Source organism: Cytobacillus sp. C11.1 (assembly GCF_058145115.1).
Map to the genome: position 1 here is coordinate 3,280,010 of NZ_CM176935.1, position 57,671 is coordinate 3,337,680.

At 40.5% G+C, this 57,671-nt stretch carries 56 protein-coding genes, 1 other RNA gene, 2 pseudogenes and 1 other annotated feature; of the genes and pseudogenes, 40 read left to right on the top strand and 19 right to left on the bottom strand.

Going from position 1 to position 57,671, the window contains the following annotated elements; translation table 11 throughout:
* Window positions 1–71 precede the first annotated feature (71 nt).
* From AC3ZVC_RS16260 to AC3ZVC_RS16270, 3 genes and pseudogenes are all read right to left on the bottom strand, one after another.
* Window positions 72–1,015 (bottom strand): annotated as a pseudogene (locus tag AC3ZVC_RS16260) (metal ABC transporter solute-binding protein, Zn/Mn family).
* A 36-nt stretch (window positions 1,016–1,051) separates the two neighbouring features.
* The gene (locus AC3ZVC_RS16265; protein WP_490064253.1) at window positions 1,052–1,909 is read right to left on the bottom strand and encodes a metal ABC transporter permease; all 858 of its coding nucleotides are present in this window, start codon (window positions 1,907–1,909) and stop codon (window positions 1,052–1,054) included.
* Window positions 1,909–2,655, bottom strand: coding sequence for a metal ABC transporter ATP-binding protein (locus AC3ZVC_RS16270; protein ID WP_490064254.1), 747 nt, complete (start codon window positions 2,653–2,655; stop codon window positions 1,909–1,911). Before AC3ZVC_RS16270 ends, AC3ZVC_RS16265 begins: the two co-directional genes overlap by 1 nt.
* Before the next feature lie 519 nt (window positions 2,656–3,174).
* Between AC3ZVC_RS16270 and AC3ZVC_RS16275 the strand changes: the two genes are divergently transcribed.
* Both AC3ZVC_RS16275 and AC3ZVC_RS16280 read left to right on the top strand, forming a co-directional pair.
* The gene (locus AC3ZVC_RS16275; RefSeq protein ID WP_490064255.1) at window positions 3,175–3,327 is read left to right on the top strand and encodes a hypothetical protein; all 153 of its coding nucleotides are present in this window, start codon (window positions 3,175–3,177) and stop codon (window positions 3,325–3,327) included.
* 252 nt (window positions 3,328–3,579) lie between these two features.
* Complete coding sequence (locus AC3ZVC_RS16280) at window positions 3,580–3,801, top strand: hypothetical protein (protein WP_490064256.1); 222 nt, start codon at window positions 3,580–3,582, stop codon at window positions 3,799–3,801.
* Window positions 3,802–4,122: 321 nt separating this feature from the next.
* Here AC3ZVC_RS16280 and AC3ZVC_RS16285 read toward each other — a convergent pair whose 3' ends face one another.
* Window positions 4,123–5,007 carry an AraC family transcriptional regulator gene (locus AC3ZVC_RS16285; RefSeq protein WP_490064257.1) on the bottom strand — a complete coding sequence of 295 codons (885 nt, stop codon included), beginning with the start codon at window positions 5,005–5,007 and terminating at the stop codon, window positions 4,123–4,125.
* A 104-nt stretch (window positions 5,008–5,111) separates the two neighbouring features.
* Between AC3ZVC_RS16285 and AC3ZVC_RS16290 the strand changes: the two genes are divergently transcribed.
* A complete protein-coding gene (locus tag AC3ZVC_RS16290) occupies window positions 5,112–6,065 on the top strand; it encodes a DMT family transporter (protein ID WP_490064258.1) in 954 nt (317 codons plus the stop codon).
* A 49-nt stretch (window positions 6,066–6,114) separates the two neighbouring features.
* Here the strand turns inward: AC3ZVC_RS16290 and AC3ZVC_RS16295 are convergent, their stop codons facing one another.
* The gene (locus tag AC3ZVC_RS16295; protein ID WP_490064259.1) at window positions 6,115–6,582 is read right to left on the bottom strand and encodes a hypothetical protein; all 468 of its coding nucleotides are present in this window, start codon (window positions 6,580–6,582) and stop codon (window positions 6,115–6,117) included.
* A gap of 212 nt (window positions 6,583–6,794) precedes the next feature.
* Between AC3ZVC_RS16295 and AC3ZVC_RS16300 the strand changes: the two genes are divergently transcribed.
* Window positions 6,795–7,796 (top strand): LLM class flavin-dependent oxidoreductase, encoded by a 1,002-nt coding sequence (locus AC3ZVC_RS16300; protein WP_490064260.1) that lies wholly within the window; start codon window positions 6,795–6,797, stop codon window positions 7,794–7,796.
* A gap of 163 nt (window positions 7,797–7,959) precedes the next feature.
* Here AC3ZVC_RS16300 and AC3ZVC_RS16305 read toward each other — a convergent pair whose 3' ends face one another.
* Both AC3ZVC_RS16305 and AC3ZVC_RS16310 read right to left on the bottom strand, forming a co-directional pair.
* Window positions 7,960–8,343: a VOC family protein gene (locus tag AC3ZVC_RS16305; protein ID WP_490064261.1), complete on the bottom strand. Its 384-nt coding sequence runs from the start codon at window positions 8,341–8,343 to the stop codon at window positions 7,960–7,962.
* A gap of 294 nt (window positions 8,344–8,637) precedes the next feature.
* Window positions 8,638–9,366 (bottom strand): hypothetical protein, encoded by a 729-nt coding sequence (locus tag AC3ZVC_RS16310; RefSeq protein ID WP_490064262.1) that lies wholly within the window; start codon window positions 9,364–9,366, stop codon window positions 8,638–8,640.
* A gap of 486 nt (window positions 9,367–9,852) precedes the next feature.
* On the opposite strand from AC3ZVC_RS16310, the gene AC3ZVC_RS16315 reads away from it, so the two are divergent.
* On the top strand, window positions 9,853–10,857 hold the full coding sequence (locus AC3ZVC_RS16315; RefSeq protein ID WP_490064263.1) for a peptidoglycan recognition protein family protein: 1,005 nt from the start codon (window positions 9,853–9,855) through the stop codon (window positions 10,855–10,857).
* A 35-nt stretch (window positions 10,858–10,892) separates the two neighbouring features.
* On the opposite strand, the gene AC3ZVC_RS16320 is transcribed toward AC3ZVC_RS16315, so the two are convergent.
* The gene (locus tag AC3ZVC_RS16320) at window positions 10,893–11,111 is read right to left on the bottom strand and encodes a hypothetical protein (protein ID WP_490064264.1); all 219 of its coding nucleotides are present in this window, start codon (window positions 11,109–11,111) and stop codon (window positions 10,893–10,895) included.
* Between the two features lie 153 nt (window positions 11,112–11,264).
* Here AC3ZVC_RS16320 and AC3ZVC_RS16325 point away from each other — a divergent pair, with 153 nt between their 5' ends.
* The 6 genes from AC3ZVC_RS16325 (at window position 11,265) to AC3ZVC_RS16350 (ending at window position 16,562) form a co-directional block, all read left to right on the top strand.
* Window positions 11,265–12,353, top strand: coding sequence for a threonine aldolase family protein (locus AC3ZVC_RS16325; RefSeq protein ID WP_490064265.1), 1,089 nt, complete (start codon window positions 11,265–11,267; stop codon window positions 12,351–12,353).
* 35 nt (window positions 12,354–12,388) lie between these two features.
* Window positions 12,389–12,817, top strand: a complete 429-nt coding sequence (locus AC3ZVC_RS16330) for a hypothetical protein (protein WP_490064266.1) — start codon at window positions 12,389–12,391, stop codon at window positions 12,815–12,817.
* A 519-nt stretch (window positions 12,818–13,336) separates the two neighbouring features.
* On the top strand, window positions 13,337–13,882 hold the full coding sequence (locus AC3ZVC_RS16335) for a GNAT family N-acetyltransferase (RefSeq protein WP_490064267.1): 546 nt from the start codon (window positions 13,337–13,339) through the stop codon (window positions 13,880–13,882).
* 212 nt (window positions 13,883–14,094) lie between these two features.
* Complete coding sequence (locus AC3ZVC_RS16340) at window positions 14,095–14,685, top strand: DUF6944 family repetitive protein (RefSeq protein WP_490064268.1); 591 nt, start codon at window positions 14,095–14,097, stop codon at window positions 14,683–14,685.
* 20 nt (window positions 14,686–14,705) lie between these two features.
* The gene (locus AC3ZVC_RS16345) at window positions 14,706–15,290 is read left to right on the top strand and encodes a DUF6944 family repetitive protein (protein WP_490064269.1); all 585 of its coding nucleotides are present in this window, start codon (window positions 14,706–14,708) and stop codon (window positions 15,288–15,290) included.
* Between the two features lie 48 nt (window positions 15,291–15,338).
* On the top strand, window positions 15,339–16,562 hold the full coding sequence (locus tag AC3ZVC_RS16350; RefSeq protein WP_490064270.1) for an NAD(P)/FAD-dependent oxidoreductase: 1,224 nt from the start codon (window positions 15,339–15,341) through the stop codon (window positions 16,560–16,562).
* Between the two features lie 533 nt (window positions 16,563–17,095).
* On the opposite strand, the gene AC3ZVC_RS16355 is transcribed toward AC3ZVC_RS16350, so the two are convergent.
* Genes AC3ZVC_RS16355 through AC3ZVC_RS16365 form a run of 3 tightly spaced genes read right to left on the bottom strand, consistent with a single transcriptional unit; the run spans window position 17,096 to window position 20,238 of the window.
* Complete coding sequence (locus AC3ZVC_RS16355; protein ID WP_490068945.1) at window positions 17,096–18,190, bottom strand: acetyl-CoA C-acyltransferase; 1,095 nt, start codon at window positions 18,188–18,190, stop codon at window positions 17,096–17,098.
* Complete coding sequence (locus AC3ZVC_RS16360) at window positions 18,186–19,640, bottom strand: AMP-binding protein (protein WP_490064271.1); 1,455 nt, start codon at window positions 19,638–19,640, stop codon at window positions 18,186–18,188. The genes AC3ZVC_RS16355 and AC3ZVC_RS16360 overlap by 5 nt, the downstream gene beginning before the upstream one ends.
* 34 nt (window positions 19,641–19,674) lie before the next feature.
* On the bottom strand, window positions 19,675–20,238 hold the full coding sequence (locus AC3ZVC_RS16365) for a biotin transporter BioY (RefSeq protein WP_214722462.1): 564 nt from the start codon (window positions 20,236–20,238) through the stop codon (window positions 19,675–19,677).
* A gap of 171 nt (window positions 20,239–20,409) precedes the next feature.
* Here AC3ZVC_RS16365 and AC3ZVC_RS16370 point away from each other — a divergent pair, with 171 nt between their 5' ends.
* From AC3ZVC_RS16370 to AC3ZVC_RS16400, 7 genes are all read left to right on the top strand, one after another.
* Window positions 20,410–20,754 (top strand): avidin-fold protein, encoded by a 345-nt coding sequence (locus tag AC3ZVC_RS16370; RefSeq protein WP_490064272.1) that lies wholly within the window; start codon window positions 20,410–20,412, stop codon window positions 20,752–20,754.
* A gap of 35 nt (window positions 20,755–20,789) precedes the next feature.
* On the top strand, window positions 20,790–21,602 hold the full coding sequence (locus AC3ZVC_RS16375) for a hypothetical protein (protein WP_490064273.1): 813 nt from the start codon (window positions 20,790–20,792) through the stop codon (window positions 21,600–21,602).
* Between the two features lie 179 nt (window positions 21,603–21,781).
* The gene (locus tag AC3ZVC_RS16380; RefSeq protein ID WP_490064274.1) at window positions 21,782–21,922 is read left to right on the top strand and encodes a hypothetical protein; all 141 of its coding nucleotides are present in this window, start codon (window positions 21,782–21,784) and stop codon (window positions 21,920–21,922) included.
* A 158-nt stretch (window positions 21,923–22,080) separates the two neighbouring features.
* Window positions 22,081–22,839: an alpha/beta hydrolase gene (locus tag AC3ZVC_RS16385; protein WP_490064275.1), complete on the top strand. Its 759-nt coding sequence runs from the start codon at window positions 22,081–22,083 to the stop codon at window positions 22,837–22,839.
* Window positions 22,840–23,072: 233 nt separating this feature from the next.
* Window positions 23,073–24,686 carry an ABC1 kinase family protein gene (locus tag AC3ZVC_RS16390; RefSeq protein WP_490064276.1) on the top strand — a complete coding sequence of 538 codons (1,614 nt, stop codon included), beginning with the start codon at window positions 23,073–23,075 and terminating at the stop codon, window positions 24,684–24,686.
* Window positions 24,687–24,820: 134 nt separating this feature from the next.
* Window positions 24,821–25,786: a bile acid:sodium symporter family protein gene (locus tag AC3ZVC_RS16395; RefSeq protein ID WP_490064277.1), complete on the top strand. Its 966-nt coding sequence runs from the start codon at window positions 24,821–24,823 to the stop codon at window positions 25,784–25,786.
* 480 nt (window positions 25,787–26,266) lie between these two features.
* Window positions 26,267–26,725 (top strand): S1 domain-containing RNA-binding protein, encoded by a 459-nt coding sequence (locus AC3ZVC_RS16400; RefSeq protein WP_490064278.1) that lies wholly within the window; start codon window positions 26,267–26,269, stop codon window positions 26,723–26,725.
* 54 nt (window positions 26,726–26,779) lie between these two features.
* Here AC3ZVC_RS16400 and AC3ZVC_RS16405 read toward each other — a convergent pair whose 3' ends face one another.
* Window positions 26,780–28,453, bottom strand: coding sequence for a ribonuclease J (locus tag AC3ZVC_RS16405; protein WP_490064279.1), 1,674 nt, complete (start codon window positions 28,451–28,453; stop codon window positions 26,780–26,782).
* A 227-nt stretch (window positions 28,454–28,680) separates the two neighbouring features.
* Window positions 28,681–28,903: a binding site (T-box leader), on the top strand.
* A gap of 45 nt (window positions 28,904–28,948) precedes the next feature.
* On the opposite strand from AC3ZVC_RS16405, the gene proB reads away from it, so the two are divergent.
* The 11 genes from proB (at window position 28,949) to AC3ZVC_RS16460 (ending at window position 41,232) form a co-directional block, all read left to right on the top strand.
* Entirely contained in the window at window positions 28,949–30,070 is a 1,122-nt protein-coding gene (gene proB, locus AC3ZVC_RS16410; protein WP_490064280.1) for a glutamate 5-kinase, read from the top strand.
* Complete coding sequence (locus AC3ZVC_RS16415; protein WP_490064281.1) at window positions 30,070–31,299, top strand: glutamate-5-semialdehyde dehydrogenase; 1,230 nt, start codon at window positions 30,070–30,072, stop codon at window positions 31,297–31,299. Before proB ends, AC3ZVC_RS16415 begins: the two co-directional genes overlap by 1 nt.
* 329 nt (window positions 31,300–31,628) lie before the next feature.
* On the top strand, window positions 31,629–33,326 hold the full coding sequence (locus AC3ZVC_RS16420) for a PrpR N-terminal domain-containing protein (protein ID WP_490064283.1): 1,698 nt from the start codon (window positions 31,629–31,631) through the stop codon (window positions 33,324–33,326).
* A 216-nt stretch (window positions 33,327–33,542) separates the two neighbouring features.
* The gene (locus AC3ZVC_RS16425; RefSeq protein WP_490064284.1) at window positions 33,543–34,535 is read left to right on the top strand and encodes a 2-keto-3-deoxygluconate permease; all 993 of its coding nucleotides are present in this window, start codon (window positions 33,543–33,545) and stop codon (window positions 34,533–34,535) included.
* Between the two features lie 13 nt (window positions 34,536–34,548).
* A complete protein-coding gene (locus tag AC3ZVC_RS16430) occupies window positions 34,549–35,856 on the top strand; it encodes a four-carbon acid sugar kinase family protein (RefSeq protein ID WP_490064285.1) in 1,308 nt (435 codons plus the stop codon).
* Window positions 35,843–36,847 carry a 4-hydroxythreonine-4-phosphate dehydrogenase PdxA gene (gene pdxA, locus AC3ZVC_RS16435; RefSeq protein WP_490064286.1) on the top strand — a complete coding sequence of 335 codons (1,005 nt, stop codon included), beginning with the start codon at window positions 35,843–35,845 and terminating at the stop codon, window positions 36,845–36,847. Before AC3ZVC_RS16430 ends, pdxA begins: the two co-directional genes overlap by 14 nt.
* A gap of 119 nt (window positions 36,848–36,966) precedes the next feature.
* On the top strand, window positions 36,967–38,055 hold the full coding sequence (locus tag AC3ZVC_RS16440; RefSeq protein ID WP_490064287.1) for a TDT family transporter: 1,089 nt from the start codon (window positions 36,967–36,969) through the stop codon (window positions 38,053–38,055).
* A 152-nt stretch (window positions 38,056–38,207) separates the two neighbouring features.
* Entirely contained in the window at window positions 38,208–39,416 is a 1,209-nt protein-coding gene (locus AC3ZVC_RS16445) for an ATP-binding protein (protein WP_490064288.1), read from the top strand.
* 227 nt (window positions 39,417–39,643) lie between these two features.
* Window positions 39,644–40,426, top strand: coding sequence for a hypothetical protein (locus AC3ZVC_RS16450; RefSeq protein WP_490064289.1), 783 nt, complete (start codon window positions 39,644–39,646; stop codon window positions 40,424–40,426).
* An 11-nt stretch (window positions 40,427–40,437) separates the two neighbouring features.
* Window positions 40,438–40,899, top strand: a complete 462-nt coding sequence (locus AC3ZVC_RS16455; protein ID WP_490064290.1) for a hypothetical protein — start codon at window positions 40,438–40,440, stop codon at window positions 40,897–40,899.
* A 240-nt stretch (window positions 40,900–41,139) separates the two neighbouring features.
* A complete protein-coding gene (locus tag AC3ZVC_RS16460) occupies window positions 41,140–41,232 on the top strand; it encodes a putative holin-like toxin (RefSeq protein ID WP_222500599.1) in 93 nt (30 codons plus the stop codon).
* 41 nt (window positions 41,233–41,273) lie between these two features.
* On the opposite strand, the pseudogene AC3ZVC_RS16465 reads toward AC3ZVC_RS16460, so the two are convergent.
* From AC3ZVC_RS16465 to AC3ZVC_RS16480, 4 genes and pseudogenes are all read right to left on the bottom strand, one after another.
* A pseudogene (locus tag AC3ZVC_RS16465) lies at window positions 41,274–41,603 on the bottom strand (thioredoxin domain-containing protein); the annotation flags it as partial.
* A gap of 15 nt (window positions 41,604–41,618) precedes the next feature.
* The gene (locus AC3ZVC_RS16470) at window positions 41,619–41,786 is read right to left on the bottom strand and encodes a hypothetical protein (protein ID WP_490064291.1); all 168 of its coding nucleotides are present in this window, start codon (window positions 41,784–41,786) and stop codon (window positions 41,619–41,621) included.
* Between the two features lie 210 nt (window positions 41,787–41,996).
* Window positions 41,997–42,473: a CBO0543 family protein gene (locus AC3ZVC_RS16475; RefSeq protein ID WP_490064292.1), complete on the bottom strand. Its 477-nt coding sequence runs from the start codon at window positions 42,471–42,473 to the stop codon at window positions 41,997–41,999.
* Between the two features lie 79 nt (window positions 42,474–42,552).
* Window positions 42,553–42,663 (bottom strand): Spo0E family sporulation regulatory protein-aspartic acid phosphatase, encoded by a 111-nt coding sequence (locus AC3ZVC_RS16480; RefSeq protein ID WP_490064293.1) that lies wholly within the window; start codon window positions 42,661–42,663, stop codon window positions 42,553–42,555.
* 330 nt (window positions 42,664–42,993) lie between these two features.
* Here AC3ZVC_RS16480 and AC3ZVC_RS16485 point away from each other — a divergent pair, with 330 nt between their 5' ends.
* The 5 genes from AC3ZVC_RS16485 (at window position 42,994) to AC3ZVC_RS16505 (ending at window position 50,598) form a co-directional block, all read left to right on the top strand.
* On the top strand, window positions 42,994–43,848 hold the full coding sequence (locus tag AC3ZVC_RS16485) for a glycerophosphodiester phosphodiesterase (protein WP_490064294.1): 855 nt from the start codon (window positions 42,994–42,996) through the stop codon (window positions 43,846–43,848).
* 551 nt (window positions 43,849–44,399) lie between these two features.
* Window positions 44,400–45,662, top strand: a complete 1,263-nt coding sequence (locus AC3ZVC_RS16490) for an L-lactate MFS transporter (RefSeq protein ID WP_490064295.1) — start codon at window positions 44,400–44,402, stop codon at window positions 45,660–45,662.
* A gap of 246 nt (window positions 45,663–45,908) precedes the next feature.
* Window positions 45,909–48,269 carry an FdhF/YdeP family oxidoreductase gene (locus tag AC3ZVC_RS16495; protein WP_490064296.1) on the top strand — a complete coding sequence of 787 codons (2,361 nt, stop codon included), beginning with the start codon at window positions 45,909–45,911 and terminating at the stop codon, window positions 48,267–48,269.
* A gap of 821 nt (window positions 48,270–49,090) precedes the next feature.
* Window positions 49,091–49,972, top strand: coding sequence for a LysM peptidoglycan-binding domain-containing protein (locus AC3ZVC_RS16500; protein WP_490064297.1), 882 nt, complete (start codon window positions 49,091–49,093; stop codon window positions 49,970–49,972).
* A gap of 116 nt (window positions 49,973–50,088) precedes the next feature.
* On the top strand, window positions 50,089–50,598 hold the full coding sequence (locus tag AC3ZVC_RS16505; protein ID WP_490064298.1) for a hypothetical protein: 510 nt from the start codon (window positions 50,089–50,091) through the stop codon (window positions 50,596–50,598).
* Between the two features lie 226 nt (window positions 50,599–50,824).
* On the opposite strand, the gene AC3ZVC_RS16510 is transcribed toward AC3ZVC_RS16505, so the two are convergent.
* Window positions 50,825–51,322: a CBO0543 family protein gene (locus AC3ZVC_RS16510; protein ID WP_490064299.1), complete on the bottom strand. Its 498-nt coding sequence runs from the start codon at window positions 51,320–51,322 to the stop codon at window positions 50,825–50,827.
* Window positions 51,323–51,464: 142 nt separating this feature from the next.
* Here AC3ZVC_RS16510 and ssrS point away from each other — a divergent pair.
* Window positions 51,465–51,661, top strand: a non-coding RNA gene (gene ssrS, locus AC3ZVC_RS16515) — 6S RNA.
* A 135-nt stretch (window positions 51,662–51,796) separates the two neighbouring features.
* On the opposite strand, the gene AC3ZVC_RS16520 is transcribed toward ssrS, so the two are convergent.
* A complete protein-coding gene (locus AC3ZVC_RS16520) occupies window positions 51,797–52,072 on the bottom strand; it encodes a YqhV family protein (RefSeq protein WP_490064300.1) in 276 nt (91 codons plus the stop codon).
* Between the two features lie 360 nt (window positions 52,073–52,432).
* On the opposite strand from AC3ZVC_RS16520, the gene AC3ZVC_RS16525 reads away from it, so the two are divergent.
* Window positions 52,433–53,131, top strand: coding sequence for a class I SAM-dependent methyltransferase (locus tag AC3ZVC_RS16525; protein ID WP_490064301.1), 699 nt, complete (start codon window positions 52,433–52,435; stop codon window positions 53,129–53,131).
* Between the two features lie 51 nt (window positions 53,132–53,182).
* Here the strand turns inward: AC3ZVC_RS16525 and nagE are convergent, their stop codons facing one another.
* The gene (gene nagE, locus AC3ZVC_RS16530; RefSeq protein ID WP_490064302.1) at window positions 53,183–54,559 is read right to left on the bottom strand and encodes an N-acetylglucosamine-specific PTS transporter subunit IIBC; all 1,377 of its coding nucleotides are present in this window, start codon (window positions 54,557–54,559) and stop codon (window positions 53,183–53,185) included.
* A gap of 365 nt (window positions 54,560–54,924) precedes the next feature.
* Between nagE and nagB the strand changes: the two genes are divergently transcribed.
* The 4 genes from nagB to AC3ZVC_RS16550 all read left to right on the top strand — a co-directional run bounded on the left by nagB (window position 54,925) and on the right by AC3ZVC_RS16550 (window position 57,523).
* Entirely contained in the window at window positions 54,925–55,662 is a 738-nt protein-coding gene (nagB, locus tag AC3ZVC_RS16535; RefSeq protein WP_490068946.1) for a glucosamine-6-phosphate deaminase, read from the top strand.
* Window positions 55,663–55,679: 17 nt separating this feature from the next.
* Complete coding sequence (locus AC3ZVC_RS16540) at window positions 55,680–56,417, top strand: SIS domain-containing protein (RefSeq protein WP_490064303.1); 738 nt, start codon at window positions 55,680–55,682, stop codon at window positions 56,415–56,417.
* 30 nt (window positions 56,418–56,447) lie between these two features.
* Window positions 56,448–56,624 carry an aspartyl-phosphate phosphatase Spo0E family protein gene (locus tag AC3ZVC_RS16545; protein ID WP_490064304.1) on the top strand — a complete coding sequence of 59 codons (177 nt, stop codon included), beginning with the start codon at window positions 56,448–56,450 and terminating at the stop codon, window positions 56,622–56,624.
* A 413-nt stretch (window positions 56,625–57,037) separates the two neighbouring features.
* Complete coding sequence (locus tag AC3ZVC_RS16550; RefSeq protein ID WP_490064305.1) at window positions 57,038–57,523, top strand: hypothetical protein; 486 nt, start codon at window positions 57,038–57,040, stop codon at window positions 57,521–57,523.
* The last annotated feature ends 148 nt before the right edge of the window (window positions 57,524–57,671 follow it).

The window sequence follows — 57,671 nt, forward strand, 5'->3', positions numbered from 1 at the left end:
TTTATTATGAAAATAGACACCTCTTCTTATGGAAGAGGTGTCTATGTTTTTAAAGTTTGTTTAATTTCAGGTTACTTAGACAAGCCTTCTTTAATCGTCTTTATATTCCATTCCATCATAGAGATATACGTATCACCGTCTTCACCCGGCTTTGCTATTGAGTCTGTGAACACTTTGCCCATGATCGGAACATTGGTTTCATCGGATACGGCATCCATGCTTCGAGCGTCAATGCTTGTTTCCAGGAATAGTCCTGTAATTCCTTTTTCATTGATAATATCTACAATTCTTGTAATTTGTTCAGGTGTTCCCTGGTTTTCCTGATTGATCTCCCAGATATATTCTGCCTGGAATCCATAGGCTTCACTAAAATATTTAAAAGCCCCTTCACTTGTGACAAGAACCCGTTCATTTTCTGGAATTTCATTAAATTGTTCAACGGCCTCGTCATGCAGTTTTTGAAGCTTACCGATATATTCTTCGGCGTTTTTCTCGTAAACGTCTTTATTGTCAGGATCCACCTTGATTAGTCCATCTCTGGCATTTTCTGCGTATTTGATTCCATTTCGAATATCCAGCCATGCATGCGGATCTCTTCGCTTTCTTTGCCCTTTGTTGTTAAGTGCATCGCCTCAACACCTTCACTCATTAGGAAGACAGGAGCATCTTCTCCGTCTTTGCCGGCAGTTTCCATCAGGTTATCAAACCATGAGTTGCCGGCTTCCAGATTTAAGCCGTTGTAAAAAACAGCATCAGCATCAGTCGTTTTTTGCACATCTTCAGGGAGCGGGTCATATTCGTGCGGGTTGGAACCAATGGGTGCTAAACTATGAATCTCAACTAAATCTCCGCCTACATTTTTAACGATGTCATACACAATCGAGTAGGTAGTAACAACTTGAACTTTCCCATCTTCGCTGGCAGAAGTGCTGCTGCTTTCTTCACCGCTGCACGCTGACAATAAAAACATGGAGAGAAGGGATGCTGCTAATAAAAGAAATCCTTTTTTAACCATTCGTTTTTCCCCCTTGGTATTTTTGATTTTATTAAATTAAACTAATGAAGCTCTTTTCTTCTTTACTTTCAGCGTTTTCCAAATCAACCCATGCTTCGGAGAGAATAAGAAAACGAGAACGAAAATAGCAGTCGCCGCCATGACAATGGTTGCTCCTGAAGCTAAGTTGTACGTGAAGCTGAAATAAAGTCCAACGATGGATGAAACCACACCAATGCCTGCCGCAAGAAAAATCATGACCCATAGACGCTCTGTCAGCAGATAAGCAGCCGCAGCAGGTGTAATTAACATGGCTACAACCAAGATAATTCCAACGGTCTGCAGGGAGGCGACGGTTACCATTGTCAAAAGGGTCATGAGGAAATAATGTATTAAACGAACTGGCAAGCCGTATGCTGCTCCCATCGTTTCATCAAACGAGGTAACCAATAATTCTTTGTAAAAGAGATAAACAGCCGCTAAAACAATAATGCCAATCCCCAGTGTGATCCACATATCTGAAGACCTTACAGCCAGCACATTTCCAAATAAAATATGGTATAAGTCTGTACTGCTTTTTAACATCGTAATAATAATAATTCCTGAAGCAAATGCCGCTGTAAACATGATCCCGATAGAGGTATCATGCTTTATACGGCTGTTCTGGGATACAAATCCAATGGCAATTGCTGTTAAAACTCCACTAAAAACGGCCCCAAAAAAGAAGTTAATACCCAGCATATAGGAGATGGCGACACCTGGCAGTACTGCATGTGAGATTGCATCCCCCATGAGAGCCATTCCTCTCAGAATGATAAAGCAGCCAATGACTCCGCAGATAATCCCTACCATAACCGATGTTAATAACGCTTTTTGCAGAAAACCATACTGCATTACCGCTTCAATAAAAGCCATTATAACGACACCCCAATCTCATTCATAAAAGCAAATTGCCCTTTGTAAGCTTTTTCGATTACCTCAGGCTTGAAAACTTCATCGACCGTACCGAAACAGATTAGTTCTTTGTTTAGTAAGATTAGCTGATTGAAATAATCATTCGCTTTACTTAGATCATGATGAACCACAATAACCGTTTTTCCTTGCCTGCAAAGTTCTTTTAAAATGTTAACAATGGTTTCTTCACTGGAAACATCAACTCCCACAAAAGGCTCATCGAGGAAAAACAGATCTGCTTGCTGGGCAAGGGCTCTTGCCAGAAAGACACGCTGCTGCTGTCCGCCAGATAATTCTCCAATTTGCCTCTTGCTGAATTCTTGCATTCCCACCCGCTGGAGACATTCCAGCGCCCATTCTTTTTCTTTTTTCTTTGGGCGGCGGAACAGCTTTAAGTGTGGATAAGTGCCAATAAGAACCGCATCAAGAACGGTTATAGGAAAATCCCAATCTATGTCATTTCGCTGTGGAACATAGGCGATTCTTTTGCGTACTTCTTTGATCGTTCTACCCATCACTTTTACATCGCCTTTATCCTTTGGTATGAGATTCAGCATGGCTTTTAAAAAAGTCGATTTTCCTGCACCGTTTGGCCCGATAATGCCCACCAAATTACCAGTATCAACAGACAGGCTTACTCCTTTTACAGCTTCATTTCCATAATAGGAAACATGCAAATCTTGTATGGAGATAGCTGGACCCTTCATTTTTGTTCTCTCCTTTATTTTTCCATTTTTTAAGCCGGTCATTTTAATTGCGTATAATCAAGTAATCGTCCTTAGGACAAGATTTATAGATTAATAAAAAAGTTTTGCCTTAATGCAAATTATATGCGATTGATAAACAATGTCAACATAAAAAAGTTGCTTTTTATAATTGACTGAGAACTTTGAATGGGCTTAATTCAGACGTGAGAAGGGCTGGACATGGGTTCTGGGAGAGGCTGGATGGGGGAAAGAAAATTTTAAAGATACTGGTCTGAACCAGCAGAAGAAGATGGGGAAGGGTTAGTAGAAAGCAAGCTTGCTCATAATATGGATTCTGTCGTGGCTGTTTTAAAGAAGGTTGAAAATCCTCAATCTCAGCAAGCCATTATGAAAAATATCCAGAAGTCTTTTGAGAAATTTATGAATCCAAGAAGCAGATGCTAATTTTGCAGAAAAAATGGCAGAAATCGAACTGAAACTGGCAAGCGGTCAAATCTCAACAGAAGAAGCTGACCTGAAATGGAAAAGCTGGAAGAAGAGTTAGATAAAAAAGCTGCAAAAACCGAGGAAGAAGAAGAAAGAGATGTTGAGGAAATAAATAATGAGGTAGCGAAAGCAACCGCAGGAGCTGCTGAAGAGGAAGAGAAAAAAGAACAGGAATTAGTAAAGTAAGCTGAAGAAAAACAACGTGAAGATGAAAAGAAAGAAGAAGGCAAAGAATAAATTGATAGAAAGCAGGGTGCTCCAATTATTTGGAACACCCTCTTATTTTGAAGACTTTATTACTTTTATATAAAACATTCTCTTAATCAGAATGAGGTTCACATGGATTCTATAAACAAACTAATTTACTAGTTATCTTGTCCACTCCTTTTTGTAGGACGAGCATATTTTAAAACTATAAGAGACAAGGAGGTGAGAGAGATGTCGTGCAGAAGAAGATTTGATAACAACGATGTAGCAGGTATTTTTGATCGTGAGGACAGAAGAAGGGATATTGATGTGGATAGAGTTTTTATCCGTGCTAATAAAGTTATTGTTGTTGAGGATGATAGAAGAGATCGCAGAAGAAGAGATGATGACAATGTGTTAGGGATTTTTGACCGCAACAACAATAGAAGACGAAGAAATCGATGTCCTTGGTAAACCAGTAAATAAATGAATTTTTATGGATAAGACTGTTGAGCATTTTTCTCAACAGTCTTTATCGTTTCTTTTCTATTCAATACATAGCTATAAAAGTGATCTATGGGGCATGATTGCCGTTCTTTCGTCCCCTTTCTCTTCCCATTTTGTTGCTAGATGATGCCAAGTTATGTTAAAGGGAACAGACCGATATATTCGCTTAATCGTTTTCCGTATGGTCAAATTTATACCGTTCCTACAATAGCCATCCTTCTAAATGCTTTTTGGATAAACATTTCGCAGGACTCATTTCTTTTCCTGCAATTTGGTTATACTAGTCTACTATTTTGGCTGTCGCTCCTTTTTGTAGGCTGATGGTGTTATATTCATCGACTTCCGGAATTTACTGATAAAATAACTGGTGCTGTTAAATCCAACTTTAAAGGCAACTTCAGTGACATTAGACTCTGGTTCTTGAAGCAAGATGAGGCTTTTTTGGATTCGATAATTGATTAGGTAGCTTATCGGAGTTGTTTTTAAGATCCGCTTGAAGTACCGGCAGCATTCAGAACTGCTTAATTGGCCTGATCTTGCGATATCATTCAGTGTGATTTTTTCAGCATAATGGAGGTGGATCCAATTCAACATTTCCTTCATTCGCTGATTTTTGTCCACTTCAGTCCGGTCATACTCTAATTGGAACCCATTCATGATTAACTGCTGCCATATGAATGTTAGCTGACTGGATATGCCAACTTCATAAAAAGGCGGTTTATGCTGAATCAAGCTATTGATTTTTATCATGCTGTCTAAAATGTTTTTTCCCCATTGGTCATAGGCATTAATGGAAATGTACGGCAAATTGGTCGCTTGGATGTATGGATATATATAGCTTGTAAATAGTTCTTGAGGGAGCATGAAATGGGGGGATACATTTAAACAAATATAAATACAGTCACCGCTTACGTCTTCTGCCAAATGCAGGCATCCGCTGTTAATAAATATCCCGTCACCTTCGCTTATTATCCGTTTTTCTTCATTTATCTGAAACATTGCTTTCCCTTTTTTTATTAAAACAAATTGAATTTCCTCATGCCAATGAAGAGGGATTTTGCCGTTTATATTATGAGCAATCTCTGTTTCGTAGCAGGCAACAGGCATTACAATTGTACGGTGGTTCGTAAGCTCTTTTAAGCTTTGATCCACTTTGAAATCTTTTATTTGCAATACAGCACCTCAATATATTTATATTTTTTTATTGAATTTAGCTATTTTTTACACATGTTTTCAATTATTATAACACTATTATTATATTTTAAGGTGGAATGAACATGAACGGACCTTCAAAAAATACTGGCTTAATTCTTGTCATGGCAGGAGCTACTTTTTGGGGAGTTGGCGGCACTGTAGCGCAAAAGCTTTTTCAGGAATATGGAATTGAAGTAAGTTGGCTGGTTACTATTCGGCTGCTTACCGCTGGAATTTTACTATTAGCTGTTCAATATTTGCTTAAAGAGCGGACTCAGGTATTTGGTGTGTGGAAAAATAGAAGGGCGGCTGCACAGCTGGTGATTTTTGGGATGCTAGGCATGCTGGGAGTGCAATATACGTATATGGCATCCATCCATCATGGGAATGCGGCTGTTGCTACGCTTTTGCAATATTTGGCTCCAGCTATGATTATTATTTACTTGGTTTTACGGAAGCAGACCGTATTTACAGGGCGCGATTTCGTGACGGTTTCGCTTGCTTTAGCAGGATCCTTTTTTCTGCTGACGAATGGCTCTGTCTCTCAGCTTTCAGTCCCTGCTCCAGCGATTGTGTGGGGAGTTTTATCCGGAGTAGCCTTAGCGTTTTATACGTTATATGCCGTTCCATTGTTAAAGCAATACGATTCACTGGTGGTTGTCGGCTGGGCAATGGTCATCGGCGGATTCTCTTTAGGTTTTATCCATCCCCCTTGGAAAATGGACTTCTCCAGCTTAACGGCTGAAGCTTATCTTTATTTGGTGTTTGTCATTGTATTTGGAACCATGCTTGCTTTCTGGTTTTATATCGAAAGCTTGCAGAGTCTTACACCAACCGAAACAAGCCTATTAAGCAGTCTGGAACCTTTGGCAGCCGTATTTACAACCGTCATTTGGCTGAAAGAACCGTTTGGAAGCTTTCAATGGGTTGGTACAGCGTGTATATTTGGTATGATTTTACTGTTGGCGTTGAATAAAAAATCCTCCTCCAACACTAAAGAACCCTTGGATGATGAAAAACCCCTCAGAGTCGGCTGACTTTGAGGGTTTTTTTAGGTATAAAATTGTTTATGAAATCAACTTGTCTTTAGTTTACCTCCACTTTATCCGTGTTTCCTTCCTGCCATAGCTGGTAAATATAGAGGAGGACGGCTAGAATCGTCATAGCCAAAAGATTTGCCAGTGGTGAAAAATTGCCATTTTCTCTTATATGAAGGCTATTTAAAAATTTAGTGAAAACGAAACCGTAAAAAAGGTCAACGATTACATTTACAATGATATATAACCAGAACTTACGGAATGTAAAATAGAATATCCAAATGGTACCGGCAAGGAAAATACTATATACCGTAAACAATGGGGCTATTTTGTCCCAGCTGAAGAGTGTCTCTTTAAATTCCCACCAATTGTATGTCCAGGCCAACTGAGCCACTATGGTATTCAGCACTGTAGCCAGAAGGGCAACAGGCATATATCTTCGTAAAGCTGATTGGTTTAAAAAGAACAAAGAAACCCAGGGAATAATAAATATAGACCAAACAACCAATTTTATCATTAGATGATTCCTTTCTTTTAAAAGCAGTAACCTTACTCTAGATTGAACAAGTTTTAGTATGTTTATTCATTTATGCAATCGACGTAGTTGCTGTTTTATCTGAGGTAAAAATGAAAAAGAAAGGGAAAATAAAGACAATGTAAGCATTATATTTTGTATTATTTATTTCGGTTGTTAAAATAAAATCAATTCTTTAAGAAGGGGATAATCAAATGACTAATATACAAATACCTGTTTCGGTTTTAAACCTTGCCCCGATCCGGGAGGGGAAGGATAGCAAACAGGCGATAGAAGACCTTGTTGATCTTGCACAGGCAACGGAGGAAATGGGCTATAAGCGCTATTGGATTGCGGAGCATCATAATACGCCGACGCTAGTAAGTTCTGCGACGTCTCTTTTAATTAAACATACATTGGAACATACGAATACAATCCGTGTGGGCTCAGGCGGAATCATGCTGCCAAACCATGCACCGCTGGTGGTAGCCGAGCAGTTTGGCACGATGGCGACCATTTATCCGGATCGTGTGGATCTTGGTCTTGGAAGGGCACCTGGTACCGATATGATGACGGCCAGTGCACTTCGCCGTTCGAAAAATGACTCTGTTTATACGTTTCCCGAGGATGTTCAGCAGCTGCTTACATACTTTGGCCCATTAGAGGATCAAAGCTATGTGAAAGCCTATCCAGGCGTGGAAACGAATATTCCAATATATATTCTGGGATCGTCCACAGATTCTGCTTATTTGGCAGCAGAGCTTGGACTTCCATATGTATTTGCTTCACACTTTGCACCAAGATATATGGAAGATGCGATTCGGATTTACCGCGCACGATTCAAGCCTTCGCAGTATTTGGATAAGCCATATATGATGATTTGCCTGAATGTCATCGCAGCTGAAACCGATGAAGAAGCAGAATTTTTATCAACTACCATGAAACAATTTTTCTTGAATGTCGTTAGGGGAACACAAATGAAGCTAAGCCCGCCGGTAGAAGACTTGGATTCTCTTTGGAATCCGATGGAAAAAGAAGCGGCCGAAGGGATGTCCAGTGTAACTCTAATGGGAAGCAAGGAAACAGTAAAGGGGCAATTGGCGCAGTTCCAGGACATGTACAATGTCGATGAAATTATGGCTGTGTCCTATATTTATGACGAAGATAAACAAAAGCGTTCATATGAAATCTTCAAAGAGATTGCAGATGGAAAATAAGGAAGGAGAGCGGGGATGAGAGCGGTCCCCGCTCTTTTTTTAGTCCATCATTTCTCGGGAAAGCGCAGGATTAGACTTTTATTTCGCATTTATAGCAGAATTTGACGAACTCTGTAAAACTGACCGGAAAAAGCACCACCCCGGCTAGGAGCGGTGCATATTATTAATTAGTCTTTTCCATGACAGCAAAATAGTTCTCTTCGCTGTCTGCAAAATTAAAGACTCTGCCACCAGGCATATTAACGATATCGCCGACTGTGACATTTTGTTTTTTAAAGTTGTGATAAAGTGTATCAAGGTCATTTGTAAAAAACATGAGGGAAGGTGTACCAAGGTTTAATTCAGGTTCCATCTTTGCAATGAGCTCCTTATTGTGCAGAACAAAGGTGGTTTCTGCTTCCTTTGCAGGAGCAATTTCGATCCATCTCATTCCTTCGCCATTATCTTCTTCGGAAATAACAATAAAGCCCGCTTTTTCAGTCCAAAATCTTACTGCTTGATCCTGGTCATTGACGTATAACATGATTTGGCCGACGTTCTGAATCATTTTCCTCACTCCATTTTTTATTTAAGGTTCTTTTAAATTTGCCTGTTGATTTCCGCTGCAGGCACTCCCTTTCCGCGGGCGGTCCGGGAGCCTCCTCGTCGCTTTGCTCCTGTGGGGTCTCCCTTTGATCCGCACTCCCGCAGGAGTCTCGTGCCTTCCGCTCCAATCAACAGAGTGCTAAAAACAACAATAAGCGCTAACATAGCCTTATTAAAATTTTGTAAGTATGTATAATTCCTGCTGCCACAGTGATTATAACATTTTTTCTGTAGAATTATTTCATTACTCTGATATTTATTCTTTGATAAATTCTTCTTTGTATAAAGCAGGGTTCGCCTTGGTATTCAGGCTCTGTGTGGAGGCCCAAAGATTCGCAAGGAATCGAGGCATCATTTGCTGTGAAGGAAGATTGCTGTATCTGGAAAAATAGATGAATAGCTTCAGGTAATTCCGGGCATTGTATGGCTGGTGAATCACCTTTGCATAATACTCATTTTCAGTAATCGTCGCAAAAGAACGGGTTTCAAAGCCGGAAATAAACCGTGTGCATTCACCTTTATATTCGTTTTGGATATAGTGAATCTTTTTGATAATTGTCGGATCGTCTGTACCATCATAGTTGGCAAGCCTGGCCTGTAGGAATGCCGGAACGGAATCAAGTTCAGGTACCAGGGAGAGTACATGCCCATATGCTTTATCATGTCCCTCGTAAAATGGGGAAATATCCAAATCCTGCATCAAATCCACAAGCTGTAAATCCTCGTTTTTTAAATAAGGCGGCCTGAATATTTGCCTTGAAAGCTTCAGCTCATCAAGCGAATTGCAGACAAAGCATTTGAAAAAATACCATTGTCCCTGATCATCCAAGCTGATTTCATAGGACTTGTTATTTTTCTCGATCAGATAATCGGTAAACCGGTCTTCACGGTCGAAGGTAAAGTCTGTTTTATTATTTTCCGCTGGCTGAAATCCATAGGGCGGTTTGATTGGAACCGCTATTTCTGAGTAGTATTTTTTAATCATAAAAAAACACACCTTTTAGCATTAAGTTAGTAATGGCTGTTTACGTATAAATTGTTGTTTTTGGACTATAAAGCTTGCCCGTTGATTTCCGCTCCAGTCACTTGCTTTCCGCGGGGAGGAACGGGAGCCTCCTCGGCGTTAAACGCCTGCGGGGTCTCCCGCTCCCTCTCTTCCCGCAGGAGTCAAGTGCCTTCCACTCCAATCAACTCAGTAATTAAAACTAGTTTGTAAGCAACAACCTTTGCGAGAACAGCCTTAATAATTAAGGGTTACCCAATGGAAGGGGGATTCATGCATAATACCAGCAGGTTATTAGATAGCGGAAAATGAACTCCTAGCCGCTTTGTAGAGAAAAGAATTGCTTGGGAACATCTATAAATTGACAATTAATAACGTGGATAATTCGAATTCGTTTTAAAAAAATAATAATGTTGAAATATAAAAAAATGAGAGCAAGCTTTTGATGCCAATGAAAGGATTTGAAAAATGAAGAGATTCCTGATTCTTATATTTAGTTTGATGTTATTTTTTCAAATAAATTTGTCGCCTGTTCATGCACAAAATAACCCACGGAATATTTACGAAGTAAAGGCAGGGGATTATTTATGGAAAATTGCTCATACCTATGGAACTACAGCCAATGACCTTAAATTAATGAACGGGCTGCAGTCTGATTTTCTATTAGTAGGCCAGAAATTAAGAGTTCCAATTATGTACCAGGTTGCTCCCGGGGATACGCTTTGGAAGCTTGCACAATCATTTAGTTCTACGGTTCAGTTAATCAAATCAGCGAATAAGCTTACATCCAATCAGTTGTATGTCGGTCAAAAATTAAAGATTCCACCGAAGAAGCTTGCGATGCAAGGCAAATATGTTCTTATGACAAGAGAGGAATTCAAAGATTGGATTTTTAATCAAAAATTCACGAGGAAAGTGGATAAAATACAGCAGCATCATACGTATCAGCCATCATACAAGCAATTTAATGGTTCCAATCATTTTGACTTAATGAAGGGCATGGAAGAATATCATGTTGAAGGAATGGGCTGGAGTATGATCAGCCAGCAGTTAACCACATTCCCAGATGGAAAGGTAGCAGTGGGAAGACCTTTTAACATTGCTCCAGAAGGCTCGTTCGGTCTGCAAAATAAAGAGGCGATGCACAAAATTGAAGCCGATGCTTTAGCTATTGAAAATCTCGGGAATTTTGATGAGAGTCATATGACAGCAGAACAAAGAGAAACCATTATTACTGTCACAGCTTTGCTTATGCTGAAGTATGGATTAACCCCATCAGTTGACAGTATTACCTACCATCATTGGTGGGATATTAATTCCGGTGAAAGAGTGTTGGACAATAGTCACGGACATGCTGTTAAAACTTGTCCTGGCAATGATTTTTTCGGTGGAAACTCTACTGCTAGCGCCAAGAAAAACTTTTATCCTTTAGTAAGACAAAAAATGCAAGAAATTAGAGCAACTATGCGTTAATAAGCAAAACCCGCATGCATATGCGGGTTTTTTGCTTATCTCTTTTTCTTTTTTGAATTATCCAGTACCACTTTATTTTTATTAACGCTTTCCAAGACCACTTGCACATGGACTTTATGGTCTTCAGTTGTTTTTACGCTTGTAACTTTTCCTTTTCGTCCTTTAATTTTGACTTCTTCTCCTTCAGCTGGCACATTTTTGAGCAATTGATTTAATAAGATAGTTTTGCCTTCTAAGTAATAAACGATAAACATCCTTGTCTCACCTATTTCTTATAGAATAAGGAAAATGTATCCTTTCTATAAAATATAGGAAGGGGGTGAAAATTAGACCTATTGATAAAACGAAAAAATGATATAGTTAAATTATCTATCTAATAATTCTGAAAGAAGACAGGTGCATACATAATGACCAGAACAAAATTATTCTCGTCCTTTAAAGAAACAAAATATCAATTGGCCGGCCATGGAGCACGTAATGTTGGAGTATTGAAAACCGCTTTTCAAGATATTGAAGAAAATTTGGAAAGTGATTTATATGGAGAAGGAAAGGTCATTGAAGAATTTCAAAAAAAGATGGCTGTATTGCTTGGCAAGGAGTCGGCTGTTTTTTTTCCAAGCGGAACAATGGCACAGCAGATTGCTTTGCGTATTTGGTGTGATGAAATGGGGATAGGTAAAGTAGCGTATCATCCATTAAGTCATTTAGAAATTCACGAAGAAGACGGTTTGAAAAAATTACATAACATTGAAACGATTTTGCTTGCTGACAAAACACGTGTGATTGAGCTGGAGGATGTTGAGGAAATGGAGGAAAACATCGCCTGCTTGCTGCTGGAATTGCCTCAGCGGGAAATCGGCGGACAATTGCCGAGCTTTGAAACGCTGGAACAAATTTCGAAGCTTTGCCGTGAAAAAGGAATCAAGCTGCATCTTGATGGAGCCCGATTGCTGGAGGTACTGCCATATTACCAGAAAACTGCAGCTGAAATCAGTGCTCTTTTTGACAGCGTCTATATGTCGTTTTATAAAGGGGTTGGCGGGATTGCTGGTGCAATACTCGCTGGTAACGAAGAATTTATTGGCCAATCGAAAACCTGGAAAAGGCGGTATGGCGGTGATTTGATTAGCTTGTATCCGTACATCCTTTCAGCAGATTTTTATTATGAAAAACGCAAACATAAAATGGGACAGTATTATGAAGCGGCTAAGGAGCTCGCCAAGCTCTATAATTCTTGCCATGATATTACTACATTGCCACTCAAACCAGTTTCTAACATGTTTCATGTTCATTTCCATCACCCGAAAGAGAAGGTGGAGGATGCCCTTATTCAAATTCATGAGAAAACGGGTGTTGGCATCTCAGGTTATCTAAGTGAAATTGATGAAAATACAAGTTATTTCGAAGTGAGCTTGGGTGACCTTTATAATCATGTGCCAAAGGCAATACTTAATACATTATTCCAGCAGCTTGATGAAGCGATGAAGCAATTGTAGACCAGCGACCATTTTTAAAGTAAGGAGTAAAAACAATGAGTTTAGTTAATTATCTGGGCTGCAATTTTAAGTTGCCAATTCGTGCAGAAGAAAATGATGATGACATCCAAATAGGAGACTTCTTCTCAGATAAAGAGATGAGAAATATGGTAAAGAAACACTTTTCTACGAAGTATGTGTATGAAATAACCTCAAATAAATACGGAACCATATGGTTTAATCGATATTACAAAAAAGATTACCCAAAGGGACATATTGAAGGTCAAGAAGCATTCCTAGCATTATGTGAATTCTTGGACCGTTATCTGACTGAAGGAGAATATTGCGAATTATATACCTGCTGGGTAGGGGAAGAATCGCAAGATAAAGAGCACGAACAAACCATCTTTATAAATAATTTTGATATAAATGAAGTGGAGATTAATGAAAAAACGATGCTTGTTATTAGAAAGGGTCTTATCTGATAAATTGTTGTTTTTATTTATGAATCATGCCCGTTGATTTCCGCTGCGGGCACTTGCTTTCCGCGGGGAGGAATGGGAGCCTCCTCGGCTTCGCCTGTGGGGTCTCCCACCCCCTCACTTCCCGCAGGAGTCAAGTGCCCTCCGCTACAATCAACTCAGTTGGTTAAAATACGTTTGCCTTCAAAAGCAATAAACTTTACGAAAACAGCCTTATTAAAAAATAGAATTTCATTGCCATGAGCAATACCTCTAGAAGGAGATATGGCTCGTATTCTATCAAACTTAGAAAGATAAGGGTAAAAGAGAGATGAATGGCTAACCGATGTTTTAAGCTATAATTATATCCTTCTGATAAAAGGGTTAGAAGGAGAACTAAGGAAATGAAATAACATTAATATATGGAACAGTTTAAAAACCTATTTTTTTACATAAAAATGAACGTTTTTTTCATATATACGCAATAAGACGTTAAAGACAAGAGCCTTTGACTTAGGTTGTTGAGGGGGAAAGGGAATTAATATGATCATAAATCAAAAAGAATACTATATTCATAATCTGCATTACAGGATAAGGTCTGCCACTCAGGAAGATGCCAAGAGTTTATCTGAAGTAAGGGTGCAAATCGATGGAGAAACGGAAAACATGGACAGAGAAGCAGGCGAGGCTTACATTGATGAAGCAGGTTTTAAACAGATCATCAATGTTGATACAGAGAGTGATGGCAATCTGTTTCTGGTTGCTGAAGCGGATGGAAGAATAGCAGGTTTTTCAAGATGTGAAGGGAGCACGCTAAAAAGAAGTGCCCATAAAGTGGAATTTGGTGTTTGTGTATTAAAAGAGTTCTGGGGTTATGGGATTGGCAAGAACCTTTTAAAAGAATCTATTCATTGGGCAGACTCAAATGAAATTAAGAAGATGACTTTGAATGTTCTCGAAACAAATGATAAGGCTATTAAGCTTTATAAAAGTCTGGGATTTGAGGTTGAAGGCATTTTAAAAAATGATAAGAAGCTTTCTGATGGAAATTATTATCATACGATTTTAATGGGAAGGTTGATTGAATAAAGAAAATCTAAGAGCTGCCATAAGCAGCTTTTTTTAGTTGCGTTTACTGGTATAATTCCTTTCATTTTTCCTAAGGTTTGAACTCCCTTTATATGGATTAATATTATTCAGCGAATAACGAATGTGTTGATGAGCCATCATTGTTTTTCCGTTCGTATCGGCGCGTAACGGTCTTGAATATAATTTAACATACAATAACTAAGGAGTATGTTATGGATAATCAAGTACAAGAGATAGTTGGTTCCGTTATTGCAGCGATAGGCACAATAATCTCAGCTATCGCAAGCACACCAGCTCAGTCGGTAAGAATTGTAGACTTTTTTAAAGGGCTGGATATCGTTGGGAACACTCTGCAAGCCACAGGAAACGCACTTGAAGCAAACGGGCAAGGTGAGCCATCTCTTGAGAAACTCGGCAATGAAATACAGGCTGCAGGAAATAGTACAGTGATTGCCGGATTAGTTTTGAATATCGAGGATGAGAATGAAGAGAAGTTAGTCATTACGGGTAATTGGCTTCAAGCCCTGGGCGGGGCGGTTGCCCTGGGTGATGAGTTTGAAGATCCAACTGCTGCTGGGCAGCTCTATAATATGTATGGAAATTTACTGCAATCTATCGGAAATTCACTTCAAGCGATTGGCGGTACGATAAATCTCAGGGAAAAGAGGACTGACGATTCAGGCGGAAGCGCTGATCAAGTGATCATTATCGGGAGCTGGATTCAGGCAGTCGGATCTGTTTTATCCGTCATTGGCCAGCTTAAGGAAGAAAGTCAGGAAAAGGATGCGCCATCAGTCCCTTAGCCATTAGAAAGGATAGTTACATGGATTTTAAGGGAGAAGAATACCTTTCAATTGGCTCTTATTTTTTGGTTATAGGCACCCTCATATCAGCACTAGGAGAATCGGTGCAAGGTTCTGATTTAAAGGATTTCAATAAAAAGTTAATACGTGATGGGAATGCAGTGCAAGCACTGGGAAACAGCCTTCAAGGCTTTGGGAGAATAAAATTAACTGAGAATATAGAAGAGGAAACACATTTTTATGGTAGCATTGGCTCTTTTATCCAAGCAGGCGGGAATACAATGAACAGTGCTGCAATCAATTTAGAGATCGTTAACCCTTCTGCTACGGCAACCAGATTTATTGCATTAGGGAGCTCTGTCCAATCAATAGGAGCAGCATTAGATGCAGAGGGGGCAGCAAACAGGGAAGGCGATTATTTTAATAATCTTGAGGTGCTTGGAAGCAGTCTCATTTCGATTGTAGCCATGCTTGATTCGGCGGGTATTCTTATCAGAGATGAGATGAGCATACAAAAAAGGCTTTTCCTTGCGACCGGCGGCTGGTTAGAATTTATTGGGGCATCTATTGGGGCTTATGCCATAAACAAAAGAGATACTGATTAATTCAACCGATATGACTTTTTCAATTAGGCGTCATACTTATTCTGGAAGATGTTCATAATAAAACTTGAACGAATGTGTGAATTAATATTCCTGGATACTAAGGCATTTCAAATTCCTAAACTGTTTCTATATAAAAAGCTGGAAGTGATTCTTTTGCGAATTGTTATAATTGGAGCCGGTTTTGGAGGGCTTAATGCAGCAGTAACGCTTCAAAAAAAATTAAAACCTTCTCAACATGAAATCCTCATAATTTCTGACAACCCTCAATTTGTTTTTCGGCCATCCCTGATATGGCTGCCATTTCATAAACACTCTATTGACAAGTTCACCTTCCCGCTCCGCCCAACGTTAGAAAAAATGGATATAACGTTTATAGAAAATCGTGTACATGCCATTAAGCCAAAAAGAAATTATATTTTATGTAAGAATGGCGAGATGATTAATTACGATTTCTTAATTCTTGCTTCAGGCGCTTCTCCTGACTGGAGGAGCATAAAAGGATTAGAAGGCGAGAGCACCTCTGTTTATACGATTTCATCAGCTCTTCAGACTAGAAAAAAGGTAGAAGAGCTTAGAAAAGATGAACCCATTGTTATAGGTATTGCGCAAGGGAACCCTAACCCAGGGATTGCCTATGAGTTTCTCTTTGAGTTAGATGCTTTTTTATATAAGCAGGATATTAAGTGCCCGATTACGTTTTTTACATATGAAAAGAAGTTATTTGAAGGAAAAGGCAAAAAGGGAACAGCAAGGATTGAAGAGTTGATGGCTAAAAAACAAATCAAGTGGTATTGCGATGTTTCTGTTAAGAAGATCAGAGGGGGCCATATATATTTGAATAACGGGAAACATCTGCCTTATTCTTTTACTCACATACTGCCGCCCTATAAAGGGAAAGAGTTTGTCTTTTCTTCCAAAGGGTTCAAGCATGATCATGGAATTCTCCCTGTAAAGGAAACCCTTCAGTCCGTTCAATGGGACAATGTTTTTGTTGTAGGCGATGCAAATGATATAAAGGGTGCAAAAACAGGAAGGGCTGCTGAAAAGCAAGGCATACTTGCTGCGGAAAATATAGTTAAACAATTAAATCATGAACCACTGCTATCATATCAGCATGAACAGCTCTTTTTAACAGAGCTTGGAAATGAAGGTGCCATGCTTATCTTAAATAAACTAAACGATAACGGAATTTTAAAAGGAACCATAAGTGGTATGTTCCCGCATCTGTTGAAACGTGCGTTTGAAAAATACTATATGTTTAAGTATAGCTAACGCCGGAGGATCTAATGATGCGATATAGGAAATAAAACGCGATATCTTGTTGATGGGAGGTGATATCTGTCGAATAGCATAGTGCTAGCAGTTGCTAATATTGTGCTATTTTGTCATATTGTGCACTTTAATATGCAGAGAGTAAGCCTTTTGCTTAGAAGTTTGTGGTTTTTAACAAAGCGCTAGGTAAAATTGAAAGCCAGCCGAGATTTATTCGCTAGTTTTTATGATTTTTTCGCAAATTCCCTAATTTGTTCGCAAGTTTGAATGGTTTCTTCGCAAATTTCACTTGTTTGTTCTCAAGAATTAGTAGTTTCTTCATAAAGTTCATAAGTTAGTTAAATTATTCCATCTTCGAAAGCGACCTGTTAATCCAGTTCGCAGGCTGCTTTGAATATTATTTCCTCTTCAAACAATATAAAAAGGAGACAGGCCATATTAATGACAAAATAAAAACCAGGAAAAAAAGCCATATCGTTTTGACGTTCAAGGCTTTTATTCCAGGTTATGTCAGGTGTAGTATTCTTTCATATTCAAGCTGCCACTTCAAACAGCACAGCCACACCAATTCCGCCCCCGCTGCCAATTGCTGCAAGTACGTATTTTGCTGATTTTCGCCTTTGAATCTCATAGAACAGTCTAGTGACCATAATGGCACCTGAAGCGCCATAAGGATGGCCAATTGTTAAAGCGCCTCCGTTTACATTTAGCTTTTCATATGGAATCGAAAGCTCGCTTGAGCATGCAACGATTTTTGATGCGAAGGCTTCATTTATTTCGATCAAATCAATATCTTCGATGGTTAAGTAATTTCTTTCTAATATAGCTTGTATAGCAGGGACAGGTGCATATCCCGGGTAATGGGGATGTACACCTGCGATTTCACTGTCTGCAAACCGTAAAATAGGTTTTAACCCATGTCTTCGTGCAGCTTCTTCCTCCATGACCAGTACAGCAGAGGCACCATCATGGATCCCACAGCTATTGGCGGCGGTAACAGTACCGTCTTTCTTGAAAATTGGCTTTGCTCTTTTTAACAGTGCTTCCATCTTTCTTTTCTTGTAAAACTCCTCATCCAGGCTGAAATTTTCTATAGGGTAGATCTCCTCGGCAAGCTGCCCTTGTTCAAAAGCATTCCAGCTTCGTTCATACGTTAAGCGGGCATACTCATCCTGCGACTCTCTGGATGCTTCATATTTTTCTGCCACGTATTCTGCAGCCACACCCATGTCGGGATCACCGATTTGATCAGGCGAAAAGCGGGACCTGGAAGGATATGGAGAGGTGCTCGTGCTTTCAGTTCCGCCGGCGATGTAGCATGTGCCGGCGCCTCCCTGTATGTAATAGCAGGCCATTCGGATGGCTTCCAGCCCTGCACTGCATTGGCGGTCCAGTGTCAAACCCGGAACAGAAAGCGGCAGTCCTGCCTGCAGCGCAGATAGTCTGGCAATATTTCCTCCCGGGCCGACTACGTTTCCTAAAATCACGTCATTTATTTTTTCTTCCAGCTCTTGTGCTAAATGTTTTAGAAGAGGTGCAGCCAGCTCATGTGGCTGGCTGCCCTTGAATATACCGTTGATTTTTCCAATCGGCGTTCTTTTTGCTTTTACAATTACGGCTCTCTTAATGGGTAATCACCTTGCTTTCAATAGAGTCCTTAAGCTTGGCTCGCGCAATTTTTCCGCTCGTTGTGTAGGGCATTTCATCCACGAAAAACCATTTGCGCGGTTTTTTATAGGCTGCTAAATGGTTTTTGCATACCCTTTTTAACTCAAGAGTGGAAGCTTTCCCTTTTATGACAGCTGCTGGAATTTGTCCCCAGTAGGGGTCGTACAGACCTATGACGGCCACTTCTTCAACAGAGGGGTGCTGTGCAAGTACTTTTTCTATTTCTTCCGGAAAAATATTAATGGCTCCGTACAAAATCATATTTTTTTCCCGGCCGCTAATGTATAGATAGCCTTCCTCATCCAGATAACCCATATCATCAACCGTTGCCCAGCCATCTTCATCCTGTATGGATTGGGCTGTCTTTGTTTCCGGATGGAGGTAACCATCGAAAATCAGGTCACTTTTTACAAATATTTTGCCAATATTATAGGGTTCCAGCTTTACGTTTGCGCCTCTTATTTTAATTTCGACTCCGTGACAGGGCTTGCCGACTGAATCAGCTTTATGGTCGTCTGTTAAATAGGTTACATAACTGAGTTCGCTGGCACCGTAAAATTCAATCATCGTCAATTGATCGAAAACATTGCGGATGGCCTGCTTGGAATTTCTATCCCACTTCGCACCAGAGGAGATGATCTTAATTGGCTTTTCTATTACTCTATCTTCTTTTAAAATGGCGGCAATCATGGTAGGAACCACATAAAGTGCTGTGATATCCCTCTTTTCAATCAGTATTAGTGTCTGTGCTGCATTGAATTTTTCAAGCAGATGAACAGTTCCGCCTGTACAAAGCGTGCTGATTGCTCCATACAGAAAGTGAGAGTGAATGAGGGAGCCTGGTATCAGGACGTGTTCCTTTTCATTCATTTTAAAATCATGCTGATTTACAAGGAAGCTGGCAGCCCAGGATTTATGGGAGCGGATAAACGCTTTTGGATCTCCCGTTGTACCAGAAGTAAAGCCCATATAAAAAGGCGTGTTGTCAGCTTTTGTAATATGGAAAGCAGGATTTTTTTTGCTAAGTTCTTCGAGGCAATCCTCCCAAATCAGGACAAAAGGGTGAAGGTGTGCAACCTGATGGTAAAAATCCCTAGTTGTTATCACTATGGAAGGGCAGGAAATCACCAATCGTTTTTCCAGTTCTGCAGTCTTCCACTTTATATCGAAAGGCACCGCTGTCCACCCAGCCATGGAAGCCCCGGCAAATAACTGCAAGAACGGGATGCCATTTGGCATGAGAAAGCTGATTGTTTTATTTGCAAAGGAAAAGGAGTTAAGCCAGTTAGCCGTTTTGGACACTAGCATATGCCAATCTCTATAGGTGAGTATTTGGTTTTTCGTGTTGATTGCCGTTTTTTCCGGGAATCGCTGTGCAAATTCTTTCATTGAAGATGTGATATTTGCCAAAGATTTTTTCCTCTCCTTATGAAAAAGAGACACCTTAAAGTGTCTCTAAAGATTTTGAAAATTGCTTGTTAATGACCGGATGCTTTTGCAGTCTATACACTAAGAGGGATGCGAGTGTCGCTTTTAACACATCACCAGGAATATAAACGAGGCTCAATTTTACAGCATCAAGCACCGGAATATTCATCATGAATGCTTGTACAGGAATTCCAAAAACGTAGATAAGGAAAATTCCAACTGTCAGGTTAACAAGCAATACATTCTTCAATTTTAACGTACGGAAGCGGGTTAGCAAATATCCTACACAGTATGCAGTTAGCGGATAGGCAATCAAATAGCCTGCACTCGGACCGAAGAAAACACCAATTCCACCACGGCCGCCTGATAACAGCGGAGCTCCAACAGCCACAAGCAGAAGAAAGACCGCCATGCTGATCCCGCCGAGTCTGGCGCCTAAAATACCTCCTGCCAAAAGCACACCCAGTGTTTGCAAAGTAATAGGAACGGGTGTGAATGATAGCATGATCGGAGGAACCAAGCCAAGCGCTCCCATCACAGCTGCAAATAAAGCTACATATGTAATCTCTTTAACTTTCATAATACCTCTCCCATTCAAAATAAGGTTAACTGTTTTTATTTTAGGGTTAACACAAATAATTGTCAACCTGATAAAAAATGAGTTTACTATAATCAAGAAGGTATAGGCGGTTAAAATTCTTTAAAAAATGATATAATTTAGAAAAATTTAGCGGGAGAAAGGAAAATAAAGATGATCAATTACAATGGCCGAAAATTTGTTTCTATAGAAAATACAGCTAATGGAGAAGTATCTTCCAAGACTTTCTTTACATATAAACAAGAAGGACAGATTATTTCAGCAACTTATAGCGGGGGCGATATTATCCAAGGTACTTTGATTGGCATCGCTAAAGAGGACGGCTGCCTTGAGTTTAGATATAACCACGTGAACAACAAGAATGAAATTAGAGGCGGAAAATGCATTTCTGCCCCTGAAGTTTTACCGGACGGGCGAATTAGACTGTACGAGAAGTGGCAATGGTTAGATGCTGACGCTACTGAAGGAAGTTCCATTATTGAAGAAACAGTAAATTAAAATGGTGCAGCTTATTAGAGAAAGGCAGGGGTAAGATGAATAACCTATTTCAAGCAGCTCAATTCAGTTCATACAAAAGTTTAAAGGATCTATTTGAGATAAACATCACTGTAAGCAGCATTGCAGAATCCATTCAGTTTTGTGAAGAGGAAGATGATGCAATTTCCATTAAGGAAGAAATGTTCAGGACTCATTTTGATGTGCTGGGTGTAAAAAGAGGCAATGAGATAGCCGGCTATATTGAACGAGATACATTGTCACTCGGCCCTGTAAAGGACTATATGAAAAGCTTTACCTCAAAGGATTTAATTTCTGATTCTACGCCTCTCATTCATCTGCTTCAAATATTAAAGGATAGGAGACGTATTTTTATCCTTGAAAAAGCCAGGGTAACCAAGCTTGTTACGTATTCTGATTTGCAGAAAGCGCCCGTAAGAATGATTATTTTTGGCTATATTACTCTTCTGGAAATGAAGCTTGGTGAAATCATTACTATTCACTTTCCAGACCAGAGCTGGAAAAAGCTTATAAGCCCAGGAAGACTGGAAAAAGCCGTGGAGCTTTATAAGATAAAAGTAGAGAAGAATGAGGACTTAAATTTGGTCGAATGTTTGCAGATTAGCGATAAGCTAGATTTAGTATTCGTGGAGGATGAAAAATTAAGAACCATTTTCTCTGTCCCATCCAAGACAGCCGGAAGAACGATCGCAAAAGAAATCCGCAGCTTGCGGGATGAACTCGCTCATGCAAATGAATTGGGGAATGGACTAGCTTGGATAAAAATTATAGAGGTCTTGAAAACAATTGAAGACTTTTTGGAAATCAGTGAATCTGTATTTTATGAATAAATAAGATCGGATGGACACTGTTTTGATTAAACAAGTTTTAAAAGAGGAATTATTCTCGAATGTTGCGATTTGATAAGCTGTCCAGTTTACGGCAGGTATTTTTATGGAATTCGCGTTTATTTTTAACAAAATAAATCAAAATAAGTGGGTAATAAAATAACAATAAAGGGGGTTTTTCCATGTCAAAGAAAAATAATACACCATCAGGTCAAGTGGATCAGAAGAAATTATTAGAAGACAAAGTGGAAGCTGCCAGACAAAACAACTTTGAAGAGGATCATGTACGAAGAGTGACTTCTAATGGTGCACAAGGCCAATAACTCTTTAGTTAACAAGTTTGCGAAAATAGTTTTGAACCTTTTGTATCGCCAAAGAAAATGATTGGCGGTACAATTTTTTAGTATAAATACGAGTTGACAGGTCGGAATAGTAGGTAATATAATGTGTCTAATAACTTTTTTGAGGGAGGAACAGTGTGATGAGAGAATTTTACCCAGTTATGGACGGTGCGGAGTCATTTTATTTGGAAGGCAATGAGGTCGGGCTCTTACTCACACATGGTTTTCTTGGGACTCCCCAGAGTGTCCGTTATTTAGGAGAGTCATTTGCAAAGCTTGGGTATTCGGTTTTTGCTCCAAGGCTAAAAGGCCATGGCACCCATTATAAGGATATGGAAAAGACGACCCATCAGGACTGGTTTGCTGAAATGGAAAAGGGTTATCTATTTTTAAAAGAGCGGTGTTCAGTTGTCTATGTAGTGGGACAGTCAATGGGCGGTGCACTGGCCCTTTGGCTGGCGAAAAAATATCCTGAAATAAAAGGCCTGGTATTAATAAATGCTGCCTTAAAGGTACCCTCCTATGATTATCTTATTGGAAAGACAGGTCCGCGGTATATAAATGAGGGAACACCTGATATTAAATGTGAAGGGGTAAAGGAAGTAACATATGGGAAAGTTGCCATTCGCTCGATCCATGAACTGCAGGAGGTAATGGCAAAGACACCCGCCATTTTGCCCGCGATTAAAAATCCGGTTCTTTGCTTTAAATCCATTGAGGATCATGTGGTTCCTGCAGAATGTACGGATTACATTGCGCATCATATTGGCTCCGGCCAAAAGGAAATGGTTCACCTTTACAACTCCTACCATGTTGCATCAATGGATTTTGATAAAGAGAAAATTATTGAAAAGACGCACGAATATATTCAGAAAATGCGAATAGAAGTTTTTTCTTAAAACACCTGGCTTGTCCTTTTTAGGGCAGGCTTTTTTATGTGAAGTTCAAAAACATAGATAAATACTTTTGGGCATCAATGAATTTATTAGATAGTTAAAACTTTTTAAACTTCTAAATATACTATAAAGGCTGAATTAAATTTGAAACTTAATTGCCGCACCACCGTAAAAAGGAGTAATTCACGTTTATGCAGAATATAACACTCATCATTTACCCGGAATGAGATGATCGGATGAAAACAAAGAATAAATTGTCTCGGATGTATAAAGTGCTTTCTCTGGCATTCAGTATTTTTGTGCAAATTTATTGGTATAAGTGGACACGGAAGCCTGAGACGAAATGGGAACAGTTGTGGTCCAGCATCGGGAAAAGAGTCCGGTATACGCTTTTCGAATTGGAAGGGCTGCTTATTAAAGTCGGACAGTTCATTAGTATTCGTTCTGACCTGCTTCCAAATGCATTTATTAAGGAAATTCAGGATCTGACTGATAAGGTACCAGCTTCTGAATGGAGTAAGATCCACGGGATTTTGAGCTATGAATGGGGAACAGAGCTTTCCAGGAAGGTGCTGGCGATCGAAAAAGATGCCATTGCATCCGCTTCGATTGGAGAGGTTTATAAAGGTGTTTTGAAGGATGGTTCAGCCGTAGCCATCAAGGTTCAGCGTCCGGAGATCCAATCGATCGTTAAGACAGACTTTCGGACTTTAAGCATACTGATTTGGTTTGCAGATCATTTTGTACCGATTCCTAAAGGGTTTATAAATCTGAAGGTGCTGTTTCAGGAGTTAAAACAGGTCATTGAGCGGGAGCTTGATTTTACAAAGGAAAAAGAAACTCTCCTCTATTTTAAGGAACGCTATAAAGACAATGATTTCGTGAGGATTCCTGCCGTTTATCCTGAATTATGCACGTCCAAGGTGCTTGTAATGGAATGGATGGAAGGAAAAAGGCTCACGGATCAACATGCAGTAGAACAGTTGGAGATATCACGGCAGGATTTGGCACGCCGTCTCCTGGAAGTGTTTCTGCCGCAGTGGCTTGAGCCCGGAATGTTTCATGCCGATCCCCATCCAGGAAATGTCCTTGTATCAAGGGAGGGGCGCATTGTTCTCCTTGATTTTGGAATGGCAGGTGAAATCTCCAAAAAGGATGCTGCTGCTTTTCAAGGCTTGATCGAAAGCTTTCTCGCCAAGAACCATTCTAAAGCCGTTGATTGCTTATCCCAATTAGGATTCTTGCTGCCTGAAGCAAATACAGGAACGATTGAAAAACTTTTGGCTGAGTGGACGGCATTTGATTCTGCCCAATTAAAAGAGATGGACTTAGTTGCACTAAAATTGGAACTAAATGATTTAATTGCTACACTTCCAATCCAAGTACCAACCCGATTTGTTTTCCTCGGACGTTCTTTTATCACGATCGAAGGAATTGTTCGAAATCTCGCACCTGAAGAACTGCTTCATTTAGGGAAACCTGTCTTCATGGAATGGCTGAATACACAGGGAAACAAATGGTCATTTATTTGGAGGGTTATTCAGTCGCAGCCTTTATTTAAATTTTTCCACTCTGCTGTAGAATTTTTAGACGCACCGCGAAAAATGGAGCAGCTGAAGGAAATCGAGCAGAGAAGGGCATTTCAGTTTACAATCTATGAAAATCGCAAAAAGCAGCTTTTTCAACTATTGATGCTTGGTGCGGCCGGAGCTGGTGCAGGCTACTATTTGGCTGACATGCTGATATTGCAGCTTTCGTTGGGTGTAACGGTATTTGCTGCAGCAGGTTATGGGGTGTCCAGTTTTAAGCTGGGAAAGTGGCTTAAATATATGCCGGAAAAACGGCGTTAACAGTGTGTATTTGCAAGAGTCAGGTATTCTGGCTTTTTTTTTATGATGAATCCAGAAGAATATTATGGTAAAATAATTAGTTAAGTAATTAACTAATTTATTATGGCAGCGGTATGAAGAAGGGAGTCATCATTGTGCTATATAAATTAAATAAACAACTGGAAAAAATGATGCCGTTGATCACTCCAACAAGTGTGTTTTTTGGTGTTTTGCTGGCTGGGTATCTACATAATTATTCCTATATCATTCCATGGGTATTTGCCTTTATGACGTTTTCCGGCAGTTTAAACTCCAATTTCAGTTCTCTAAAACAAATACTTCATCATCCGAAACCGCTCTTCCTCATCGTCTTTACACTGCATATCCTGATGCCGCTTTTCGCGTGGAGCACTGGTCACTTGGCCTTTGGAGATGATCCCTACACCATTACCGGCCTGGTGCTGGCAATGGCGATTCCAACAGGAATTTCGAGTTTCATTTGGGTCTCTATTTATAAAGGAAACATTCCGTTAACGTTATCTATTATATTAATTGATACATTTTTATCTCCGTTTATTGTGCCGCTGACCCTATCCGTATTTTTTCAGACCACAGTAAACATTGATGTGCTACCGATGATGACGGGACTTTTTTGGATGGTGGTACTGCCTTCTTTCCTGGGAATGATTTTAAACCAGGCTACCAAAGGGAAGGGGGCTTTAATTTTAAGCAGCCGTCTCGCCCCATTTTCAAAAATAGGAATGGCCATTGTGGTCATGCTTAACGGAGCAGTCGTTGCCCCCTATTTAATAGAGGTTAACTTGAAATTAATCCTAATCGCAATCACTGTCTTTTTTGTTGCCTTCATGGGTTACTTACTATCCTTTATTATCGGTAATTTGTTGAAGTATGACCGTGAAACAACAGTGGCAGTCACATTTAATGGAGGAATGAGGAATATCAGCATAGGTGCAGTAGTGGCGGTCACGTATTTTCCGCCAGCAGTTGCCGTTCCGGTCGTACTCGGCATGTTATTTCAGCAAGTATTGGCCTCCCTTTTTGGAGTGATCATCAAGCGGCATTTTAGCAGGGAAGTGCTGCAGGAAGGGCATTCAGTTTAATAAACTATCATCTATAAAGTTGCTATTCTAGGGTAGGTAAGGCGGGTAGGAGCCAGGCAAACTGGCTCTTATTCTGTTCTCAGATATGAAAAATAAAAGTCGGGACAGAAAATTTGGTATTAGCCTCAAAAAAGTGCTATCCGCACATAAATTTTTTTATCCGCACATAAATCCTTGCTTTCCGCATAAAAAATTTTTTATTCGTAATTAAATGGGAGCTTCCAGAACATAAATCACGATTTTTATCCAAAAATTTTTCAAAACAGCCATTTTGCAAGCCAAAAAGAAGGACAAATCTGCTTTTTTTCTTTATTTTGAATAAAAATAGGGCAAAAATATGATTTATCTATAATTTAAGCGGGTAGAATATCGAGGAGATATGGAGTATTATTAAGCAAATAGGCTGATTTTCCGAGTTTGAAATTATCTCGAAAAAAAGTTATAATAAGTCGTTGTTAACATTACTGAGGGGGAAGTTTTTTGTCAATCGAAATAGGTAGTAAAGTACAAGGAAAAGTAACAGGCATTACAAATTTTGGAGCTTTCGTTGAATTGCCTGGAGGAACAACAGGTCTTGTTCACATCAGTGAAGTAGCGGACAGCTATGTCAAAGATGTAAATGACCATTTGAAAGTAGGCGACGAGGTTACTGTAAAGGTGCTTAGCGAGAAGGAAGGAAAAATTGCTCTTTCCATCAAAAAAGCAGTAGACAGACCTGAAGGACAAACTTCATCTTATTCACAGCGCCCACCGCGCCAGGGAAGAGATGATCGCCGCGGCGGCGGTTCTAGAGATTTCCGTTCGAAAGGAAACTTTAAACCGAAAGAAAGCTTTGAAGATAAGATGGCTAAGTTTTTAAAGTCGAGTGAAGAAAATATTTCTTCATTGAAGCGCAATACTGAATCAAAGCGGGGCGGCCGAGGCGGAAGACGCGGCTAGTCAGCTCCCTTTAGATAAAGGCAAGCCCGTTTACAGGCTTGCCTTCTTTGTCGTTTAGATTTCTATGATGATAGGCAGTATCATGGGCTTCCGTTTTGTTTGGGTAAACAAATACTGGCCCAATGATTTTTTGATGCTTTGCTTGATGACATTCCACTGGCTTTTATCCTGTTCCGGCAGTTCGTTTACTGTTTTTTCGACAAGCCGGTTAATTTCTCTTAAAAGGTCTTCTGATTCTCTTGTATACACGAAGCCGCGCGAAATGGTGTCAGGCCTCGAAATCATTTTCCGCTCACTTTTACTCATCGTTAACACGATGACAATCATGCCATCCTCGGAAAGCTGCTTGCGGTCGCGCAGCACAATGCTTCCAATATCTCCAACACCCACACCATCTACATAGGTATCTCCTGCAGGGATCCTCCGGGTTTGCCGGGCATCTCCGTTCAGTATATCAACTACATCGCCATTTTTTAGGATAAAAGTATGGCCTTTTTCCACGCCCACAGACTCCGCCAGCAAACGGTGGTGATGCAGCATTCTGTATTCACCGTGAATGGGAATAAAATATTTTGGCATCATTAACGTTAGCATCAGCTTTAAATCTTCCTGGTAGCCATGGCCTGAAACATGCATGCCTGTCGAGCTTCCTGATCCGTATATCACTCTTGCGCCAAGCTGGAAGAGGTTATCAATGATTTTCGAAACATCCCGCTCATTTCCTGGAATAGGAGATGCGGCTAAAATAACCGTATCTTCAGGGTGAATCTCTGCATCGCGATAATTTCCGGTTGATAGACGCGATAACGCAGCCATCGGCTCTCCCTGGCTTCCCGTACAAAGAATACATACTTTTTCAGGCGGCAAATGCATCGCTGCTTTAGGGTCGACCAGCATTCCATCGGGAACATTTAAGTATCCCCGCTCAATGGCCACATCCACCACATTCACCATACTACGGCCAAGCAGCACCAGCTTGCGGTTTGTTTTAATCGCCGCTTCTACAACCTGCTGAACACGGCTCACATTGGAAGCGAAAGTAGAGATGATGATTTTTCGGGGAGCCTTCATGAAAGCCTCTTCAATATTTTCCCCGACTATCTGTTCAGTCGGCGTCGAGCCCGTCCGCTCCGCATTGGTGCTTTCAGATAAAAGAGCCAAGACGCCATTTCGGCCAATCTCCGCCATTTTATGAATATCCGAATGCTCCTGATTCACAGGAGTTAAATCGAATTTAAAGTCCCCGGTGTGCACGACATTTCCTTCTGGTGTTTGAAAAACAATTCCGAGGCAATCGGGAATGCTATGGTTTACTTTGAAAAAGCTAACGCCGATTTCGCCAAAGATGAGATTGGATTCTGAATCGATGCCGACAAGTTCTGAATCTCTAATCAGCCGGTGCTCTGTCAGCTTTAATTCAATCAAACCAAGCGTAAAACGGGTCGCATAAACCGGCATATTAATTTTTTTCAGCAAATAAGGAACCCCGCCAATATGGTCTTCATGTCCATGAGTCACGATCAAAGCGCGGATCTTGTCCCTGTTTTCCTCCAGATAGGTAATATCAGGGATAATTAAATCGATTCCCAGCAAGCTTTCATCCGGAAATTTTCCTCCGGCATCAATCACAATGATATCTTCACCATATTCAATGACATACATGTTCTTCCCGATTTCATTAATGCCGCCCAGAGAAAATATGGATAATTGTTTTCCGTTTGACTCCATATGTAGATCCTCCCACTCGAATGATTTTTCTTAGCATTCCCGATTGGTGGATGATTATAAGAAATTGATTAGATTGTAAGGTCTCTGCAAATATTATTTTTAGTAAAACGCTAATCCTTTCACAAAAATTTTAAAAAATATTTTACGTTGAAGTGCTAAAGTTTTCATTGACATAAGAGTCACCAGGATGCATAATATTTCTAATTATATGGAAACGCATGAATAAAGAAAAAGTCATGACAGGGAACCAGTAAGTAGAAATCAGGCAAGAAGAGAGCGGGATTCACCGGCTGAAAGATCCTGCAGCCTGCAAAGCTATTGAACCTACCCCTTGAGCTGCCAGGCAAACCTGGCCGTTCTCCTGCGTTAAAGGAGTTTTAAAGCGGGCACTTACGTCGTTAAGTGCCAATCAAGGTGGTACCGCGAAAGACAAGCTCTTCCGTCCTTTTTACAGGGATGGAAGGGCTTTTTTATTTGATTGGGTGGTGGAAAAATATGAAAAAGAAAAAAATAGTGGTCAAAATAGGCAGCAGTTCACTGACAAATACAAATGGCGGTCTTTGCATAGAGAAGCTTCAGGAGCATGTGGCAGCACTTGCTCGGCTTAAGAAACTTGGGCATGAAGTGATATTAATTTCATCAGGAGCTGTAGCGGCAGGCTTTGCCGATCTTGGCTATCCGACGCGCCCGGTAACGATTGCCGGAAAGCAGGCAGCTGCAGCAGTTGGACAGGGACTTCTATTGCAGGGCTATACGGAAGAATTTAAAAAACACGGCATCGTTGCCGCGCAGTTATTGCTGACAAGGCAGAATTTCCTTCATAAGGAGCAATATCAAAATGCCAATGCCACTTTGTCTGAGCTTTTGAAGCGTCATGTCCTGCCGATTATCAATGAGAATGATTCTGTTTCAGTGGAAGAATTGGCGTTCGGGGACAATGATATGCTCTCGGCATTGGTCAGCGGCCTGGTTCAGGCACAGCATTTAATAATCTTGACTGATGTTAATGGTATTTATGATTCTAATCCCCGCAATAATCCGCAGGCCAAGAAATACAACTTTATTGGTGAAATTTCGGAGGATTTGATGAAGGCTGCTTCAGGGTCCGGTTCTAAGGTGGGAACCGGCGGGATGGTGACGAAGCTGGAGGCAGCCCGTACAGCATTGGCTTTGGGTGTGCAGGTGTATATCGGTGTGGGAAACGGACCGGCTAAGCTAGTTGAAATTCTCGATGGCAAAGGGGATGGAACCTATATCGGCAATGCCGCTCAGGCGAGTGTGAAGACTTCGAAGCAGTGGCTGGCGCTGCATTCAGTTCCAAATGGAAAGATTGAAGTCGACCAGGGTGCTGTGCAAGCGATTTTAAGACAGGGAAAAAGCCTTCTGCCAGCAGGTGTCACCAACATTACTGGCCATTTTTTGGTTAATGATGTGGTGGAGGTTGTTGGTCCGAAGGGAGATATCATCGGAAGAGGCCAGGTTAATTTTTCATCAGATGAATTAAGCGAAATTAAAGGGCTGCCGAGTGCTGAAGCCATGCAAATTGCCAATAGTGACCGCAGTGTGGTCATCCACCGCGATCAATGGGTAAGCCAACAAAGGAGGGAGACAAGGTAATGGAATTAATTCAAAAAGGGGAAAAAGCACGCAAAGCAGCAGCTTTACTGGCGAAAATGACAACGTCGCAGAAGAATCATGCACTTAAGCTGATATCTAGCCAGCTTATTGAGGAAAAGGATTTTATTTTAGGGGAAAATGAAAAGGATCTTGCTGGTGGAAGAGCAAGCGGCATGAATGATTCCTTGCTCGATCGGCTGAGATTGAATGTAGCGAGATTGCAGGATATGGCTGATGCATTGATTCAATTGACAGAACTGAATGATCCCGTTGGAGAGGTTTTGACAGAGTGGGAGCGGCCGAATGGACTTTCGATTTCACAAGTCCGCGTTCCACTTGGTGTCATCGGCATGATTTATGAAGCGCGTCCCAATGTAACGGTCGATGCATCAAGTTTATGTCTAAAAACCGGAAATGCTGTGATGCTGCGAGGCAGTTCAACAGCGATTCATTCTAATAAAGCCATTGTTAAGGTTATTCACCATGCATTAGAAAAAAGCGATCTCCCTGTTGATGCAGTCCAGCTAATTGAGGATACCAGCCGGGAAACAGCTTCGCAAATGTTCAAGCTGAATGAATATCTTGATGTGCTGGTTCCGCGCGGCGGTGCAAAGCTGATTAAAACAGTTGTTGAAAACTCGACCGTGCCTGTTTTGGAAACAGGTGCAGGCAACTGCCATGTTTTTATTGATGAAAGTGCTGATAAGGAGATGGCGATTAACATAGCGCTTAATGCGAAAACACAGCGTCCGTCAGTGTGCAATGCATGTGAGACCATTCTGGTTCAAAAAGAATGGGGAGCCTTGCCTGAGCTTGTGACTGCACTACAGGAAAAAGGAGTATCCATTCATGGTGATGAGAGAGTTCAGGGAGAGCGGATCATTCCGGCCACCGAAGAAGACTGGGCGACAGAATATCTTGGCTTGGAAGTCGCTTTAAAAGTGGTGAACAATGTAGATGAGGCAATTTCGCATATTAACCGGTACGGTACCAAACACTCTGAATCCATCGTTTCTTCTAACCTGGAGAATGTTGATAGATTCTTAAATGAAGTAGACGCTGCAGCCGTTTATCACAATGCATCAACCCGCTTCACCGACGGATTCGAGTTCGGATTCGGGGCGGAAATCGGCATCAGCACACAGAAGCTGCATGCCCGCGGACCAATGGGACTGCAGGCCTTAACTTCGACCAAGTATATCATCAAGGGGAATGGGCAAGTGAAATAAATGGCTGTCATCTTGTCTTAAAATTTCATGAAAAACGGATATTGAGGTTATAACATTGAAATATTCTTTGGCTCTGTTAAAGCTTTATTTTTAGCATCCTGTTGATTGGAGCGGAAGGCACGAGACTCCTGCGGGAGTGCGGATTCAAAGGGAGACCCCGCAGGAGCAAAGCGACGAGGAGGCTCCCGGATCGCCCGCGGAAAGGGAGTGCCTGCAGCGGAAATCAACAGGCCAATTTAACAGAGCATTACAATAAAGCTTCAAGAAGTCTCTCCTATTTTATTGGTGTGCCCTATAAATGAATGGTAAGATAAATTCAGGTGAATGTGATGAAGATAAAAACGTTATTTATTGCTCCTTACCCCGCTATGATTCCTTTAATAGAGGAATGCAGGGGAAAAGAAGATGATTTGGATATTAAAATTGAAATTGGAAATCTAAGAGATGCTCTTCCATATGTGAAAAATGCTGAGGCTGATGGTACTGAAATGATTATCAGCCGCGGCGGTACAGCAAAACTAATTGAGCAGGAGACGAATATTCCTGTTATTGATGTCCAGTTATCAGGATATGATATGCTCCGCGTGTTAACGCTGGCCAATGATTTTCCAGGCAAAAAGGCAATTGTGGGGTTTTCAAACATTACGCTCGGTGCAAAGACAATAACAGATATTCTGGAGATCGGAATTGAGGTTTTCACTGTAGCAAAGGAAGAGGAAGTTGAATCACTGGTCTTTGATCTGAAATCCAAAGGCTTTGAACTAATAATGGGTGATGTGGTTACAGTAGAAGCCGCGGCTAAATTTGGGCTTGAGGGAATTCTCATTCAGTCAGGCAGAGAAGCTATTTTTGATGCATTTTATAAAGTGAAGTCGGTATATCATTCTTTTAGAAAAAAGCAAATGGAAAACGAGCTTCTTAAGGCACTTCTTAAGGTAAACACAGAAAACATTCTAGTAACAGACAGCGAGGGAGGAAAAGTATTTGAGCAATGGAATACCTTCTCCTCGCCTCCAATCCAAACCAGCCAGTTAGGAGCCTTGATTCATCGGAGAGAGCGCCCTGATTCTGTGGTGACAATGAAGGGCACAAATGGAGAAGACCTAAAAATTAGGGTTTGTCATTTGAAAATAGGAGAGGATAGCTTTACACAGTTCCTTATTTCAGAGCTTGAAAGTGAGAAACAGGCTTCTTCTAATCTGAAGATCGAAGCGGTGCCGCAACTGCCTATGATCATTCAAGAAAGCGAGGCCATGAAGGATTGTCTGGCGTCTGTTTCTGCAGGCATTACCCGCAATTTTTGGGTTTTAATTGGATCCGCGGGTACAGGAAAGGGTTTAATAGCACGGTATATTCATTACTTAAGATACCAGGGAAACGGGTTATTCGCGTCCATCCATGCGGAGGAAACTGTGAAGATGCCTGTTGCATTTGATGAAGACACCCGAACCATTTTTATTTATGGCGCCGAAGAAATCTCTCTCAAAGAAAGAGCAGAATTGCTAAAGCTATGTAAACATTGGACTCATGCCGGAAAAGATGTCATCCTGTCTCTTTATGGTGAAACCGAAGATTTTCATGCCATCATTTTTGATGACGAAGTGAATCGTGTCTATATTCCTTCATTAACTGAACGCAAGGAGGATATTAGACCAATGACTGCTTATTTTATCGCAGGATTTCATCAGCAATTAGGAACATCTGCTATAAAGATTAAGGAAGAAGCCCTTGAACTTTTGGAACAATATCACTGGCCCGGGAACGCTGCAGAATTAAAAACCTTTCTGTATGACGTTGTAAAAGCTGAAAAGGAATATACGATTCGGAAGGATTCAGTTGCAAAGCAGCTGGAACGAAAGCAGCAGCGTCCAGCTCAATTTGAAGAAGGATTGTTATCGGGGACTCTTGATCAAATTGAAAAACGTATTATTGAAGCAGTGATGGAAGAGGAAAACCAAAATCAAACAAAGGTGTCGAAACGGCTAGGCATCAACCGTTCTACATTATGGAGGAAGCTGAAACAATAATGTTCAGCTTCTTTTTTATGGAGCTATAACTAATAAATTAACGGAATTGCGTGGATATAATTGTTTCAAAATGCAACAATTTTAAAAGTGAAAAAAATACCAAGCTATTATTCTTAAAAAAATGTTGAATTTTGCATTGAAAGCGTTTAATATAAAACTGTAATCGTTTTCAGTAATGTTTAAAATTGAAACATAAATAAAGGGGATGTTAAAATTATGAAGATCAAAGCAACTCTTGAGCGAATTCCTGGCGGCATGATGGTTGTGCCGTTGCTAATTGCAGCAATACTAAATACTTTTGCTCCTAATTTACTTCGCATAGGTAACTTCACTGAAGCATTGTTTGTAAACGGTGCCTCTACGTTAATTGCTTTATTCCTATTATGTACAGGTGCTCAAATTAACGTGAAATCTTTTGGGGTTTCAGTTGGAAAAGGGGCAACTCTTTTAGCAACTAAATGGGTAGTTGGTGCGGCCTTTGGTTTAATCGCTTACATGTTCGCAGGTGAAAATGGGTTATGGCTGGGGTTGGCCCCGATAGCGATCATTGCTGCCATGACAAACAGTAATGGAGGTTTGTTCGTTGCACTTGTAGGACAGTACGGAAGCAAGGAAGACCGCGCAGCCTATTCACTGCTTGCTCTAAATGACGGACCTTTCTTGACAATGGTAGCCCTGTCGATCTTTGGTGCAATGGGATTTGTTGATGGAATGTTCTCATTTCAATCATTTATCGCTGTATTGCTTCCCATTTTAGTTGGTATGGTTTTAGGTAACTTGGATGAAGAAATGCGTGTGTTCCTTGATAAAGGAAGTTCCATGCTAATTCCTTTCTTCGCTTTCGCCCTGGGTATGGGAATTGACTTTGGTGCAATTGTTGAAGGCGGATTATCAGGTATTATTCTTGGTCTATTAACCGTATTCGTAACTGGTACTGCTGGATATCTAGTGTTCAAAGCGCTTAAGTGGAACCCGATCGTTGGTGCAGCTGAAGGGTCAACTGCCGGAAATGCTGTAGCAACACCAGCTGCCATTGCAGCAGCAAGTGCAGGTTTCGCCCAGTATGCGGATCTGGCGACAGTCCAAGTAGCGGCATCCACTGTTACAACCGCAATCCTGCTTCCTCTATATATAGCGTTCCTGGTTAAACGTCTAGAGAGAAAAGGCTACGAATTTAAAGAAGGTAACCTAATGAAAGTTAATGGCTAAGGATGTGGTTCTTGTGTTGAAAAAATTTGGCATCATTGCGGATGATTTAACGGGTGCAAATGATTCAGGAGTACAGCTGGCGAAAAAAGGGCTGACTGCAACTGTGGTAATGGATTTTACAGAGAAAAATATACAATCCAATCCTGACGTCTTAATTGTTGATACCGATAGCCGCGCTAAAACACAAGAAGAAGCATATGAAGCAGTGGAAAAAGCTGCTTCTCTTCTTTTTGAACAGGGCTATGGCCATGTTTATAAAAAGGTGGATTCAACATTGAGAGGAAATATTCCCGCAGAGCTTGCAGCGCTTGAAAAGGTATATCGCCCGGACATCATCGTGATTGCTCCGGCATTTCCAAAAATGAATCGAACGACGGTTTCTGGCCATCACTATGTAAATGGCGTACTGATTACTGACACAGAATTCGGAAGAGATCCGAAGACACCTGTAACGGAAAGCTATTTGCCTGATATGTTAAAAAAACTTGCAGGAAAAGATTCAGCTTTGCTTGACCTTGAATTGCTTCGCGGTGAAAAAAACCTGATTTTAGAATTTATTGAAAAAGCAATTTCTGAGGAAAAAAAGTGGATTGTGTGCGACAGTGAAAGGGAAGAGGATCTGCAAGCAATCGCTGAGATTTTCTCAAGTTTGCAGAAAAAAATCATTTGGACTGGATCTGGCGCTTTAGTTGAATATTTGCCGGAAGCACTTGAACTAACTTCCCAGTGCGAAAGTGATCAGGTCGAAGTAACCGTTGAAAAAACTCTAACGATCTCTGGAAGTTTATCTCAGGTAACAAAAAAACAGCTTTCGCAAATAAAAGAACTTGAACAGTCCTATTTTGCAGAAATCGATCCTGTTCAATTGGTGAATAATACAATTGATATGAAAGAAATCATTGGCGGCATGAAACACAACTTGGATAAAGACCATTTTGTTGTCTATGTGGATTCATCTGATCGAAATCGCCAGGCAGCAAGGGCAGCCGGTGAAGCACTTTGTTTATCGGGAAAAGAGATAGGCGAAAGAATTGCCACAGGACTGGGGCAAATTGCAAACGAACTGGTAGCTCGCTTCCCGGAAATGAACGGACTGATTTTAACAGGCGGAGATATAGCAAAAGCAGCTTGTCTGGAATTGGGTATACATGAAATGGAGCTCCATTCGGAAGTGGAACCGGGACTTCCTTTTGGACGATTGTGCAGTAAGGATAAAAATTATTGGGCAGTAACAAAAGCCGGCGGATTTGGCAACGAGCAATCCCTGGTGAACGCTATACATTACATGACAAGAAAGGTTGAGTACAATGAGTCAAACTAAACCAGTAGTAGGCATCACAATGGGGGACGCAGCAGGTGTCGGACCGGAAATCATTTTAAAAAGCCTTGCATACGCTGAAATGTATGAAATCAGCAACCCGCTTGTCATTGGTGATAGTAAAATTCTGGAGCGGGCAAAGTCATTTGTTAACAGCGAGCTTCAAATTGAAGCAGTAAAGGCAGAACAGCTGGATGAGCTCACATATAAACATGGGGTTGTACATTGCCTTGATTTAAACCTTCTGCCAGCCGATCTTCCAATTGGCCAGGTATCTCCGGAAGCAGGACATGCTGCTTTTGAATATTTGGCAACAGCGATTGAAATGGCGAAGGAAAACCGTATCGATGCTATCTGTACAGCACCTTTAAACAAAGAAGCATTGCAAAAGGGCGGCCATATGTATCCGGGCCATACAGAAATTTTAGCGGATTTGACCAATACGAAAGATTATTCCATGATGCTATCTGCACCGAACTTAAGGGTCATCCATGTGACAACACATGTTGGCATCATTGATGCTGTTAAAATGATTAACCCTGAAAGAGTCTACCATGTCCTTAAGCTAGCACATGATACGCTGAAAAAAGCAGGGATCGAATCACCTAAAATCGCTGTTTGCGGAATCAATCCTCATGCAGGTGAAAATGGCCTGTTCGGATATGGGGAAGAGGATGAAAAAGTAGTTCCTGGTGTGGAAAAAGCACAGGCAGAAGGCATTCATGCAATCGGGCCGCTTCCAGCAGATACACTGTTTTTCAGAGCTGTCCGCGGAGACTTTGATATTGTTGTAGCCATGTACCACGATCAAGGCCATGGACCTGTTAAAGTTTTAGGGTTGGATGCAGGTGTTAATATCACAGTCGGGCTCCCGATCATCCGTACAAGTGTGGACCACGGTACAGCCTTTGATATTGCTGGAAAAGGGATTGCAGACGAAAAAAGCTTAATGGAAGCGATGCGTCAGGCAGTGGAACTCGCTCCTAAGAAGTAATCGGATTTTTAAGGAACCCATCCATTTTGGATGGGTTTTTCGTATACCTTTGGGAGTTGGCGCAATAGTTTGCGTAAGTGATATAATGGTATAAAAGTCTGTTTTTTACGGTGATAATAGTGTTTTACTTTTCCTTAATGGCGCTTTTTTGCCTATTGGCTGTTTTGTTTATCGTATCCAGAAAAATGTATATCAGTACCTCCACCATGGCAGCTGTAATGGCTCTAGGGATTGTGACCCAGGGTGTATTGCTGAATTTTTTTGGTGTTTCTTTCTTTTTGAGCGGTTTTGGCAAGCTGCTTAGCATGTTGGATTTGGCTTTGTGGCTATCATTTCTGTTTTCTTTTTTGATTACGATTTTTAAAGGGGAATTTATAAATATCCACTATGCCAATCCGATTAATCGATTTGGCATAGGAACCTGGGTGGCAGGGACCTCGATTTGCGGAATCATTATTTTTAAGCAATTTGGGAGTGGTCTTTTGGTTGAAACGCTTGCCTTTCTGAATGTTGGGTTATGGATGTATTATGTGGGAATCAGCATTAAAAGTATTTTTGAGATAATAAATTCTGTTCTTTTCAACCGCGTTCACGGAATCTTGCTTCTGACTACAGTAAGCACACAATCTCTCGTCCTTCTATTCAATACCATTTATGATTATGTACCAGCATACATTAATGCCCTATTCATCATTATCGGATTTAGTTTTTATTTTATTTGTGCCTTGTGCATGTTTAAGCGTTATTCAACAAGCCATTGGTCAGTCACTGAAGATTGGAATAATACAAACTGTATTCTTCATGGGGCATTATCCATAACTGGGCTTGCCATGATTAAGTCCGGCCTGGTAAGCGGACAAACGGCGGCAGGGTTCTGGATAGGCACTTTGATTGTTTTCTTATTCGTTGAATCTGTTGAAATCATAAGGTTAATGAAACGGATCAGGCTTTATGGCTTAAAAAAAGGTGTCTTCACGTATGATGTCACACAATGGAGCCGGATTTTCACTTTTGCTATGTTCTTTACCTTTACTTATTTTATCGAAAGCCACACTTTATTAAGTATGAAGGAAGCTGTTTTACATCTGGGAATTTGGATGATCCTTGCTCTTTTCCTAATCGAGCTGTCCCTGAGTCTGCAAACCTTAAAGAAAAGCCCACATCAGCCAACTGGTCAAATCCAGAAAGAAAGCAATTCATCGATGTGAAAAAGAGCCTGCCCGCCATTTTACCCGGGGCAGGCTTTTTATAAGGGGAGAGGTTAAAATTTTTTCAGAATTTATATTCTTCTAGGTAATTTGATGCTAATATAATAGGAAAAATGATAAAAGAGGACTTTATGAACTTTATGGGGAATCGAATGGGTCAAATTTTACTTGTGCTTATTTCTATTTTGTTTACTTCCTATCAATCCATTTTTTCTGGTGAAGCATTTGTAACGATCGACTTTTTCATTTTCACCATCATTGCCTGGTTTGTGGGATGGCAATTTGACAAAAGCAGATACTATGGGAAAAAAGCCAGAGAAAGTGAAAACAGCTATAAATTATTATTGGAATCAATGCCAGTTGCCGTTCTTATACATAAGGATTTTAACATTTTATATGCAAATTCGGACGCCGTTTCGATGCTTGGAGTTGAAAATAAGGACCAATTAATCGGAAGGCCGATTATGGACTTTATTGAGCCTGATTATTTATCCCGCTTTCAGCAAAGATACCAGCACATAAAAACAGAAAAAAATCTCCTGAATGATACAGAATATAAAATTAAGCGGTTAGATGGAAAGATAAGATATGTTGAGGTTTCTTCCTTATATGTAGATTTTGAAGGGAACCAGGCTGTTCTATCCATAGGGACAGATATTTCCGATAAAAAGGAGCAAACAGAACAGCTTCTCCAAAAATCAGAGAAACTTGCCCTATTGGGTCAAATGGCTGCCGGCATCGCACATGAAATCCGAAATCCGCTAACTTCGATAAAAGGCTTTGTGCAGCTTTTTAAGTCCAGCAGCCAAAAAGAAGAATACTTCGATATTGTACTATCAGAACTGGACCGGATAAATGAAATTGTTGGTGAATTTCTTGTATTGGCCAAACCGACGGCAGATATCTTTTCAGCCCAAAATATAAGAATACTAATCAGCGAAGTTATTACGCTGAGCAATACCCAATCAATCATGAACAATGTCCAAATCTTTGCTGAATTTGATGAAGAATTGCCATTGATCCTATGTGAAAAAAACCAACTAAAACAAGTCTTTCTTAACATCATTAAAAATGCGCTAGAAGCTATGCCTGCTGGCGGCCAAATAGAAATCAAAGTGAAGAAAAAAACAGACGGCACAGTTTCCATTCAATTTATTGATCAGGGCGTTGGCATTCCAGAAGACCGAATTTCAAGCCTTGGCGAACCTTTTTATACAACCAAAGAGAAGGGAACTGGGCTGGGTCTCATGATTTGCTATAAAATTATCGAAAACCATAATGGCCGATTGACAATAGACAGCGAAGTGGGGAAAGGGACAAAAATTGAAATTGTTTTGCCTGCGGAACAGCACTTTCAATGATGGGAATGCGATACAAGTTCAATTTTAACAAGATAGTAAATTTATAAAATTGGTTAAGGACAAACAAAACAAGCGTCTAATCCTGCTGTGGAGCTAGCAACACAGTTAGGGGCAGGCGCTTTATTTGTATAATTCGTCATGTTCCAGAATCTCTCTTTGTTACATATTTCGACTAAAATAGCAGAAGATAATAAAAAGTCAAAGAGAAACATTTGAGGAAGAACCTAATGGATAATTTTCATTCAACCAATAAGGAACGCCGATTTAAAGCACATGTAAGTGCTTTTGGAACTACTCAGCTTCATTTGCGGAATCCTTATATTATTGCTTGGTGGTCAGCTGCATTTCCTGGATTTGGCCATCTCCTTTTATCGAAATATTTAAGAGGGTATGCACTTTTCCTCTGGGAAATTCTCGTTAATAGTATGGCTAAATTAAATCTCGCTATGGTTTATTCCTTTACCGGGAAATTCGAGATGGCCAAAGAGGTTCTGGAACCAAGATGGCTCCTATTGTACATTCCTGTCTATATTTTTGCGATCTGGGACAGCTATCGAACATCGGTTGATATGAACAAGGTATTCATGCTGGCTGAACGGGAAAATGCATCTTTTAATTCGTATGCAATCGGTGCATTTGAAATTAATTACTTAGATAAAAGAAGACCGCTTATGGCTGTATTATGGTCACTTTTTACGCCAGGGCTGGGTCAGCTTTACATTCACCGTGTATTGACTGCGATCTTCACTATGGGCTTTATGGTGGTTTTTGTCTATTATTCTAAAGTACTTGTTGCTATTCAGCTGCTTTTTTTAGGAGATATTAGCCAAGCTACGAAGGTGATAGACCCGCAATGGTTTATGTTTATCCCTTCTCATTTTGGATTTTCCATATATGATTCCTATGTGAATACAGTAGAAAACAATAAACTATTCGAGGGAGAGCAAAGAAAGTATCTTAGAGAACATTATCAGCAGTATCGTGTCAAAATCCCGGAAAACAGCAGTTGAGGTGAAAAAACTTGCAGATCTTTTCCACTTTTGAGCACTCAGTGTATCTAGAGTTAGCCATTACACATATAGAAAAAATAGGGATTACAAAGGAGAAGATTCTTGCAGTCCCACTGATAAATCGAGTCGAGGAAAGAAGGCTATTTGATACGCTTCATCGGGCAGATGGAATTAGTTTGTTTGATAAGGGCGCAGCTTTAGGAACGGCTTTTTCTGTAGTTGGTGCTAGTGTTGGTTTCGTTTTGGACTGGGGTCCGGTTATTTGGGGTTTAATTGGAGCGGCAGCTGGCTTTATTCTTGGTTTTATCATCGATTATATCATTTTTAAAGTCGTACATAAAAGAACTGGAGTTGTAAAAGGAAAAAGTTCAGAAGTCGTGTTAGTGATTGAGTGCCCAAATGAGCTAGCAGAAAAAGTAGAAGAAATATTATGGCAGCATTTGGCCTTAGGAGTGGCCAGAGTAACAGGTTGATCACAGTGCCTTTAGGAGGAAGACCCAAAGTCCAAGAGCTGGGTATGGGAATTATGAAATTAAAAAAGGGCTTAGATTAAATTCTAAACCCTTTTCTAATTGAATTTAAATGCGTTCCCTTTTCATTAGGCTCTTTTCGTTTCCTATAGGCCTTTCGTACGGATTTCCAATTAGGAACTTTTCCTGAGTATAGGACAAGTTTGGATCCGGGAAGGCTGAAGGTAAGGAGGCGATGTATAAATGGGTACCTTTGAAGTTTTATCTTTGATGATCAGTTTCGGTATGTTTGTAATCGCCATGCTTCAATTTACAGATAGAGACAGGGATTCTTGAACACGCTGCCTAAGCGTGTTTTTTTTGTTTCCTTGCCTTTATTATTTTGAAATCTCCTCGTATTCCTCTTTTATTTCTTTAGCGGTTTTGTCGATCTCTTCTCCCCAATGGTCATTGACCGTATTGAACACGATGTTGCCTTTGGTATCCATTAAGGCGTATCCTCTGAAAGCGGTGTCGCCATTTTTCATATCCGTCCGTTCAATCAATTCCATATTAGGATCTGATACGAATGGAAGACTGTGGCCTATTTCTTCTTCAAGCGCATTATACAGCTCAAGCTGCTGCTCGGGCTGGTCATTGCTGACGATATACATGTTCACGTCCATGCCTTCTAATTTATCCATGTTCTGATGCAACTCGACCAGTTGCTGCTGGCAGAGTCCTCAGGTGTAGGTGGTGATAAAAAAGAAAAGGGCTGGCTTGTCCTGCGGAAAAGTCACTTCATTGCTGTTCTGATCCTTTAAGGTAATCGGATCTTCGGCCTGATCCTGGCCGCAGGCCGTCAGGATAAGAAGAACGATTGCCATTAAAAGCATAAGTTTTCTTCGCATAATATCTCCATTTCCTTGTAAAGTTTTATGTAAATGCTCTTATCATTATGGCAATCTTTTTAACATTTCTCAACTAAGATGCCTGTTACCTTAAGGGTATAGAGGGTACTTGACTAGATATAAATAGAAGGTAATTTGTAAAGGCTCTGTTGGTTATTATTAAATGGATTTTGCAAATAGAAACTAGATCCAAAATTCCTCAAACTTAGTTCAATCGCAGACCCTTCCTACTCTTTTCGCGAAGAAGAATAGCATGATTCTTGTGATAATCTTAACTAGAAATACAAGCAGAATAGAGTGGAACCATTTCCAGCTTTCTAGAAATTGTAGTGTATTCGTTTTCCTTTCAAGGAAAATTTCGTAAAGACCTTGAGGTAAGCTGAATAATATAAGCTTTTTCAGAATTTCTGGAAAGCTGGCTTTCAAGGTGGACTGGCAATACCAAATGGATAAATAGGGGCAGACGAAAAAGTCATAGGCGATATTTATTTTTGTCAGACGAGGAAATAGCCTGACTGGATATTTCACTTTCCCTGTTTTGACCAGAGCACAATTGAAAAAATAATTGACGATGCAGCTGGCGAAAAATAATGGCAGCCACGTTTTAGCAGAAGGTTTTTTAAACAAGGTAGGTAAAGATATAACCCCAAAAATAATGCCGGCTATCACGATTATACGTGCAGTCATAACAAACACACTCCTTATCATAAGAGTGTGCGTTTTTGGGCTTATTTATTACAATGGGTTATGTAAATGGTGGGATTCTCTAGAGGATGTATTTGCTTCGCTGTACTTTATAGATTAGCTGATCGAGCTTTTCACTGTACATGAGCGTTTCTGGATGTGACAATCCCTTTCTTTTTCCTACAGAAATCATCTTTTTGCGCAATCATCGATTTCAATATGAAGTTTTTTAATAGTAGTCGAAGTCATGGTCATATATTCGGCTCCTAATCCGGGATTGATAAATTACTATATTCTATTATCGACAAATTAACCTGCAAATAAACAGATTCGACAAAACTTATAAAAACATTACAATTTTCAACAACAGGAGCCATTTAGTACGTATGACCCAGGACGAATTGTTCGCATTTATATTCTTGTAATCTATTATTCTTCCACATTTTACAATAAGTTATAACCGCCTTAACACTTCATCTCTATTCTTAATGTGTAACAAATTAAGAGATAGGAGATGGAGAATTTGAAAAAGAAAATGATTTCGGCGATAGGTGCAGTTGTAATTGGTCTTAGTGCTACTGTTGGGGGAGGAGCGGCGATGGCAAAAGATAAGTATAAAGAAATCGTGAATGTTTCTCACCGCGGGGCGTCTGCTTATGCACCAGAGCATACGGTGATTTCCTACGAAATGGGTGAAAAAATGCATGGTGATTATATTGAAATAGACCTTCAGATGACGAAAGATGGACAGCTCATTGCAATGCATGATGTTAAGCTTGACCGTACTACAAATGGTTCGGGGCTCGTAAAAGATTTTACCCTTGAAGAAATCCGGGAGCTTGATGCAGGCAGCTGGTTTAATGAAAAATATCCGCAATTTGCTAATCCGGAATATGAAGGGTTAAAGGTTCCAACACTTGAGGAGGTTTTTCAGAAGTTCGGCAAAAATAAGAGCTATTACATAGAAACAAAGTCACCGGACGTGTATCCTGGCATGGAAAAAGAGCTTACTCGCCTTGTCGACAAGTATGATATTAACAAAGAAAAACTTCTTGTTCAGTCATTCAGCGTTGAAAGTCTAAAGGTGATGCATGAATTAGATCCATCCATTAAACTGGTTCAATTAATCTCTTATAAAACGAATGCAGCAATTACCGACTTAGAAATTGAGGAAATAAAGCAATATGCAATGGGTGTTGGACCGAACCATACTTACCTGAATGAAGTATATGTACAAAATATCGTGAACAGCGGACTTGAACTGCACCCTTACACAGTCAATGATAAGGAAAGAATGAAGCAGCTAATTGACTGGGGAGTAACGGGTATGTTTACAAACTATCCTGATTTGCTTCATGAAGTGAAGAAAGGGAAATAATAGAGAATGGCCCCGGGGATTTTTCACCGGGCCATTTTTGTGTGCTGGAAAAGTAGGTCCGTACTAGAGCTGCTAATATATCTTATAAGTTGCTAATTAAAACAGAAAGTTGCTAATAAAAACAGAAAGTTGCTAATATAAGTTCTTTCGCAGAAAAAGTGAAAACAGTTTCCCAACTCCATAATAGTGTAAAATTGATATAACAAAGTTCTAAAAAGGGCTTGAACAAGTTTTTTCAAAGTGATATGATTTTTTTTGAAGTTAAGTTCATAAATCTGTCACATTTTGATTTGAGATAGCGAACCTGTCGTCGGTTAAAGTGTCACAAGGTATGAAAACGATTAACAGTTGGTCCTTAAGTAGCGAATCCTGCTTGATACTAACCGTCAATCTTTCTTCTGCATACACATAAGTGTGAATGCCGGAGAGATTGGCGGTTTTTTTATTTCAAGAAACCTTTCCTGTAACCGTTTTACATACATAAAAACAGGGATTGAGCTTCACAAGGTTCTTTTTAAAGGGGAGAGCCTATTTATTGAGGGGGAAGAGAAGTGAAAAAGACAAAAAATCGGTGGCTGATCGCCGCTTCCGCAGTGGGAATCCACATTTCAATCGGTTCCGTCTATGCGTGGAGCAACTTCACCAATCCATTGATTGAGGAGTTTGGCTGGACATCGAAGCAGGTACAATTAACATTTAGTTTGGCGATTCTATTTTTAGGGTTGTCTGCAGCCTTTCTGGGGCATTTCGTCGAAAAACATGGTCCGAGAAAAGCGGGACTGCTTGCAGCGGGATTTTTCGGAGCAGGTATGCTGGGCGCTGGTCTTGCAGTAAACCTTGGTTCCTTGCCATTTTTGTACATAACTTATGGTGTACTGGGTGGAATCGGATTGGGAGTGGGCTATATTGCTCCAGTATCCACACTGGTAAAATGGTTCCCTGACCGCCGCGGATTTGCAACGGGCCTTGCGATTATGGGATTTGGTTTCGCCGCAGCGGTAGCAAGCCCAATTATGGACACACTTATTAAATCTGTCGGTACGGCTAATACATTCTACATTCTAGGTGCCGCGTACCTAATCATCATGGCATTATCTTCTTTATACTTAGAACGGCCGCCTGCCGATTGGGCACCAGAGGGCATGAAGGAAAAAGCCAAAGCTGGAAAAATCAAAATCAAACAGGATTTGGCACAGTTAACAGCGAATGAAGCTGTCAAAACATCCCGCTTCTACTATTTGTGGATTATGCTATTTATAAACGTAACATGCGGTATTGCGATCCTATCAGCCGCGAAGCCTTTGGCACAGGAAAGCATAGGATTAACAACAGCAGAAGCAGCAACACTTGTTGGCGTGCTGGGCATATTCAACGGATTGGGACGCCTGGCATGGGCATCCATCTCTGATTATATTGGCCGCCCGAACACGTATACGATTTTCTTCGTATCACAGATTGCTTTATTTCTGCTATTGCCTCACACAAAAGAAGCTATGCTGTTCCAAATTATGCTGGCCATTGTATACACGATGTACGGTGGAGGATTTTCGTCCATCCCGGCATTCATCGGGGACGTTTTTGGAACGAAGCAGCTTGGCGCGATCCACGGTTACATCCTTACAGCTTGGGCAGCAGCCGGGTTGGCAGGTCCAATGTTTGCTGCATGGATGAAGGATTCAACAGGAAGCTATGCTTCAAGCTTAACAAGCTTTGCGGGACTTTTTGTTGTAGCATTAGTCGTTTCCATTCTAATTCGATTTGATATTAAAAAATTACGCAAACAAAATGAAGCTAATGAGCGATTAGCAAGTTAATTTTATTAACATACAACCAGGTCTGGCACTTGGCAGCGATCCTGCTAAAGACTAACCACCGAAGAATCCGCATCTTTTTAAGAGGCTGTTTCGCGGTGGTTTTTTCTTTTTAAACAGGGCAGATGGGCTATGTTTGCACTATTAGCCCATATACAATAGTAAAAAGTTATTTAACCATCGAGAATTCAGAGAGATTTTTCTCTATAAAAATATTAGGACTAGCATTAAATCTAAGGAGTGTTACACGTGGGAAAAACGATACATCCAGGGCCTCAGAAGAAAAAGGCTATGCCAGATCCAAAGCATTGGGTAAGCCCTGTGCCATTCGGGCTCGGTAAAATTAAGCCAAAGCATATGAGAGACACAGCAAAAATCCTTTGGGAAAACAAAGATAACCTCGGCTATGCCACCAATATTTTAACAAAAGGTGTTTGCGACGGCTGTGCGCTTGGCGTTTCCGGACTTTATGACCAAACTTTAAAAGGACCGCATGTTTGTACAACTAGATTGAATGTTCTTCGCTTGAATACAGCCGGTGCAATCAAACCTGAAATTCTGCATGCGGATATTGATGAGTTAAGAAAATATGACAGCACGGAACTTCGTAAATTGGGACGCATTCCGTACCCTATGATCCGCAGGAAAGGCGAGCGTAAATTCTCAAGAATTACGTGGGATGATGCGATGAATATGATCGCAGAAAAAATGAAGGTGCTGGATCCGAAGCAATATGCATTTTACCTGACAAGCCGCGGAATCACGAATGAGTCGTATTATGTGGCCGGAAAAGTAGCCCGCTTCCTTGGCACGAACCATATCGATAACGCGAGCCGCATCTGCCATTCGCCTTCAAAAACTGCTTTGAAGCGTTCAATCGGGGTAGGAGCTTCAACAGCAAACTATCTGGACTGGATTGGAACGGACGTCCTCTTATTCTGGGGAAGCGTAGCATCCAACAGCTCGCCGGTTTCATCCAAGTACATGCTTGAGGCGAAGAAAAACGGCACTAAAATCATTGTCGTAAATCCATATAAAGAGCCTGCGATGGATAAATACTGGATTCCTTCGAACCCGGAGTCAGCGTTATTCGGAACAAAAATTGCGGATGACTTTTATCAGGTAAACATTGGCGGAGATATTGCGTTCATGCATGGAATCATGAAGCATTGGTTTGACATGGAAAAGCAGCAGTACGGCTCTGCGATTAATCATACGTTTGTGAACGAGCATGTGAACGGCTATCAGGATTTAAAGCAGAAAGTGAAAGAACAATCATGGGATGACATTGTGGAATCATCCGGTGTAAGCAGAGAACGCATTATTGAGCTTGCGGAGCTATTGGCAAATAGTAAAAATGCTGTTTATGCCTGGGCACTTGGCTTGACCATGCATTCTTTTGCAACAGATAATATTTCACAGGTTGCCAACCTTGCATTACTTCGCGGCCATCTTGGCAGAAAGCATAACGGATTAATGCCATTCCGTGGCCATTCATCTGTACAGGGCAGCGGCGAAATGGGAGCGGATCCGTTCGTTCTTCCTGGCGGAGATTTCTACGGAGACAATTTTACCCGCATCCAAAACCTTTGGGGCTTTGAGCTGCAAAAATGGCAGGGTGATATTGTTGGGGTAACATTGGAAAACATTATGCTGCCAGAGGACCATGAGCGTAAAATCAAGCTTTACTATCTTTCCGGCGGTAATTTCCTTGAAACGATGCCAGATCCGGACTTTATAGAAAAAGCATTATCAGAACTGGACATCCGTGTCCACCAGGATATTATTTTAAACACCTCCACTTTGGTTGACGCCAAAGAAGCCGTTATCGTTCTTCCTGCAAAAACCCGATATGAGCAAGAGGGCGGCGGTACTTCTACCTCGACAGAGCGCATGGTGTACTTCAGCCCGGAAATTGAGGGGAATAAGAACAAAGTGCAAGAAGCCCGTGAAGAGTGGAAGATTTATATTGACCTTGCAAAACGCGTGAAGCCTGAGACAGTTCATTTGGTTGATTTTAAGAATGCAAAGGAAATCCGCGAGGAAATTGCTCTGGCAAATCCAAGCTATGATGGCATTCAGCATCTGAAGAAAGCGGGGGATGTCTTCCAATGGGGCGGCGCGTGGTTATGTGAGGATGGAATCTGCCCGACTCCGGATGGAAAAGGTCATCTGATTACGGTAGATATTCCCGACCTTGGCAAAAAAGAAGGCCAGTTCATTGTTACATCACGCCGCGGTAAGCAATTTAACTCCATGGTGTATAAAGAGGTAGACCCGCTGAATGGTGCCGGCCGCTATGACGTATTGATGAACGAAGAAGATGCACAGGATCTAAGCATCGCTGAAGGCGAAGGAATTGTGCTCTATAATGGATTCGGCGTATTCCAGGGAAGAGCCAAATTCGTCGACATCGCCCGCGGCAACGTTGAAGTCCACTTCCCAGAAGGAAACTTCCTATTGCCAAGAGGACGCTACGAAAAATTCGCCGGAATTCCAGACTACAACATCACTGTAACCCTTGAAAAAGCAGACCGATACAATGCCCGGAAAGATGTTCAATATAATGAAAAACACATTGCTGATGACGAAATTGATGCACCTGCATAAGTGAGGAGAGATGGCTTTGGGCCATCTCTTTTTTATTGTGGAAAGGAAATGATGGCAGGTGATCGGATTCACGACGAAAAGGGAGTGGCAGTGTGGAGTATGGTAGGTAATCCGAGTGTTTAGCGACGAAAAGGGAGTGGCAGTGGTGAATATAGTAGATAATCAGAGCGATTAACGACGAAAAGGGAGAGGCAGTGGTGAATATGGTAGATAATCAGAGCGATTAACGACGAAAAGGGAGCGGCAGTGAGGAAATGGTAGATAATCAGAGTGATTAGCGACGATATGGGAGAGGCAGTGGTGAATATGGTAGATAATCAGAGCGATTAACGACGAAAAGGGAGAGGCAGTGGTGAATATGGTAGATAATCGGAATGATTTACGACGATAATGAAGGCACAATGAGGGAAATGGTAGTTAAACAGAGCATTTAACGACGAAAAAAGGAACAATAAACAAAATGGCATTTAATCTTTGTACCTTACAGCGATTTCGTTGGGACTTTAATTACTCGAATCATCAAAATCATAGCAACCTGTTCAGCCTAAAAAAATATAAAGGATTTTATCTGCATTATAAATTTTAATCTGAATTAAAATAGATTCTCTCCTTTTTTATAACCGAATTGGTTCTTTTACCCTATCAGCCAGTTATCCGAAAGAGTAGGCATAAAAGTTAGCTCTTTTCCGGAAACCCCATATTCCAATTTTTCAGTTAAAAGTATTTAGGCGTTAACCCAAAATTCCTACAATATCTAAAATAGGCTCGTCCTTCTGCGACATCGCTTATTTGCCTTCGTCTATTGTAGTGAGGTGAAAATAATGAAGAAAATCAAACAGATTTTTACAGCAGGTATTATTTCTCTGGCGGTTATTATTTCAGGGGGAGCGGTTATGGCGGATCACAGCCCAGATAAAGAGATGGTTGTGGTTGAGAAAGGAGATACTCTTTATGCACTTGCAAAAAAGCATCATATGAGTGTAGCCCGTATTTCAGAGCTGAATCATCTTGATGGCTCCACCATTTATCCTGGACAGCGCCTGATTCTTTCAGAGGATGAGGATGCATACCATAAGATTATGGCTGGTTCTTTTAGTAAAAAAGAAAATGCAGTAAACCGGGTTTCTCTACTACAGAAAAAAGAGATCCCAGCAGCCTTAAGCACGGTAGTTATAAAAGGTAAAACACATTACCGCGTACAGGCAGGTGCTTTTAAAAATAAAAAGAATGCCGAGAAGCAATTAGAGGCAGTGAAGAAAGCAGGCATAAAAGATGCTTACATTCACGCTGAAAAGCCGCTTCAAATTTTCGGCTTAGCACCTGGTGATGCTTATGAAGACATCAAATTCAGAATGGGAGAGCCGAAAAAATCGGAAACTTATTTAAATATTGAAAGTCTTTTTTACCAAAATGATGGAGCCGGGGTAAGGGTGACCATGAATATGAAGGATGGCACCATTGGCAGTCTGGCCGTTTATCCGGAATATCTAAGCGAACGGATGTTTCCGGCTATGCCATTTACCAAGGAACAGGTTATAGAGGAATATGGCCAGGCAAACAAAAAAGAGGCTGTCACTTGCTACGAATCAGCAAAGTGTGAGGAGTTAACCTACCAGCTTGACAATCATGAACTTAAAGTGCGAATTGATCGCGATGGCTCAACAGTTCAATTTATGGAATTAACAAATTTAATTTATCGCTAATAGCCAGTCGGAGGTACCAGAGCCTCCGACTTTTCTATTGTAAAAAAAGGAATACGGGTCCTCCTCCAAGAATAATAATTAACTTAGGTCTTTTTTACTAATGGGAGGCATTTTAAATGAAACCAAAAAAATGGACATCCAACAAGGAAGACGGTGGATTTGGTACTTTAATGTTGGGCGAAAAGCCGGAACAGCTTCCAGAGAAAACGTTTATTTCGCTTACGAGAGGCGAGGGACTAAATTTTGCACAGCTAGCGATCAATAATTTTTTAACGCTAATGGTGATGAACCAGATGAAAAAAGCGCCAGGCCTGCTTTATGCAGAGTTGATCGGGGAGTTGAAAAAAGGAAGAGGCACCGGCCAGACGATGACCGTTTGGGATGGGAAGACCATGCCGCAATTCCGTAATAGGAATAACCACAGTTTTGCGATGAAATTTTTCGGATGGGTGATTCACCGGAGAAATACTAAAACCTATTACTTGACTTATTCAACAAACGGAACAATCCCCACAGGGTCGGAGGCAACAAAAATTGTAAAGGAATACGGCAAGTTTTATGATGGAGGTGTGCTGGCAAGGAAGGCCACACCGCCAAATTTTGGGGAAGATAAGAAGACCTCATAGGGAAAAAATCACACGATATTTTCCTGCACTTTTCTAAAAGATTGTTGTTTTTTTTATAGATTTTGTAAATAAAAACATGGGTAAATAAGGTTGGTTGATTGGAGCATCCTGGAGCGGAAATCAACCTCTACTGGTTACTTGTTTGAAAAGCAACAAAGTTTGCGAAAGCAGCCTTTTCCTAAAAAAGGAATGACTAATTTAAATGACTTTTTATTATTTAGGTTTTTTATTCCCTCATTTTGCTGCTGCTTTCTTTTTCAGAAGATTTTCGAATCAAACCTATCATTCCGCGCGTCATTAAGAATGTGGCTGCAATGGATGAAAAGCTATATAAGGAATTCCATGATTTTTTGTATTTAATTAATTTTGTTTTTTTCTCAAGGAAGTGTTCTGCTATCGCGGACGGAGCACTGAAAAGCAGGCATTTTATCAAAATATCCTTGATGCCGGAATGCCGGGTTACCTGATTGAAATAAACACATGTTATAGGGAAAATTAGATAACTGAACAATACGCTTACATCAAATGTTTTAAACAAATTGACCGGATATTTCAGATATCCTTTACGTACCAGTAGGTTATCAAGAAATGTGGCGATATAGCTTTTTAAAAAGAAGATTAAGAGCCAGTCCTTTATCGGGGGTTTTCTGACAAGGTTAATAAATAAAGCTATCCCAATAACGAATAAAGTCCGCAAAACACTTTTTTCAAATTTCCTGCCCAAATTAAATCCCCCTTATCATATATGGGATATTCTGTCCCATTTTAAGGAGAATTTGTATGAAAGTTTTTCAAGTCGCTCGTATGAAATAAATTCAGGAAATTATTACCATTGAACTGAAGATGAAATTATTTTATTATAATAAAACAAGCTGCATTGTACGTAATCATAATAAAGTTTTAACCTTTAAGCTGTAATAGGGAGTTTAACATCGAAACAGGAATGACAAGCCTCCGTCTATACGACAAGGAGGACAGGCAGGAATGTTTTTGCAAACACCCACTTTGAGGAGTGGTGGTTTAAAACTTTCTTATAACCAGTTACGGCAAGAGCGGCTACATACAATTGTTCTCAAACCAGTTTCCAATCGGAGGCTGGTTTTTTTGTATTTATAATTTGATGATTGTTGAGATAATACTTCCCATTTTCATTCCTTTTCCTCTGGGGTTTACGCTGATTTGGAGAAGCAAACTTTGATTAATTCCCTTTGACCCCATAGATGATGCAGCCGACTCCTCCCAGCACCCACAATATTTTTGCAAGTGAAACTTTGTCAGTCATTCCGGTAAGCCCGATTACAGTCGTTAATAGGAGAACCGGCGGACCAATGAGGGCAAGTGAGCTGTTCATGATTAAAGCTTTTTCTATATCATTTATTCTTAAAATTAAAAGGGCAACAAAGATTTCTAGGCTTCCTGAAACCAGACGTAAAAGCGCCATGGCCAGAATCGCCTTATCGAGAAAAATAAACATATTATTACCTCCTAGACCATCCTGTCAATCATTATATGTATAACCTCTCATTTGAAGGACAAGTTTTCGTGAAATCCTTTAAAAACACCTTATATTTCAAATGTGTTACAAATGTTACGATTTACAATTTGCGGAAATCATCTAAAACTGCATGAGATGCTCCGGTAGACAATTTGATTCAAAGTGGTGCTATTCCTTTCAAAACTTTTTCAAACAAGAATTTCCCTGATTGGAGGATGCCTAAGAGGAAAATTTTAGTTATTTTGAGCTTGCTTCTTTCCAAAAATAACCTTCTTTTAACCTGGCTGTAATCAGTGATTCTGCCGTTTTTAGTACAATGAAAGGCAAGGGGGTTACGCGATGGAAAAAGATATTTTGAGTTATGACGATTTATTGGATATGCTGGATGACTTTTTAAGAGAGCCAAAGCCATTTTGGGAGAGTTTTTATGAAGATCGCGAGAGAGACATTCCTTTTTTCAAGGTGAAAGGGCCGGACGAGAACCTGGCTGAGTATGTGGAAAATGGGCTGAAGCCGCTAAGAATGCTTGAGTTAGGATGTGGGCCGGGCAGGAACGCCATTTTTATGGCCCAAAATGGAGCCAGGGTTGATGCCATTGATCTTTCTGCAAAAGCAATCGAATGGGCTCGAGAAAGGGCAGTTGAGGCAGAAGTTGATGTTAACTTTGTCTGCACCTCTTTGTTTGACTACGAATATAAGCCTCATACATATGATTTTATTTATGACTGCGGAATGTTTCATCATTTGCCGCCGCACCGTCGCCTGACGTATCGAGCAATCCTAAAAAGAGCACTGAAACCCCGCGGGCTGTTTGGACTGGTCTGCTTTAACACAGATGGGGCATTGGATACTTCGGACTGGGATGTTTACCGGAGCGGCAGTCTAAAGAGAGGCATTGGCTATTCAGAAAATAGGCTGAAAGCTAATTTTATGGAGGAGTTTGATATCGTGCAGTTTAGGCGGATGAAAAAAGTCCAGCAGCCTAATGAGGTGCTCGGAGAAGATTTCTTATGGACCTGTTTGATGCGAATTAAATGATAATATAAAAACAGTGTCCGGAAATGGACACTGTTTTTTTAATGAAAGCCTTTAGTCTTTCTTCCTCTTCATAGCATCGGCAACAAATTCAACTTCTGTTCCGACAATAATTTGTAAATTCGTTTTGCTAAGCTTCATTATGCCTTTTGCACCATGTGCTTTCAGGGAGTTTTCTTGAACTTTTTCCATGTCCTTAATGTTTAGGCGCAAACGTGTCGCACAGTTATCAATAGAAGAAATATTTTCTTTTCCGCCAAGGTCATTAATAAAATGGGTTGCCATTCGTTCATATTTGTTACTTCCTTCAGGAGCGGCTGCTTCTGGAACAACTTCGTCCTCTGTTTCTTCTTCGCGGCCAGGTGTTTTCAGGTTGAGCGCTTTAATCAATCCATAGAAAATGACGAAGTACAGAACCGCATAAATGGCACCGATACCTAGCAGTAAAACAGGCTTTTCAGCAATATTAAAGTTCAAGGCGAAATCGATCGCTCCAGCCGAGAAGGTGAAACCATCGCGGATTCCCAATAAAGTGGTAACCCACATGGATAAGCCCGTTAATACGGCATGAACTCCATAAAGCAGGGGAGCTATAAACATAAATGAAAACTCAATCGGTTCTGTGATTCCTGTAAGGAAAGAGGTTAATGCCAAACCGATAAACATCCCGGAGACTGCTTTTCTTCTTTCCGGCTTTGCTGCAGCGATAATGGCAAAAGCAGCTGCCGGAAGTCCAAACATCATAACAGGGAAGAATCCGGTCATATAAGCCCCAGCTGATGGGTCTCCAGCAAAGAAACGGGCGATGTCCCCATTAACCCCTTCAAATTCCCCAAATTGAAACCAAAACAGGCTGTTTAATACGTGGTGTAAGCCTAAAGGGATAAGCAGACGGTTTAAAAATCCGAAAAGTCCTGATCCTACAGCACCCAATCCAATTATCCAGTTGCCCAATGCATCAATCGCACCCTGGATAGGAGGCCAGGCAAATCCGGCAATGGCTGCCAGAAGAATCATCGTAACAGATGTTATAATCGGCACAAATCTTCGTCCGCTGAAGAATCCAAGCCATTCCGGGAGCTTAATATCATGAAAGCGGTTGTATAATAATCCAGCAATAATACCAGCAATAATCCCGCCAAGTACACCCATATTGATATTCTCATCAATCGCAACTGCACCTTCTGTTAGAACTAGAAAGCCGATTGCTCCAGATAGGGCCGCAGCGCCGTTATTGTCTTTTGCAAATCCCATTGCAACCCCTATAGCGAAAATCAATGCCAGGTTGGCAAATATAGCATTACCTGCATTAGCGATGAATTCTATGCCTAATAAATCTTCTTGTCCAAAGCGAAGCAAAAGGCCAGCAGCAGGCAAAACAGCGATAGGAAGCATCAATGCCTTACCAATTCGTTGCAAGAATCCTAACATGTTTATCTCTCCTTTTATTGAAAGTAAAATTAAGAAAGCGTTTTATCGAACTGTCGTTATCATACCAAAATATTAATATAGTTGTCTATACCAATTTTCAAAGAAATTATTTATTAAATTTAGAAAAAAATTTAATTTACATATAAATACAGTTTGTGGGCTAACCATTAAACGTATTATTGGTATAGACAACTATACTGAATGATGTTACGATACATATCGTAAAAGGGTGATAGTTTTTTTATCTTGTTTAAAAATATGAAGATATATACAAGCCTGATTAATTCGAAAGGTTTTTATAGGAATTAACCATACAACTTGGACAGAAGATATTTTAAACAGGGTCAGCTAGGAGGAAATGAATGATGAACATTTTAAAAGTGAAAAACTATGAAGAAATGAGCAAAGCTGCCGCGGATCATATCATTAATAAAATCCGCCAATATCCTAAAATAACGCTGGGCTTGGCAACCGGGGGCACCCCTGTTGGAACATATAAGAACCTGATACAAGACCACCTTCATAATGGTACATCCTACAAGAAGGTTACTACATTTAATTTGGATGAATATATTGGCCTCGCTGGTGAAAATAGCAACAGCTATCGCCATTTTATGAACTTGAATCTATTCGGCCATTTGGATATCCAAAAGCAAAAAACGCACATTCCAAGCGGGGTTGCTAAAGATATGGAAGAGGAATGCCAGAACTATGAAAAGGCGCTCGAAAGCCATGGAGGCATTGACCTTCAAATTTTGGGTATTGGAAGCAATGGCCATATCGGCTTCAACGAACCGGGAACACCGTTTTCCACTAAAACTCATATTGTTGATTTAACTCCTTCCACAAGGGAAGCAAACGCAAGATTTTTTTCAGATATAACTGAAGTACCAACCCAGGCGATTACAATGGGAATCTCAACAATTATGCAAAGCAGGGAGATCCTTCTGCTCGTATCCGGAGAATCAAAAAGTGAAGCCTTGCAGCAGCTTTTGTATGGAGATATAGATGAACAATTTCCAGCGTCTGTTCTTAGATTGCATCCCAATGTAAATATTATCGTCGATGAAGCCGCACTTTCCGCTTCTAGAGTGAAAGTGTAAACAGGGGGTTTTTGATAATGCTTGAACAATACCTGAACGAAATTAAGGGGCTATTGGATGTAATTGAAAAAGATGAAGAACAAAGCTTGAAGAAAGCTGCAAAGGCTATTGCAGAATGCATCCAAAACAATGGGATTGTCCATGTCTTTGGCTGCGGGCATTCCCATATGCTCGGGGAAGAGCTGTTTTACCGGGCAGGGGGTCTTGCTCCTATCAACCCTATTTTAATTGAGGATTTAATGCTTCACAAAGGAGCAGTCCGGTCCTCTACTCTGGAAAAACAGAATGATTTTGCTGAACATTTTATGCAAAACGTTGATATACAAGCCACTGATGTAGTAATCGTTGCCTCTACATCAGGCAGAAATCCAGTCCCAATCGATGTGGCAGAACTATCGAAAGCGAAGGGAGCTTTTGTGATTACTGTAACTTCCCCGCGCTATGCTGAAACTCAATCCTCTCGCCACAGCAGCGGAAAATATTTATATAACTCTGCAGACCTTGTCATTGACAATCATATTGAAGCCGGAGATGCACTATTGAAGGATCCTTCCATGGGAACCCGATTTGGATCTGCTTCATCGATTGCCGGGCTGGCAATTGTGAATAGCGTAATGGTGGAAGCCGTTGAGATTATGCTTAAAAATAATTTTGATCCGCCCATCTTTAAAAGCGGAAATGTCGATGGAGCGGAAGACCATAATCGGATACTGGTTGAAAAGTATAAAAAGAGGATTCCGATTCTGGAAGGTTAACGGCGGCTGGGTGATAGGATGAAAACAAATATGAACATAATCCAAGCTATTGAAGACGCCAGGCAAGCAATGATTGAGAGTATAAATTCCAATGGCTTGGCAGATAGACAAACCTTGAAACTAAGCCAGAAGCTGGATGAGCTGATTTTTTATGCACAAAATAAAGCAACTCATAAGGAGAACATTCAATCTGCATATCCAAAATAAAATGCAGCCGCATTTCCTGTATAAACAGCTTGAAGGTGCGGCTGCATTTGTGAACTTTACGAATAAACGGTAAAAACTTGCGAAGAACTGGTGAAATCTTGCGAACAAATGTCTGAAACTTGCGAACAAAATGAAGAAACTTACGAACAATCAATGAAACGATCAAATCAGTAAAAATATTCCTGATATTTTAAACCTGAATATGGTTCCGGACCTTCAAGTTTGGGACCATTTTGTCATGTACGGATCTTTTTTTAGGTGAATTCTCAAAAAACGAGCAGCTCACTGGTATTCTAGTCGGCGCCCCTATCGCTGAACAGCATCAAATAAGCAGCTGCTTTTTTCTATTAAAGCAGTAATTTATTCATATAATTTTTATAAATGGTGCATCCTACCAATTGGAGGTGCAATTTATGAAGCCATTTTCACGGTCCATATTAATCATTATGATGATTCTTCCTTGGCTGACCATGCCTTTTATTAAAAAAAGTGAATTCAGAAGGTTTCTACCGGCAGCTATCTTAATGAGCATTTTTACTAAGCTTTTGAACATAGTGGCATACAAACGCAACTGGTGGGAATTTTATACGAGCATTCTCCCTAAAGTAAAAGCTGAGACTGCTTTCATCCTTGGACCGTATTTTTTGGCATCCTTTTGGGTTCTAAAATTGGCGTATGGCAAATTCAAAAAGTATATGATTATGAACGGTGTCTTACATATTTTATTTGCATTTCCCGGAATTGCATTTTTAAAATGGGCGGGGATAGGGACGTTAGCTCGAGTCAATAATATTCAGCTAACAGGTATTCTCTTGCTTAGAGCTGTTTTATTATATAGTTTCCAGCTTATTGTTGATGCTGTTCGGAAAAGGAAGTCTGTTCATAAAAAATATTTTTAACCCTATCCGGAGTACCATGATTTGCAAATAAAACAATGAAATCTGCAAGTATACTATTATGGACCGGCTTGGCCCCCTAATTTCGGACACATACTCGACTTTTCTTGTCTATTCACAGTTTTTTATTTTTTCTATCCTTCTTCACTTT

Bases quoted from the DNA above. Each gene is read 5' to 3' on its own strand.
- AC3ZVC_RS16475 (WP_490064292.1), bottom strand. From the start codon at position 42,473: ATGACTGCACGTATAATCGTGATAGCCGGCATTATTTTTGGGGTTATA.
- AC3ZVC_RS16525 (WP_490064301.1), top strand. From the start codon at position 52,433: ATGGAAAAAGATATTTTGAGTTATGACGATTTATTGGATATGCTGGAT.
- AC3ZVC_RS16385 (WP_490064275.1), top strand. From the start codon at position 22,081: ATGAGAGAATTTTACCCAGTTATGGACGGTGCGGAGTCATTTTATTTG.
- AC3ZVC_RS16425 (WP_490064284.1), top strand. From the start codon at position 33,543: ATGAAGATCAAAGCAACTCTTGAGCGAATTCCTGGCGGCATGATGGTT.
- AC3ZVC_RS16330 (WP_490064266.1), top strand. From the start codon at position 12,389: ATGAGTTTAGTTAATTATCTGGGCTGCAATTTTAAGTTGCCAATTCGT.
- AC3ZVC_RS16540 (WP_490064303.1), top strand. From the start codon at position 55,680: ATGCTTGAACAATACCTGAACGAAATTAAGGGGCTATTGGATGTAATT.
- AC3ZVC_RS16275 (WP_490064255.1), top strand. From the start codon at position 3,175: ATGGAAAAGCTGGAAGAAGAGTTAGATAAAAAAGCTGCAAAAACCGAG.
- AC3ZVC_RS16420 (WP_490064283.1), top strand. From the start codon at position 31,629: ATGAAGATAAAAACGTTATTTATTGCTCCTTACCCCGCTATGATTCCT.
- AC3ZVC_RS16310 (WP_490064262.1), bottom strand. From the start codon at position 9,366: ATGATTAAAAAATACTACTCAGAAATAGCGGTTCCAATCAAACCGCCC.
- AC3ZVC_RS16335 (WP_490064267.1), top strand. From the start codon at position 13,337: ATGATCATAAATCAAAAAGAATACTATATTCATAATCTGCATTACAGG.
- AC3ZVC_RS16350 (WP_490064270.1), top strand. From the start codon at position 15,339: ATGTTCATAATAAAACTTGAACGAATGTGTGAATTAATATTCCTGGAT.
- pdxA (WP_490064286.1), top strand. From the start codon at position 35,843: ATGAGTCAAACTAAACCAGTAGTAGGCATCACAATGGGGGACGCAGCA.
- AC3ZVC_RS16545 (WP_490064304.1), top strand. From the start codon at position 56,448: ATGAACATAATCCAAGCTATTGAAGACGCCAGGCAAGCAATGATTGAG.
- AC3ZVC_RS16415 (WP_490064281.1), top strand. From the start codon at position 30,070: ATGGAATTAATTCAAAAAGGGGAAAAAGCACGCAAAGCAGCAGCTTTA.
- AC3ZVC_RS16390 (WP_490064276.1), top strand. From the start codon at position 23,073: ATGAAAACAAAGAATAAATTGTCTCGGATGTATAAAGTGCTTTCTCTG.
- AC3ZVC_RS16405 (WP_490064279.1), bottom strand. From the start codon at position 28,453: ATGGAGTCAAACGGAAAACAATTATCCATATTTTCTCTGGGCGGCATT.
- AC3ZVC_RS16520 (WP_490064300.1), bottom strand. From the start codon at position 52,072: ATGTTTATTTTTCTCGATAAGGCGATTCTGGCCATGGCGCTTTTACGT.
- AC3ZVC_RS16450 (WP_490064289.1), top strand. From the start codon at position 39,644: ATGGATAATTTTCATTCAACCAATAAGGAACGCCGATTTAAAGCACAT.
- AC3ZVC_RS16480 (WP_490064293.1), bottom strand. From the start codon at position 42,663: ATGATTTCTGTAGGAAAAAGAAAGGGATTGTCACATCCAGAAACGCTC.
- AC3ZVC_RS16380 (WP_490064274.1), top strand. From the start codon at position 21,782: ATGTCAAAGAAAAATAATACACCATCAGGTCAAGTGGATCAGAAGAAA.
- AC3ZVC_RS16470 (WP_490064291.1), bottom strand. From the start codon at position 41,786: ATGCGAAGAAAACTTATGCTTTTAATGGCAATCGTTCTTCTTATCCTG.
- proB (WP_490064280.1), top strand. From the start codon at position 28,949: ATGAAAAAGAAAAAAATAGTGGTCAAAATAGGCAGCAGTTCACTGACA.
- AC3ZVC_RS16280 (WP_490064256.1), top strand. From the start codon at position 3,580: ATGTCGTGCAGAAGAAGATTTGATAACAACGATGTAGCAGGTATTTTT.
- AC3ZVC_RS16265 (WP_490064253.1), bottom strand. From the start codon at position 1,909: ATGGCTTTTATTGAAGCGGTAATGCAGTATGGTTTTCTGCAAAAAGCG.
- AC3ZVC_RS16370 (WP_490064272.1), top strand. From the start codon at position 20,410: ATGATCAATTACAATGGCCGAAAATTTGTTTCTATAGAAAATACAGCT.
- AC3ZVC_RS16365 (WP_214722462.1), bottom strand. From the start codon at position 20,238: ATGAAAGTTAAAGAGATTACATATGTAGCTTTATTTGCAGCTGTGATG.
- AC3ZVC_RS16500 (WP_490064297.1), top strand. From the start codon at position 49,091: ATGAAGAAAATCAAACAGATTTTTACAGCAGGTATTATTTCTCTGGCG.
- AC3ZVC_RS16445 (WP_490064288.1), top strand. From the start codon at position 38,208: ATGGGTCAAATTTTACTTGTGCTTATTTCTATTTTGTTTACTTCCTAT.
- AC3ZVC_RS16300 (WP_490064260.1), top strand. From the start codon at position 6,795: ATGACTAATATACAAATACCTGTTTCGGTTTTAAACCTTGCCCCGATC.
- AC3ZVC_RS16325 (WP_490064265.1), top strand. From the start codon at position 11,265: ATGACCAGAACAAAATTATTCTCGTCCTTTAAAGAAACAAAATATCAA.
- nagB (WP_490068946.1), top strand. From the start codon at position 54,925: ATGAACATTTTAAAAGTGAAAAACTATGAAGAAATGAGCAAAGCTGCC.
- AC3ZVC_RS16340 (WP_490064268.1), top strand. From the start codon at position 14,095: ATGGATAATCAAGTACAAGAGATAGTTGGTTCCGTTATTGCAGCGATA.
- AC3ZVC_RS16375 (WP_490064273.1), top strand. From the start codon at position 20,790: ATGAATAACCTATTTCAAGCAGCTCAATTCAGTTCATACAAAAGTTTA.
- AC3ZVC_RS16320 (WP_490064264.1), bottom strand. From the start codon at position 11,111: ATGTTTATCGTTTATTACTTAGAAGGCAAAACTATCTTATTAAATCAA.
- AC3ZVC_RS16305 (WP_490064261.1), bottom strand. From the start codon at position 8,343: ATGATTCAGAACGTCGGCCAAATCATGTTATACGTCAATGACCAGGAT.
- AC3ZVC_RS16460 (WP_222500599.1), top strand. From the start codon at position 41,140: ATGGGTACCTTTGAAGTTTTATCTTTGATGATCAGTTTCGGTATGTTT.
- AC3ZVC_RS16345 (WP_490064269.1), top strand. From the start codon at position 14,706: ATGGATTTTAAGGGAGAAGAATACCTTTCAATTGGCTCTTATTTTTTG.
- nagE (WP_490064302.1), bottom strand. From the start codon at position 54,559: ATGTTAGGATTCTTGCAACGAATTGGTAAGGCATTGATGCTTCCTATC.
- AC3ZVC_RS16270 (WP_490064254.1), bottom strand. From the start codon at position 2,655: ATGAAGGGTCCAGCTATCTCCATACAAGATTTGCATGTTTCCTATTAT.
- AC3ZVC_RS16290 (WP_490064258.1), top strand. From the start codon at position 5,112: ATGAACGGACCTTCAAAAAATACTGGCTTAATTCTTGTCATGGCAGGA.
- AC3ZVC_RS16550 (WP_490064305.1), top strand. From the start codon at position 57,038: ATGAAGCCATTTTCACGGTCCATATTAATCATTATGATGATTCTTCCT.
- AC3ZVC_RS16295 (WP_490064259.1), bottom strand. From the start codon at position 6,582: ATGATAAAATTGGTTGTTTGGTCTATATTTATTATTCCCTGGGTTTCT.
- AC3ZVC_RS16505 (WP_490064298.1), top strand. From the start codon at position 50,089: ATGAAACCAAAAAAATGGACATCCAACAAGGAAGACGGTGGATTTGGT.
- AC3ZVC_RS16315 (WP_490064263.1), top strand. From the start codon at position 9,853: ATGAAGAGATTCCTGATTCTTATATTTAGTTTGATGTTATTTTTTCAA.